Source organism: Mesorhizobium ventifaucium, from assembly GCF_935822925.1.
GTDB lineage: Bacteria > Pseudomonadota > Alphaproteobacteria > Rhizobiales > Rhizobiaceae > Mesorhizobium > Mesorhizobium ventifaucium.
Map to the genome: position 1 here is coordinate 180,913 of NZ_CAKXZS010000001.1, position 57,671 is coordinate 238,583.

Below are 57,671 nucleotides of genomic sequence, written 5' to 3' on the forward strand. Positions count from 1 at the left end.
CTTCATCTGGCGCGCTTGCGAGACGGTTCTTTGCTGACCAGGCAGATCGAACTGCAAAAGTTTGTCCGCCAGTGTGAGTTGTTGCTTCAGGGCCTCCACCGATACCGGCGTTTGCCGGATCTCCAAGTGTGCCGTCGCCGACGCACTCGCATGCGCCTCGCTCGCGCTCACGAGCTTCTTCGTGCCTAAATCCGAGCGCACGAGAACCTTGGCTTCTGGCGCAGGGTCGCTGACGGCCGCAACGACTTGCGTTTCCGGCCGCTGCGCGGCCAAACTACCGGCGCTAGCGGCCCGCTTGCTCTTGCCTTTTCCTTTTTTTCTGGGCGCTGTGGTGCTTCCGGCCACTGTAGTCTTGCCGGCAGTTTCGGCTGGTATCGCAGCACCAGCATCGGCCGGCAGCGCAATGGCTGGCGGCTTCGGCTGCAGTTCGAGGAGCTGGATGACCTCGTCCGCAGTGATCCAGGCGCCGTCTACGATCTGGATCAACAGTTCCAAGGGGAGGCCGGCACCTGTTTGGTGGTCCCTTAGCTTGGCAACCACGGAGTGCGAGGCCGACGCAAATTCCGAAAGCCGCTCCACAACTCCTTCCAGAACGGCGCAGTGCTCTGCGTCGAGCGGGCGCCCTTTGTTGTTCATTACAGCGTCGCCCGTCGAGACGAATGCCGGAAAAACGTCGCCGATGAAGTTATCCAGCAGACGCGTTTGCCCGTTCTCACCGACGAGGAGTTCCCTGATGGGTGCTTCGAACATGATCGCCTGGGGGGCCATGTTGACCTGTGCGAGATTGATCCGCGATTGCAGCTGCATTACCTTTGAATTGACAACCCAGCCGGAGTGCAGCCGCAGCGCGGCCTCTTCTTCCTGCCGCATCTCGGCTGTTGAGCTTGGTAAGTTGGCAGTCGCGGCGCAGACGGACCGCATCAATTCGTAGCGCTGTACTTTCTTGTCCCAATACTCCATGCGGGCCACGTGATACTTCGCCGCACTGGGAGCCGATCGGCTCAGCTGGTCGAGGGTGGCATTGGATTGGACCAAGTTGTGGAAAATGCCGGCCACCCGCTTCCGGTCCGCTTCCTCCTTCTTGAAGATCTTTTCGGCCACCATGTTGCCATTGTCCGCCCGACAGATCACGTCGCCGCGGAACTGACGCACCAGAGCGTCGGACAGAATGCTGCGCGCCACATGCGGGGGCAGACTCGCGTAGTAGTGCAAAACTTTTGCGCCCGCATTGACGGTTCGATCGATCTGGTCTTGCGCGTTCTCCAACGATTTTGGATTTCGCAGGCCCTCTTTCTCGGAAGTCTCGAGTTCCTCAACCAGCACGTCGATTCGTCGCCTTGCCTCGTTGATCTCTTCGCCTGACGAGGAAATAGGGACTGCCACAGCCGAAGTTGACGGCTGGCTGGCCACCGGCGCCAGGGCTTCACCCTCCGACATTGAGGGAACACTACGCCGCCGCGGACTGGCTGCACGTGGCCCGGCGGGCGCACGTGGCGCAGCAGCCGGGATTCGATGTGGGAGAACGGAGGGGCCGGAGGATCTGCCGCCAAGCTCATCATGGGCACCGCGCGCAACGCCAGCCGAGGGTGAACCTTTACCTTGAGGCTCTGAGCGCATCCGCTCCAGGACGGAACCGAACGATTGGCTGCCTTCCCCCGAGGCAAGACTTGATTGCGAGCGCGAACTGCTCGATCCGGCTCCAGCATCCCCAATGCGCGATTTTCCAGATCGGCCAATGCCCGTCATTTATTCATCTCCGATATAGGCGAGAACGCGCTGCCTATGGATTGGGGCTGATGTCACTCAGCCGTAGTGCATCAGGGCTTTGGCGGGGTAAGTGCAATCGCCTAGATGACAGGTGGCATGACCTCTGAGAACCAGCGGCATGATTTCGTCAATCGTCACGGCCAGCCCAGACCGACGACGTGACCCAGTACTGCTCAGCAGCAACCAAAATCGGTCGGGACTCGTACTCGATCGAATCACGCCGCACATGCTGTCCTCAGTGTATGTATCAGCACTCCTATGGGTTCAGGCTGGTCAGGCGCGGCAGGTCTAATAGACCGCTTGGCTGACGACTAACTGACGAGGAACTTCTCCCTGATACCCTGACCAACTTCGCCCGGGCGAACGCTGATGCACTTCCTGTAGCCGCGAACGGTGAAGCCGGCGAGGCGAGGCGCCCGGCACTGGTCGGGTCCCAAGCGGAGGCAGTAGCCGCGAACTCCACGCGGCCTATCCGATAGGCGAGACGAAGCCCTGAACCGACAAAGTAGTCGTGGCAGGATCGCGCCGCGCGGCTGATGCGATTGCATCTTTCCCCGTGTTGCACTGGCCTGTGTCAGGCGGTCTAGGGTTCGCGCTTCGGTCCGAGCAAGAACACTGTCAGGGCTGCGAGGAACGTGGCTACTGCGCTGTAGGCAAACACACTGGCCACGCCGGCATTATTCACTAGCAGTCCGCCGAAGATCGCGCCGGCTGCGATGGCAATTTGGAACGTTGAGGTCATCAGCACACCGGCGCTTTCGGCCTGCTCGGGAACGGCGCGCAGCACCATCCAAGTCTGTACCCCCACCGGCACCGCACCGAAGCCAAAGCTCCATACAGCAACCGCAATGGCCGAGGCGGAGGCCGATGCCCCAGGCATCAGCAACGAGACAGCGGCTATCGCCATGAGCAGGGGCGGCAGCGCCGCGACTGCCTTGAGGCTGTGTTTCGCCAGGAATGCGCCGGCTAAATTGCCGAAGAAGCCGCATACGCCAGAAACGAGCAACAGCAGCGAGATCGTCTCGATATGGAGCGCGGAAATCTTCTCGAGGTAAACCCGGACATAGGTGAAGCTGGCGAAGTGCCCAGAAGCGACCAGCAGTACGACCAAAAGCGCAACCTTGATGGTTGGCTTCTTGATCACATTCAGCAGACCGCGGAATCCAGCCATTTCAACCGGCGGCAACGTCGGAATGGTTACGAGTTGCACCAGCAGTGTAACGGCATTGACGGCTGCGGCGATCACGAAGGTGGCTCGCCATCCCCAGATGTCGCCGACATAGGCGCCGATTGGAGGCGTGCAAACGATAGCGACCGAAACGCCGGTGAGGATGATTGACATGGCGCGCGGCAGGAGGTGATTTGGAACGAGCCGCATCGCCAGCGATGCCGAAATCGACCAGAAGCCTCCAAGCGCAATGCCGAGCACGACCCGTGCCGCCAGGAAAACCGGCAGCGACCACGCGAGCTCAGCCAGAAGGTTGGACAGGATCTGAAGCAGCATCATCGCCCACAGGACGATCCTACGGTCCAGGCGCTTTGTTATGAAGGCGACCGTCGGCGCAGAGATTGCCGCGGCAATCGCCGTCGCTGTCATCGTCTGTCCAGCCGCACCCTCTGTGACATGCAGATCATGCGCGAGCGGCGTCAGCACACTGGCAGGCAAAAGCTCTGCCGCCACCAGCCCGAAGGTGCCCAGGGCAAGCGATATGACCGCGCCCCATGCGGGACGAGACCGTTGATCCGGCTTTTCTGGGCCGTGCAGAAAAGTCTCCATGAAGCTTGTCGCGGAGTCGGTCATGAATAAGCTCGCCAGCTCGGGTGCACTGCAACATGGGTTGGCTGCATTGACCCGCATTCATGCCAGGAGCACGCCGTTGCCGGCTGCGTCGCACGAAGGGAATGTTCATCGCTGCCCGACATGTTGTGAAAGCACCGCGTGCAATATCAGTGCCGGTTTGTCCCAGCCGGACAAGGATGTGATCGTCGGAAGGCGTCGCATCAGGCATGTTCCATGACGACTTCGCGGGCCAGTCTCGAACCAGCCAGGCGCAACCAGCTACCAAGCACGGACATCTGATGTCCCGCAGCGGGGCACGCGGCCGGTCGCTTTGCCGCCGCCTGTATGCAGCCAAAAGTCGGCTCTAGCTCGAAGGCCCAGCTTCCTCCCTAGCGGTCTCGAAGCTGACGCCTTGTGTCGGGCATTGTCGGGTCCGCTACAGGGCTTGTTCCGACAATCACTTGTTTGGCAGCAAACACTCGTTGGAGCTCAGGCTAAATCGCGGGACACAAACGAAAAAATCCCTGTTGGTTATGAGCCAGTCTACTTGGCACGAGTCTTGAGACCCTTTCGGTGTGAGGCTGCAAAAGCTGCCCATCGGCATTCATAATGCGGCCAGCCGCGACGGATGGAACGAAGGAAGGAAATCTATAATGTCAGGTCTGCGTCAGATCGCCTTTTACGGAAAGGGCGGCATCGGCAAGTCCACCACCTCCCAAAACACGCTCGCCGCCCTTGTCGACCTCGGACAGAGAATCCTCATCGTCGGCTGCGACCCCAAAGCCGACTCCACCCGCCTGATCCTGAACTCGAAGGCTCAGGATACAGTCCTGCATCTCGCGGCACAGGAAGGTTCGGTGGAAGATCTCGAGCTGCAGGACGTGCTCAAGATTGGCTACAGAGGCATCAAATGCGTGGAATCCGGCGGCCCGGAGCCGGGTGTTGGCTGCGCCGGCCGAGGCGTCATCACTTCAATCAACTTCCTCGAAGAGAACGGCGCCTACGACGATGTCGACTATGTCTCCTACGACGTGCTCGGCGACGTGGTTTGCGGCGGTTTCGCGATGCCGATACGCGAGGGCAAGGCGCAGGAAATCTACATCGTTATGTCCGGGGAGATGATGGCGCTCTATGCGGCCAACAACATCGCCAAGGGCATCCTGAAATATGCCCATTCGGGGGGCGTTCGGCTCGGAGGCCTGATCTGCAACGAACGTCAAACCGACCGTGAGCTCGACCTCGCTGAAGCCCTGGCTTCCAGACTCAATTCCAAGCTCATCCATTTCGTGCCGCGCGACAATATCGTCCAGCACGCCGAGCTCAGGAAGATGTCAGTCATCCAGTATGCGCCGGATTCCAAGCAGGCCGGAGAGTACCGCGCGCTGGCCGAGAAGATACATGCCAATTCTGGCCAGGGCACCATCCCGACGCCGATCACCATGGAGGAGCTCGAGGACATGCTGCTCGACTTCGGCATCATGAAAACCGACGAGCAGATGCTTGCCGAGCTTCAGGCCAAGGAAGCGGCCAAGGCGGCCGCCCAGTAACGACCGATATTGGTCGCCTCTCGAGTTGGGGCGCCTTGCAGAGAACGGCGCCTCATCGGTGAGGCGTCATCAGACACCTTGAAAGGGGTCCCATGAGCCTGGAATACGAGAATGATGGTGCTCTCCATGCGAAGCTTATCGAGGAGGTGCTATCGCAATATCCCGATAAGGCGGCGAAGCGCCGCAAGAAACACCTCAGCATTGCAAAGAGCGGGGATGAGGCTGGCGGGGAAAGTGAGATCCTTTCCGAATGCGACGTCAAATCGAACATCAAGTCCATCCCCGGGGTCATGACAATCCGCGGCTGCGCCTATGCCGGCTCAAAGGGCGTGGTCTGGGGTCCAGTCAAGGATATGGTCCATATCTCGCACGGCCCCGTCGGTTGCGGCCAATATTCCTGGTCACAGCGACGCAATTACTATGTGGGCACAACGGGCATCGACACTTTCGGGACAATGCAGTTCACCTCCGATTTCCAGGAGAAAGACATTGTCTTCGGCGGTGACAAGAAACTGGAACAGATCATCGACGAGATCGAGATGCTGTTTCCGCTGAACAACGGCATCACCGTGCAATCCGAATGCCCGATCGGTCTCATTGGTGATGACACCGAGGCAGTTTCTCGCAAAAAGGCCAAGGAGTACGGAAAGACCATCGTGCCGGTGCGCTGCGAGGGGTTCCGCGGCGTCTCGCAATCACTCGGCCACCACATCGCCAATGACGCGATCCGCGACTGGGTCTTCGACAAGAAGGACGTCGAGTTCGAGGCCGGTGCTTACGACGTCAACGTGATCGGCGACTACAATATTGGCGGCGACGCCTGGGCCTCGCGCATCTTGCTTGAGGAGATAGGACTGCGCGTGGTCGGCAACTGGTCGGGCGACGCAACACTGGCCGAGATTGAGCGCGCGCCAAAGGCCAAGCTCAATCTCATCCACTGCTACCGCTCGATGAACTACATCTGCCGGCATATGGAGGAAAAGTATGGCGTCGCCTGGATGGAGTACAATTTCTTCGGACCGTCCCAGATCGAGACCTCTCTGCGCAATATAGCCAAGCATTTCGGGCCGGAAATCGAGGAGAAAACCGAGAAGGTCATCGCCAAGTACAGACCGCTTGTTGACGCCGTCATCTCCAAGTACCGGCCGCGCCTCGAAGGAAATACCGTCATGCTCTACGTCGGTGGCCTGCGCCCCCGCCACGTCATCACAGCTTACGAGGACCTCGGCATGGTCATTGTCGGCACCGGCTACGAGTTCGGCCACAACGATGACTATCAGCGCACCGGTCACTACGTAAAGAACGGCACGCTGATCTATGACGACGTTACCGGCTACGAGTTGGAGAAGTTCATCGAGGGAGTTCGCCCCAACCTCGTGGGCTCCGGCATCAAAGAAAAATACCCGGTGCAGAAGATGGGCATTCCGTTCCGTCAGATGCACTCCTGGGACTATTCGGGACCTTATCACGGCTATGACGGCTTTGCCATTTTCGCGCGTGACGTGGATCTTGCCATCAACAATCCGGTCTGGGATCTCTACCAGGCCCCTTGGAAAGAACGCCCGCCCAGTGGCCGGGCGATAGCTGCCGAATAGACGCCCAGTCCTTGGCCCGGTCTCCCCAGAGAGACCACGAACCCCGGGAGCTTGTGAGCCTCGGGATTACCGGAGACGTCCCGACCTATCTGAGCTGCCGGATGGCGCGGCCAGATTAAAAAGAGGAATACCAATGCCGCAGTCGGCCGAAAAGATTCTCGACCACGCTCCCCTGTTCCGTGAGCCGGAATACAGGCAAATGCTCGCCGAGAAGAAGCTACATTTCGAATGTCCGCACCCGGATCAGATCGTTACCGATCAAGGCGAATTTACCAAGACCTGGGAATACCGCGAAAAGAACCTCGCCCGGGAAGCGCTTGTGATAAATCCCGCCAAGGCCTGCCAGCCGCTGGGCGCGGTGTTCGCGGCCGCGGGCTTCGAGCGGACCATGTCCTTCGTACACGGCAGCCAGGGCTGCGTGGCCTATTACCGCTCGCACCTGTCGCGCCATTTCAAGGAACCTGCTTCGGCGGTTTCCTCCTCGATGACCGAGGACGCGGCAGTGTTCGGCGGCCTGAAGAACCTGGTCGACGGGCTCGCCAACACCTACCAACTTTACGACCCCAAGATGATCGCAGTGTCGACGACATGTATGGCCGAGGTCATAGGCGACGACCTGCACAGCTTCATCCAGAACGCCAAAGACGAAAACTCGGTCCCGCGCGACTTTGACGTGCCCTTTGCCCACACGCCAGCCTTCGTCGGTAGCCATATCGACGGCTATGACGGCATGCTCAAGGGTATTCTGGAGCACTTCTGGAAAGGCCAGCAGCGCACGGAAACCAAGGGAAGCATCAACGTCATTCCGGGCTTCGACGGTTTCTGCGTTGGCAACAACAGGGAACTCAAACGCCTGCTCGATATGATGGGTGTGTCCTACACCTTCATCCAGGACGCGTCTGACCAGTTCGACACCCCATCGGATGGGGAATACCGGATGTACGACGGCGGCACGAAGATCGAAGAGGTGAGGGGGGCACTCGACGCCGAGGCAACGCTTTCGCTCCAGCACTACAACACCCGCAAAACGCTGGACTATTGCGGGCAAGTTGGGCAGGCCACGGCTTCATTCCACTATCCGCTCGGCGTCCAGGCGACGGACGAGTTGCTGATGAAGGTCTCCGCGATTTCCGGCAAGGAAATCCCCGAGGCGATCCGGCTGGAGCGCGGCCGACTGATTGATGCCATGGCGGACAGTCAGTCCTGGCTGCACGGCAAGAAATACGCGATCTACGGCGACCCGGACTTCGTGTACGCCATGGCCCGCTTCGTCATGGAAACGGGCGGCGAGCCGACACATTGCCTCGCCACCAACGGCACCTCGGCGTGGGAAGCCGAGTTGAAGGAACTGCTTGCATCCTCGCCCTTCGGCAAGGACGCTCAGGTCTGGGCGGGCAAGGACCTTTGGGCTATGCGGTCGCTGCTCTTCACCGAGCCAGTGGACCTGCTGATCGGCAATTCCTATGGCAAGTATCTGGAGCGCGACACCGGCACGCCGCTGATTCGGCTCACGTTTCCGATCTTCGACCGGCACCACCACCATCGCTTTGCGCTCATGGGCTACCAGGGCGGATTACGCGTGCTGACGACGATCCTCGATAAGATCTTCGACAAGCTCGATCGCGAGACGAGCCAGACGGGCGTGACGGACTATTCCTATGACCTCACCCGCTAGAAGACACGGCCAGCTTTTCGCTCAGGCGGTTCGTTGCCGAATTGGCTTTGGGAACTGACACGATGAACTCGCTCAGTGCCAAGATCCAGGACGTTTTCGACGAGCCCGCGTGCGACAAGAACCGTGGCAAGGATGCCAAGGCGCGCAAGGAGGGCTGCGCAAGCCCGCTGACGCCAGGAGCGGCGGCGGGCGGTTGCGCGTTTGACGGGGCCAAGATCGTCCTGCAGCCGATCACTGACGTTGCGCACCTGGTCCATGCTCCGCTCGCCTGCGAGGGCAATTCCTGGGACAACCGCGGTGCAGCTTCGTCCGGGCCAAGCTTATGGCGCACAAGCTTCACGACCGACCTTACCGAACTCGAGGTGGTGATGGGGCAGGGCGAGCGGAAGCTCTTCAAGGCGATTCGCGAAATCAAGGAAGCTTATGCGCCGCCGGCAGTCTTTGTCTATTCCACCTGCGTGACGGCGCTCATGGGCGATGATATCGAGGCCGTCTGTAAACGCGCCGCCGAAAAATTCGGCTTGGCCGTGGTTCCGATCAATGCGCCGGGCTTGGCCGGCTCCAAGAACCTCGGCAACAAGCTCGCCGCCGAGGCGCTGCTCGATCATGTCATCGGCACGGTGGAACCCGACGACGCCGGGCCGTACGACATCAACATCCTTGGTGAATTCAACCTTTCCGGCGAATTCTGGCTGATAAAGCCGCTCCTTGATCGGCTCGGGATCCGGGTACGCGCCTGCATTCCGGGCGACGCGCGCTATATCGACGTTGCTTCCGCGCACCGCGCCCGGGCGGCTATGGTGGTGTGCTCGACGGCCCTCATCAATCTGGCACGCAAGATGGACGAGCGCTGGGACATCCCTTTCTTCGAGGGCTCCTTCTACGGCATCTCCGACACGTCGCAAGCACTCCGCGACATGGCTAGGCTGCTGGTGAGGAAGGGCGCCGATCCGGAGATCCTAGGCCGCACAGAGACGCTGATCGCCGATCAGGAGGCGGGTGCATCGAAGAAGCTCGAAGCCTACCGGCGGCGGCTCCAAGGCAAGCGTGTGCTGCTCAACACGGGTGGTGTGAAGTCCTGGTCGGTCGTCCATGCGCTGATGGAGATCGGCATGGAGATCGTCGGCACCTCGGTCAAGAAATCCACAGTTGAAGACAAGGAGCGCATCAAACAGATCCTCAAGGACGACAACCAAATGTTTGAGCAGATGTCAGCGCGCGACCTTTACACCATGCTCTCAGAAGGCCAGGCCGATATCATGCTGTCGGGCGGGCGCACGCAATTCGTCGCGCTCAAGGCCAAGACGCCCTGGCTCGACATCAACCAGGAGCGCCAACACCCATACGCCGGCTATGACGGCATGGCGGAACTCGTACGCCAGATCGACCTCGCCATTCACAACCCGATCTGGTCCCAGGTGCGGGAGCGGGCCCCGTGGGATTGCCAGCCTGGTGTGAAGGACGAACAGGCGAGCGCGAAGAACGAGACCGCGACAGTGCACGCTGCCCAGGAATTCGCCGGCACGACTCCGACGATTTCGGCGAGTGTTGAGAAAATACGATGACCCGAATCCTTGCCCAGACCAAATCAGCCTCGGTCAATCCACTGAAATCGTCACAGCCGCTGGGCGCCGCCTTGGCCTTTCTCGGGATCGACGGCGCAGTGCCGCTGTTCCACGGCACCCAAGGCTGCACCAGCTTCGCGCTCGTGCTCTTCGTGCGGCATTTCAAGGAAACGATTCCCCTACAAACAACCGCAATGGATGAAGTGACAACCATCCTCGGCGGGTCAGACAATCTGGAAGAGGCGATCCTCAATCTCAAGACTCGCACGAAGCCAAAGCTGATCGGGGTCTGCACGACGGCGCTGGTGGAAACCCGTGGCGAAGATTCCGCAGGCGACATCGCCGACATCAGGCTGAAACGGGCGGAAGAACTCGCGGGTACGGAGATCGTGCTGGCCAACACGCCGGATTTCAGCGGCGCCCTCGAAGAGGGCTGGGCCAAGGCTGTCACCGCGATGATTGAAGGCATTACGCGGCCTGGCGAGCGGGCGCGCCAGTCAAAGAAGATCGCAATCCTGCCCGGCTGGAACCTTACTGTGGCTGACATCGAGCATTTGCGCGAGATGGTTGAAAGCTTTGGGCTGCAGCCGGTGATTTTGCCGGACCTCTCAGGCTCGCTTGACGGTACTGTACCAGACCACTGGGTTCCGACCACCTATGGCGGTACGAGCGTCGAGGACATCCGTGAGTTCGGCGCGGCCGAGCACTGCATCGCCATCGGCGAGCATATGCGCCGGCCGGCCGAGGTGCTGCACAAGGTGAGCGGCGTCCCTTACGTGCTGTTCGAGTCACTGACCGGATTGAAGCGCGCCGATCAGTTCGTTTCCCTGCTGTCCACGATTTCTGGCGAGCCTGTGCCGGCAGGCGTGTGCCGTCGGCGGGCGCAATTGCAGGATGCGTTGCTCGACGGACATTTCCATTTCGGAGGCAAGAAAATTGCGATCGCTGCTGAACCAGACCAACTCTACCAATACGCAACCTTCTTCGTGGACATGGGCTCCGAAATCGCGGCGGCGGTCACGACGACCGATATGTCGGAAATTCTGGAAAAGGTACCGGCGGAGTCGATTCAGATCGGCGATCTCGGCGATTTGGAAACGCTTGCCGGCGGCGCTGATCTTCTGGTCACCCATTCACATGGACGCCAGGCGTCGCAGCGCCTTGGCGTTCCGCTCATGCGCGTCGGCTTCCCCGTCTTCGACCGGCTCGGCAGCCAGCACAAGCTCTCAATCCTCTATCAAGGGACCCGTGATCTGGTTTTCGAGGTTGCCAACATGTTCCAAGCCGACCGGCATGCGCCGACGCCTGAGGAACTTGATCCATTCCGCAAGCGGGAAACGCCAGGTGGGCCCCGTTCGTCGCCTCTCACTCGTCACTGACGAGGTTCAAGGTCCGATGCGTGAACGACAAGCAGGCGCTTTGCGCGTGGCAATCGCAACCCAAGACATGAAGGAGCTCAATGCACATTTCGGGTCCGCCAAGCGCTTTGTCATCTACGATGTGACGCGCGAGGAATGGAACCTCGTGGAAGCCGTTGCCTTCGACGACGTCTCCGACGAAAGGGGGAAACATCGGACCGAGGGGGATGACCGCATCGCACCGAAGGTGGAAGCGCTGAAGGGCTGCCACCTCCTGTTTTGTCTGGCGATCGGCGGACCTTCGGCAGCCAAGCTGGTTTCGGCAAAGATCCATCCGATCAAGGTGCGGCAGCCTCAGAGTATCCAAGAGGTGCTGTTGCGTACGCAGATGATGCTCAGGACGTGTCCTCCCCCGTGGCTGCGCAAGGTGCTGGCTGAGGCAGGTGTCGCGGAAAAGAAACCGTCCTTCGAGGAAGACGACTGAAATGAGGAGAAGGCGAAATGTCCGACCCTGCCGTTAGCCCTGCTGTCGCCGAGGACGAGATGGCGCTTGCCACTCCGTTTCTCAAATGCCTCGTGCGGCTAATCCGTGCTCAGGACTCCTACGGGACTTGGGAAGGCAAAGCGGACACCGAGCTGCTGGCCGCCTTCATCATCACTAAGGAACAGCGCCGTGCAATCCCGATCATCGGCGATCCCGATCCGGACGTGCTGTGGAGGCTTGACATGTTTTACACCGCCGTTGGGCTTGCGATCGAGGAGTGCTGCGGCCTGATGGCATCGCCGATGATGGAGCTGAGCCATGAAGGCTTTGGGCGCGTGCTTTTCACGGCCGGGCGGTTGGTCGCTCTCTCGAAGTCGCTGCGCGACGTCCACCGGTTCGGCTTCGAGACGTTCCGGAAGCTCGCCGAGGCCGGCACGAAACTGGTCGGAGACGCAATCGCAGCCATCGAAACCTATCCCGAGGTAGCGCGCGCGTGATGGGAGCAGGTGTCGAGCGAAGGGGTCATGACAAGTCTTGAGCAGCCGCGATGGCCAGCCTCCGCAGCCGACGCGGTCCGGGCCGATGGGGCTCTTGAGGTAGCGCCGATGAAGCCACTTGTCCTGATCTGTTCGCATGATACCGAGTTCTATCTGTTCCTGAGCCACATACTGGAGGTGGACGGCTTCGCCAGTGAGCCGGCAGGCGGCGCCAAGGAAGCGCTTGCATTGGCCGACGAACGGGAATTCAAGGCCGTGGTGCTGGACTGCGGGCCAACGAGCATAACCGGGTCTGCAATCTGCGCCCGGCTCAAGCGCGAGCCCCGGACCGGCGGGCTGCCGATTATTGCCCTGATCGCGCCCGGCGCCGAGAACCAGCACCTCGATCTCCTAAAGGCTGGCATTGACGAGAGCTTTGTGCGGCCGATCGCCCCGGCCAAGCTGCTCGACTGTCTACGCGAGAGGCTGGCGCTGACCAAGCGGGGCGCAAATGGTCTTGAAAACGGCGGCTGGCTCTCTTGTGGCGGCCTCGAGATGAAGCTCGACGCCCACCGGGTTCGCGGCAATGGCCACGACATCCACCTCGGACCCATCGAGTTCAATGTGCTGCGGCTTATGATTGAAGCTCCCGGGAAGGTCTTCAGCCGGGACGAACTTATCGGCGCGGCCTGGCCGCCCAACATCCATGTCGGTGCACGCACCGTCGATGTCCATATCAGCCGGATCAGAAAAGCCCTGAAAACGGCTTCGCCCGGCAGCGTCATTCGCACCGTCAGGTCGGCCGGCTACTCGCTCGAGAAGCCGGACGACTGAATCAAGTGCCGGGTGTGGTGCCACTCCCCTCCCTCGCGCGGTGAGCCGGTCTTGCGGCCTGAAACGCCCCTAAACGAATACTCAGGAGAAGCAGGCAAATGGCTTTTAAAAGCGTACTCTGTGTGACCGGCGCTGACAATTCCGATCAGGACGTCAGAACTGCCGCCGGCTTGTGTGCCGAAGTCGGCGCCCACCTTTCCGTACTGATTATACCGCCTCCAATGCTCCTTATGTCATATCCGTCGATCGGAGATGGTGCCCCCGAGTGGCCTGGAGGACGTGGACAGGCAATTGCCAGATTGAACGATCGGTTTCGGCAAATCGATCGATTTACACAGAACGTGGCAAGACTGGAAAAGCGCTCCAAAGATATCCAAAGACTGTTAAGAGCGATGTGCCTTTCCTATGACGTTGACACCGATTATTGCGATCCGGCCAGCCTCGGTGAAGTAGCACGACAGCGAGTGCTCTGCGCAGACCTCACGATCATCGGACCGTGTCTCCTCAATGACGAGAATCTCGGACCTCTTGTTGTCAACGGCTGCTTGTTCGATACGGGAAGGCCGGTGCTCGTTGTGCCGAAGGGCACTAAGGCGACCCTGTGGCCACGGCGCGTCCTGGTCGGTTGGGATTCGCGAGTCGAGGCGTCCCGTGCGGTTCGGGAAGCGCTGGGTGTCTTATGCGCTGCTGAGGAAGTTCGTGTTGCCCTGGTCGACCCGAAGGCGAACTATAACGGGAACGGCGCGGAGCCTGGAGCCGACATCGCCGCCTATCTCACTCGGCACGGTGCTCGGGTGTCGGTTGACCTGTTGCCAAGTGCTGGCAAACCGACGGCCACGGTGCTTGCGCAGCACGCAATCGAGACGTCTGCCGACATGATAGTCATGGGCGCTTATGGCAGCCGTCGGCTGCGTGAGCGGCTCTTTGGCGGTGTGCCGAGATGGATCTTTGAGAAGCCGACATTGCCGCTGTTTTTGGCGCGCTGACTCGTTCCGGAGTTGCACCCATGCCGTCCAAAGCTTTGCTCCCCTGGGTGACCTGATGCCATCGGGAGAAACATCGCGACGGCGTGAAGCTCCTCGGAGCCAATCTGCACGCGGCGCGGCCGGGAATATGCCCCCACTTCTTCAGTTGCTGCTGGGGTTCTGCTCGCCGGAGATGATTCGGCGCGGAGACCAAGGGCCCGCAGGTACGCTGCTCGACGCAATCAAAGCACGGCTTCGTAGGTTGGCGTAAGTCCAGAAAGAGAGGCGTGTCAGCGCGGCAGCCCGAGTTCGGAGCCGTTGCCGCCGCCAGCACCCGTCGTGGCGGTCCATGCCCTGCCACTGTTCCACGGCTGGCCCCGTTGTCAGGGGCAATAGCGCCGCTGCGTGCACCACATAGCTCAAGGCGGGTGAGCTCGAGCAGCTGAAGGTGGACTCGACCGGTTTGGGGCAGCCGAGGGCATAATTGGTTGTCCGCGCGCGCTTTCTTCGCGCGCACGGGAAGGCCGCACCATACCGCACTGCGTCCACAGAATGCTGCTGGCAATTGGGCATGGATAAGTGTGGCGGTGACGGTGCTGTCGAGCCGCATAACTCTGGCGGTTGGACCCCAATCAATAAGGCAAGATCCTGGCTGCAGAATGGTGCACTGACGGGAGATACGATGACGAATACTTCGCTGCAGTCCTTGTTGAGGTCTAGCCCGCGCGAGGCCATTGCGCGCGATCCTCACCGCCCCGGAAAGCCTGCCTTAGTCCAGGTCCATGGCTGGCGAAGAGATGACCTTGGCGAAAATGGGGGCGAGGATATGCCGGCTCGCCCGCGAAAGGTGGATTGCGTCAAGGTAGAAGAACGTCTTCACCTGATTTCAGCGGGCAACTTTTCATGCCCACACAGAGCTGGAACTATGGGACGAATTTGTACGGTTCGTGGCAGCAGATCCCGCGAGGATTTGATTGTTCTGCCAAGACCTCGCGGCCGGCATGGTGGAGCACGGCGCATCGCCATTCATGAAGTCCGCACGGATAAGGCAAGTCAGCACATCGGCGGTTCTGGGGCTGGTCCAACCACGGCGGTCTTGATGCCACGGGTCGCGAGTGCGGCCGCGGTCTCTTTAATGGCGGACGTGAAGTTCGCTTTGGAAGCCTCCCGCGAAGGCCAGCTTCCATCCTTCGAAAGGAAGCTGCCTCCGCGCCCCGAGTAGGTGTTCCAGCGGCCTGCCAGGATCACGAGTGTGACGTTGCAATCGGCAAGCACCGATTGGAGCGCGGACGAATTGAAGGCCGGGCAATCCGCTGTGAATGGACTGGCGGGAAGCATCGTCATGTTGGGGAAAGGAGCGCATCCTGCTTTTGTGATCTGTCTGACGCGCACGCCTGTGGTCCGGGCGGCCTCACTTAAAGAAGGGGCAAGATGGGCAGCCTGAGAATCGCCCCACAAAACGATCGTCGGAGCGATATTGCCGGAGCCGAGGAGGCATTCGCCCGTTTTGGGGATGAGCCCGCCACGCTCGCGGCAGGGAGATGCTTCGAACTTGGCCCTTTCCGCTCTAAGTGCTTGAACAGACGGGCCGCCATCAGGGCCCCGACTGGGGAAGCCGGAGCTGTTGATGATAGCCAGGGACAGACAGCACACCGCAGCCGTTGCGCCGGCGGTAGGTACCAGCCACGTCCAACCTGTAGCTCTCCGGCGGAACGGGCGCTCGATAAAGCGCCATGAGAGCGCAGACACGAGCAGCGCGGCCATTACAACGGCGACACGTTCAGAGACGAGCAATTCGCGATTTCGATAAATGCCAGCAAAGACCAGCAACGGCTAGTGCCAGAGGTAGAGCGAGTAGGATGTCAGGCCGATGAAGCCGGCAGGCCTGATCGACAGCGCTCTTGAGACCATTGTTTCGCGGTGAAAGCCGACGGCGATGATCAGCGCCGCTCCAATGCAGGGAGGAAGGGCCAGGAAATGGCGTATCCTGATCGATTAGGAAGAGTGAAGCGATGATGTGCGCCAGACCCGCGGTAGCGAGGAGTTCCGCAATCGTTTGGTTTGGCTTCATTGCCTTAGCCACAGGCGGCGCGATCAGCCCGCCCGCGAGCAGTTCACAAGCGCGTGTCGGAAGCATGTAGAATACAAAGGGCGGATCGCTCTGGAGCCAGTGCTGAGCAGCGTAGATGGACATGACCCACAGCGCCGCAACGATCATTGACGCCCACGGTCTCAGCCATCGCATCATGCGCCAGGTTTCCCTCAATGTCGGATGCCCGACAGGATCACAAACCCGCTCCCCATTGCTTTCATGATAATTTGCTTCTGGCACGTTAGGTGCAGGAGTTCTTCCGAACACATCAACGGATGTCCTCCTATGATCAGGCTCACAGAAGAACGCTGTCGCCGCATTCGTGACCGCGCCCTCGCGGATACCCAACCCGGTCGAAAGTCGGCGCATCATGTTGAAGGTGGGCGAATGCGCACGATCAAAACACGGAATGCGGTTGGAGGGCATCTCGCTGACCGAGACGCGATCATCGAACCGGACGGAGATAAGTCGATCCGCCCACGCCCCACACGTCGTCGATATCAGTGTCGATCTCGTCACTTGGCTGGGATCCATCGGCCTCATAGTCGACCACACGAAACCGAGGACAGGCACTGGCCAAATTCAGCGGCACCGAGGTCGAGAGTGCCCGCGTGGAGCGTCAGCCCAGTGCCCATGGGGTCGATATTCGCCCCGAACATCGCGCAGTTTCGAAATACCTGTAGGAGCAAAACAAGTGGAGCTCTCTTGCATTGGAGTAGGTACTGGGCCGTCTAATCTTAGCCTTGCGTGTCAGATACACGAGCAAATCGGGCAAGGGGCGCTGTTCTTGGATCGGCAAGTCGACTTCCACTGGCATCCAGGCAGCGCTTTCGATTCCACGGAGCTCCAGGTCAGCCACTTCAAGGACCTGATCACGCCGGTCAATCCGCGATCAGCCTACACTTTCGTAAACTACCTGCACGAGAACGGGCGTCTGTACCACTTCCTGAATGCACAGTTCGAGACCGTGCTCAGAGCTGAGTTCGAGCAATACCTAAACTGGGCTTTCCACAGGAACCCGCTTGTCCGCGGCGGTGAGACGGTGCGCGAAATCCGCTTTGACGGCGAGTTTCGGGTGCGGACGGACAACGCGGTTCTCGGCGCCAGAAACGTCGTGGTCGGGATTGGCAAGCAGGCGCAAATTCCGCCTCAGTTTCAGGGCTGGACTGGACCCAACCTGTTCCACTCATCTGAAATACTGCACATCAATCCTCAGGTGCACAAAAAGCATGTCTGCGTGGTCGGCGGGGGACAGTCGGGAGCCGAGATGCTGTTGCATCTTGTTGGCCGGCCCGAAGAATGGCGGCCTGGCTCGATCACTTGGGTCTCGCAAAGCGAAAACTACCTGCCCATCGACAACAGCCCGCTCACAAACAAGCTGTTCACGCCCTGCCTTTCGGATCGTTTCGTGGCGATGTGCGAGCCGCAGCGCAGACTGCTGCTTCGGCGCTTCATGCGTGCCTCGGAGGGCATTTCGGAAAACGCGCAGCGCGCTGTCTATCAGGCGCTGTACCGCCACGCGTTTCTCGAGCCAAACCGATGCGAAATCACACTGCGGCCGGGCTGCACCGTCTCGCACTGCATCAACGTGGGCGCGGGTCACAGGCTCACCCTGCAGTACGCCCCCGTGGAGGAGGTCGAAGAAGTCACCGCCGACATCGTCATCTTGGCCACCGGTTACGAGAACGCGGTGCCCGGCTTCTTGGAACCGATCGCGCATCGACTGGAAACCATCGAGAACGAATTGGCAATTCGGGAAGACTTTTCGGTGTTCTGGGACGGACCGCGTGACAGGCGCATCTTCGTATACAATGCGAACGTCGGGCAGGGCGGGCTGGCTGATCCGAATCTAACTCTGCTGGCCTGGCGAGCGCGTCGCATCCTTGATAGCCTTATGGAAAGCGCGCCGCGCGTCAATCCCGAGCCTCCTGACTTCATCTGCCCTACCTCCGTCGAGAGCTGTTCCGACGCCAAAGCAGAAGAAATGGGCAGCGGGATATGACCCGCAGACTCCTCCTAGGCGGCGGTATCTAAGGAATGATCTGGCCTTCGCTGCAGCGGCCGAAGCCTTCTCCCAAGTCATGTCGACTGAACCGGCGCACTGCATAATTCTGCGAGGGTGCATTCACCCCACGGCCGTAAAGATCGTGTTACGTCGCTCACTCCGAATTGCGCAGTGGCCGTGACGCCCATGGATGGGTCGGTGGAGTGAACGGCTCCCGCCCGTTGCGATGCGTGTCGGGGCTGCGTCGGGTGAGGCAAGTGATTGGGATTAGTTTAAGGAAACCCGGTACCCGGCTGGGGCGCTGACCGTCCCTGCGGGAGCAGAGGCGAATGCCTGTACTGCGTACCATCTACCAGCAACCTTCCCAAGCTCGGTCACGAAAATATGGGACTTGCATGCGGCGTCCGACGTTTAGGCAAACAGCATACGCAGCACCCGCGGCAGCTCGAACGCGATGCCCTGGCCCCTCATGGCCGGCTCTAGAAGGAGAGGTCAGCCATGAGCCGGCCGGCAGTCAGTCGCAGGCGCGAGCCAGTCGTGGGGTACCAGCTCTTCGAGTGGGCGCCGAGTGCTGCTGCTCACGAGCCGAGGCCAGTCTTACCGCCGGCAATACAGCGAACGTCTTCGCTGTCCTAAAGCGACTGACGTATAAGTGATGCGTGTCCAAAAGCTTACAACCGGCAGAAAACATGTCGCGTTCGAAACAACCGCCGTGTTGGGCCTGTTGGACTTTTGAAGCCAATAAAGCATTTGCTGCGCGCCAGGCGCGCTGGCACGGCCTTTGCTAGTTGAGGTGCGGCGATGGTACCTGAGCTGACCCGCATGAGAACAGGCAACAGGAGTGATGGCCTTTCGGTGTCTTCCGTTTCTAAGCCAGATCGCTCATCGACGCCAACAAGGTGTGGGACAAGATTTTGAGAAGAACATGGTGTTGCGTATTGAGTCCCCGGCTCCTCCGATCAAAGTCAACGGCTGGCTGCGTGGCAAGCCCCTCACGAACCTTTCAACTCGGCAAGGTGTACCTTATTGAGTTTTGGGCGACTGGGTACGGACCTTGTGTGGCGGCGAGGCCCCATCTGATGCAGCTACAGGACAAATATCAAACCAGCGGATTTGAGGTCGTCGGAGTCGCAGCTAGCGAAGAGGACCCAACCGCGGAGGAGACGCGGACGAGCTTGGATGCTTGGCTGATTCAGAGGTTCCCCAATCTAAATTATCGGATCGCGTTCGATTACACAGGCGAAATGAACAGACCATGGATGAAGGCGAGTTCTTCTCTCGGGATTCCTACCTCGTTCCTTGTGGACCGCGACGGCCGCATCGCATTCATCGGACACCCGGCGGAACTCGATGACGTTTTACCGAAAGTCATATCGGCAGCCGGCGCGGCAGCGATGAAGCGAAAGCCGCCGATAAAGGGCGGATCGCTAGGAACGAACGCACAGCGCGCGAACTGGCGCTGACCGAACCGACTTACGCCAAACTCCAGCCGGCGCTACAGGCGGAGGATTGGAAGGCGGCACTCTCGGCCGTCGAAGGAGGCCTCGCCTTAATGCCAGACAATTGCGGGTTCCGGCATACTCAAGCGGATCTTTTGCTTCACAAGCCGCGCGACATAGCGACCGGCTTGCCAGTTATGCGCCAATTGGTCGACAACGCTATCGACAAGAAATTTGAGGCCGTGTCCTGGATGATAATGGCCCTGAAGCAACTCTTCGATCCCTCGAGGAACAACTCCCATCTTCCCGATGCAGAGCGTTTCGCGATGGGCAATGAGCTGTCTGAACAGATCTTGGCACTAAGTCCCCAACAAAGCGACGGCCCCCTTAAATTCGTTTGGTACGTTCCGGTCGCTCAGTACTATTATGAGTGTGGCAACAAGGTTCGCGCGATCGAACTGATTGACGTGGCACTAAAATCGCTGGATTTTCCGGAGCCAATGCCGGACCACATCAAACAGTACTACCTTACCCCCTTGCTCCAAGCCTTGGCCGATTGCACGGGTGAGAACGCCTGTTCCGCGGATCTTTGCGTGGTTCCGCAAAATAAGGCTCCGGAAAGTCAAAACGCAGTTGCCTCATGAGCAAAGATCACAAAGGGGCAACACGTGGAATTGGACCCTGGTCAATCCCTGAGTTTTCTGCGGCGGCGTGCCCGCAGGAAATATGTCCAGGCAGCAGAGGGGGGGATCGTTTGCTGCAGGTGAAGGTTCGGACACTAGATCGCCGCGGAAGAGAAGTTCCAGTCGAATTTGGCATGTCTTGGAAGTCGTCACAGTCCAGGACATGTTCGAGATCGGCCAGAAAGACCTCATTTGCATGGAATCTGCCCTCCCACGACAGACGTCGGTTGGGCGGGTGTGCCCGGAGTCGGCGTACCCGGAAGCAGAAATCCTCCTTGAAGACGAGGACTGAAATTGAGGAAACCAAATGTCTCGCCCGGCGCCTGGCCTGCCGGCAACAAGGACGGCGAGGCTCTTGTCACCGTTTGACAAATGCCTTCTGCGGCTTATCCGATGGTCAGGACTCCAGGGCTCATACAAGGGAAATCGGGCACCGAGCTGCTGGCCGGCTTCATCGTCACCAAGGAACTGCGCCGGAAGACCGGATCATGCGCGATCCGGATCCGGACATGATGGAGGCTCTATGTTTTCACCGCAGCGGGGATCGCTCGAGGTGCGCTCAGGTGTGATGAAACGCCAACAATAAAGTGAAAGTTTCTGGGCTTTTGGCGCGTGCTTTTCGCGAAATGGCACTTGTTCGTTCTGTCGAGGCGTCCGCCGGTTCGGCTTCGAGAGTTTAACGCGGATTCCGGAACCAAACTGGTCGACGATGCGACTGCAGCTGTTGCCGATTGCGATGTCGTGCGGGCGTGAAAAGATCGATTTTCGAGGAAGGATCATGTCAAACTTAGATGAGATGGTGAAGAAGGTCCGAAAGCTACAACTGCGCGCGGCAATTGCTAAGACGAACTTGCGCGACCTTGCCGAGGGTCTTCCGGTGAAATGGACTGAGATAGAGGAAGTGGCCGAGAAAGCGCACGCCGTTTATGCGGAGTTGCATGGCGCCAGGAGAGAGCTCGCGAAAATGAAGATTTTACGATGAGGAGCGCATTCATCACCCGCGACGGCTCGACATGGGTGCCGCAATATCTGACCGCTATAGATGTCAAGATCTGTATCGGCTGCGGCCGCTGTTTCAAGATCTGCTCGCGCGAGGTCATGCACCTTTACGGCGTAGATGACGCGGGTGAAATCCTCGGCACCTGCGACGGCGCTGACGACGACTTCGATGGTGAGCTCAATCGCATGATCATGGTGGTGGACCATGCTGGCCGATGTATTGGCTGCGGAGCCTGCGGCCGTGTCTGCCCCAAGAACTGCCAGACTCATGTCGCGGCCGACCAGGTCTCAGCCTGAGCTGCATGATTTTACGAGAGAAACATCAGGAGAACGGCATTTGCGCTTAATCATCTTTTGTCGGCTCCTGGGGATGGTCCTGTGCGGCAACGCTGTGACGGTTTACTTCGCGTTGGACTCCATCCGTCTGGCAGTCTTCACGACGCTGGCCTTTTGGCTGGTTCTCCAGGTGGCCTATTTTGCAAACGTTCTATTTCTAATCTGGCGGTCCAGCGGCGTTCGCGGCGAGCAAAGGGCTCAGCTTTTCGTTAGCTCTCAGAAAGTTCCATTCCGGCCGTCAGATATGATGACGTGAAGAATGGATCTTCAGATGTGCGCCAGCGCAATCGAATGCTCGGCATAGCGATGCCCCTCCCTTGAGGCGCTCAAGATAAAGCACAGCTCCCTATAAATTCGGGGGCAACCATTATTGAGTTGATCATTGCGTGCGACAATCGGATGCGACCACGTTCTGGTGATTATAAGACCATCGAATGCAGTTTCGCTCCATAGCTGCGTTCGCGGCACACCAGCACCCGGGTGCACGCCTCGACTGCGAACGAGGCGCCGGATAGCATCAACAGTGGCCTCTTTTGGAAACATCCGAACGCAGCCGGCTCACAGTCAAACGCATCTCTTAGAAGCGCTCGTGCACCGTTAGTTTCGGGGCAATCACGTACCACTGGAGAAAATATGCTGAAACGGTTCGCACGCTACCCGCTCACCTTCGGACCCACCCCCGTCGAGAAGCTCGACCGGCTCGGCAAGCATCTGGGCGACAAGGTGGAAATCTCGCCAAGCGCGACGACTGCAACTCTGGTCTCGCATTCGGCGGAAACAAGCTGCCGCAAGCTTGAATACATCATCCCCGATGCGATCGCGTCAGATGCCGACACGCTCGTCACCGTCGGCGGCGTGCAGTCCAATCACACCCGGATGGTGGCAGCGGTCGCCGCCAAGGTCGGCATGAAATGCCTCCTGGTTCAGGGGAGCTGGGTTCCACATGACGATGCCGTCTACGACCGGGTCGGCAATATTCTCTTGAGCCGCATCATGGGCGCAGAGGTGCGCCTCGTCGACGAGGGCTTTGACATCGGCATCCGCCAGAGTTGGGAAAAAGCGCTCTATGATGTCAATGCAAGGGGCGGGAGACCTTATGCGATACCAGCCGGGGCTTCTGTCCACAGATACGGCGGCCTCGGCTATGTCGGGTTCGCCGAGGAGGTGCGCGCCCAGGAGAAACAGCTTGGGTTTGCCTTCAACTACATTGTCGTTTGCACGGTCACCGGTTCAACGCATGCCGGCATGCTCGTCGGGTTCGCCCAGGACGGTCGACAGCGCAACGTGATTGGTATCGATGCCTCTGCCACTCCCGCAAAGACGAAGGCGCAGGTGCTTGGCATTGCCCAACATACAGCAAGGCTCGTCGAGCTCGGAACGGAACTCGTGGAGGATGAAGTGGTCTTGCTGGAGGACTACGCGTACCCGCGTTATGGCATTCCATCCGAGGAAACCAAAGGAGGCGATCCGTCTGTGCGCGCGGCTCGAGGGCCTAATTACCGATCCCATCTATGAGGGCAAATCGATGCACGGAATGATCGACCTTGAGCAGAGAGGCTTCTTTCCAGAGGGGTCAAAGATCCTCTACGCTCATCTCGGCGGCGCGCCTGCTATCAACGGGTACGGTTACGCCTTCCGCAATGGCTGACGCGCGACAGATGCGCTGCGCCATGCTGCCGTGTGGTATGCACCAACTGGAATTCCCATAAGCTAAGGTGGGAGCGGTTCCGGAAGCGCCGTCGGATGTGCGAGCAGCGATGCCTAACGGCGCGCACTCGACAGCTCTCGGCCCCCGCTCGACCGGTAAGCAGCTGCCGCAAGGTCCGGCGTTCGCCGGCCTTTCCATTTTCCATTGTCGAATCCGGAGTGCCCGAACCGGCGCTTGAACTCCTCAGTTGGATCGACCTGACGCGCGCCAGCTCCTAGGGTCAATGTGGATGGCATCCAGCGGCAACTCGGCACGCTTCCGCGCAACTGCCTAGCGCAGACTCGCGATCAGTCCCGTGCCGAAGCAGACGGCACTGGCCTTTTTGATCGTCCTAGCCACCACCATTGCGTTCTTCTGTTCGGGCGTCAGCTCTTCCCTGGGCAACATTTGCGTAGGCACAGATCACAGTCGCAGCTCTCTGTCAGCATGAGTAAACGGCCCGCAACCGCTATGCCCGCCGTTCCGGGATAGCAACGCCTATCTTCGGTAAGGCGCCACCGGTTTGATGCTCCAAGGCCATCGCCACGACGTAAAGCCAAGCAGGTTCGTTCCCTGGCATTTTGGGCCAGTGAATTCCCTGCTTCATTGGCGTCGGCGTCAACCGGAATGGCCAGCCCATGTGGAGGTCTGCCTCGATGCCAGAGCCGATTTGAGGGAGTTCTCGCACAAGCAAATGCGTCAACTACTAGATGCCGTAGTTTCGGCGTTCAGCCGAAAACCTTAGACAAGATCGCGTCAACCCACTCTCTCATTGACGCTCGGCTAGATCAGGGACTCATCATGAATACCGACGCTTTCGCCACGTATGAATCTAACGTTCGTCGTTATTGCCGGTCGTTTCCGGCAGTCTTTACGAAAGCTCTCGGGGCGACAATCTGGGACGAGTCCGGTAAACCTCATATCGACTTCATTGTGGGGTCTGGCGCACTCAACTACGGACATAACAACCCCACTATCATTGCCCCAGCAATAGAATATCTGATCGGTGAGAACATTCTTCTGTCGCTTGACATGTATACGGCGGCAAAGCGTGACTTCATTGAAGCGTTTGTCGAATCGATCCTAAAGCCCAGAGGCCTTTCCTACAAAATACAGTTTCCTGGGCCGACCGGCACAAACGCCAACGAAGCGGCGCTGGCCCTGGCGCGAAAATATACCGGTCGCTCGAGTGTCATGGCCTTCACAAACTCGTACCATGGTATGTCGCTTGGGTCCCTGGCGGTGTCGGGCTCGGCGTCTACCCGAGAGCTGGGAGGCGTCGCCCGCCACGATGTGGTCCGTGTCCCTTATGACGGCTATGCAAACCAGGGTTTCGATTCTGCGAGTTACATCGACTGCGTTTTGAGCGATCCGGGAAGCGGCATAGAAAGACCTGCCGCAATCATTTTGGAGCCTATTCAGGCAGAAGGCGGCATGAACACCGCATCCGCAGCTTGGCTCACAGAAATTCAGCGCATCTGCCGCAAGCACGGCATTGTTTTCATCGTTGACGACATTCAGGCAGGATCGGGTCGGACCGGTGATTTCTTCTCGTTCGAGTTCGCAAAAATTGAACCGGATATAGTGACTCTTTCCAAGTCCCTAAGCGGTTCAGGTAGTCCGTTGTCCATTGTTCTGATTCGACCCGACCTGGACATATGGAAAGCCGGAGAACATAGCGGGACCTTCAGAGGCAACAATTTCGCCTTCGTGACGGCAGGGGCCATGTGCAAAATGTGGTCGGACGTCCGGTTTACTGCTGGCGTCGAGCGGACAGCGGTCAAGCTGCAAGCGCACCTGGACCGCCTTATCGCCAAATTTCCCAAGTGCATTGAGCAGAAGCGCGGCCGCGGTCTGATGGCCGGCCTCAAGTGCCGTTCATCGGCCGTTGTGAGCCGTGTGCACGATGTCGCGTTCGAAAACGGTCTGCTTATCGAATCCTCAGGGCCAGATCGCGACGTAATCAAAGTTCTCCCGCCAATAACCATCACCGATGCCGAGCTCGATCTTGGCATCGCCATCCTTGATCACGCACTACAGGAGCAAGACAATGTCTAGTCAGATATCTCAAGCGCCGGCCATCTCTCCAGTTTCTATCAGAGAACGCATCGGCTCGATCAGCACTGCTGACATCATCTCAGTCCTGAAAGGCGAGACCACCGCTCTACACATGAAGCAAGCTTTCAGCACTGAAGTAGCCGAGGAGATCACCACAAACTTCACTGGCAGCACCGGTCTCAAGGAGCGAAAAGATGGAGTGCCCGGACAATATGTCGGCGCATCGCACTACAGGAAGGACGCAGCCACGTATTTCGCAGAGGCCGAAAATGCGCGACCGTACGTCGAGGCCCTGTTCAAGAATTTGGTTGACCCGGTCCGAGCAATATTCGGCGCGTTGAAGCGCGAGCTTCACAACCAGGGCATTGAATTGCGACTGGCCCGCTCAGAACACGGTCAGGCCAATGTTTGTCGTGCTATCAGCTGGTCTGGCAGCGGCGCATTTTCCTTGGATCCCCACGATGATGTCGCTCAAGTCTTGCGTGCTGGCAGTGATTACGAGCTTTCTTCGGTGGCGCACAACACTGTCGCAGCACTCAACTTCTATCCCAGCATGCCCGAGGAAGGCGGCAATCTGAGGCTCTGGAGCCATAAGCCGACAGTTGCGGACCGAAAGTCGCAGGGTGTGGAGACCACTGGATATCCCTATTCGGCAGCTTATCTCGAGCCCGTCCCTTGCCGCGAGTTCCAGCTCAAGGCCGGGGATATCGCCCTAATCGATGGCGGCTTCGTTCACGGGGTTACCGGCCAATCAGGCAACGGAAAGCGTCGCCTGGTGCTGAACAGCTTTTTCGGGTTTGCGCGGCCAGATCTTGTGCTCTGGTGGACCTGACGTTGGGACGACCGACCGCCGCCGACACCCACAACATCCGTTCGCAACGCGGAGGTCCCTTCAGGCACAGCCGTTGGGTTGATCCAGAGGCCGACAGTGTCATAAAAAGCGCGCCTCAGATGCTGCCGGTCTTCCAATTATCTGTCGCGTCCCTGCCTGGTGCGGGTGATCTAGAAGGGGTCGCTCTTGGTGCTTGATCACAGACCCGATATAGGCACTCACCGTGAGCCATAGGCTGATGTTGCCGGAGACCTTCCTGAAAGTTGGGAGCTCGCAGCGGTCCACTGTTCACGGAGCGCAGCTGAACACACATCGCGAGGTGACGTTAAAGCAAAGGAAGAGGCGACGCCAGACGTGAGAGGCAAACGTCTCCTTCTTCGCAGATCTATTGCGCGTCTACGTGCGTCGGTGGGAAGTGCACTGCTGCTCGCCTTCGACTTTCCGACTGGGCCCAATTAGTGCACCCGCCCGCCGGGCAGATGCAGGTTCAAGAAACTCCTGCCACAATGTTAAAGTGGCCGATTGGTGAGAGGGCCTTCTCCGAAAGCATAACGGTCGTGACTTCGGGAGAGTGATTGCGCAAGAGACTTCAGCGCCGATATTCCAAATCGATAATTCCAAGTTGTAGCGCTTTTATAGCTGCTGTAATTCTGCTACAAGTATCCAGCTTTCTCATTACGTTCTTTACGTGAAAGTTAACAGTGTTTACTGATATACCTAAAATTTGTCCAATTTCCCAGGAGGATTTCCCTTTCGCCGTCCACATGATACACTCCTTTTCTCTTGGAGAAAGGGTGGGTGTCTCCTCGAAACCGCTGATCCGCCGGTGTTCCACAGTCTCTCCTCCGAAGTCGTTTGCAGGATGTTGTCACTGGGCACGAAACTGCCGGGGTGTAAGGCTACGGCTCTGCGCGGCTTCCTGGGCAGCTCTGAATCGACACACCCCTAGCATCTGATTGCAGTTGGCGAGGTTATTTTAGGCTAAACCTTCGTTTCTTCATTGCTACGCGGGTGAAACATAAGCAATATTTGGAGTGTATATACTAGTAATTCGTTGTCGCGTGAATTTAATAAATTGTTGAATGTGCTTTGCACATGACGTCAATTATTCGGCCGAAGAGATCTAGCCGAGAAGTCAAAATCCCACGGCCTCATCGGCATATCAAAGATATCGTATGGGTTAATTGGCTCTCAGAGTGGGTCTTGAAACCGACGAGCGGTTCTTTGTAGCAGTTTCCGCAAATGGAGACGACGATCATGGCCTGAGAGACGTCGATGCGCTGCTCGCAGTCGCGCACCATGCGTCGCCACCTGGCACCCAGCCGAAGGTGCGTTCGGCCGCCAGCGGCGCGGCAGGACTTGCAAGCGCGCTGTTAGTCGTCGGTTCGGTCGATGATCTGGGTGACGAAGTCGAGATAGGCGGCCTTACCATGGGCTTGAGCCGATCGCCGCGTCGGCGATCGATACTTGACCCCGGCAAGCGCTTGCGGACGCCGGCGAGTTTGTCCGTGCGCCGGCCATGTCGGCCGGCGTCAGGTTGAGCATCGAAAGCCGCCCGTCGATATCGACCGCAATCTGGCGCTTGCGGCGGTCGATCTTCTTGCCCGCGCCATACCCTTTGGGCGCCAGGAGGCCGCCAAATGCCGCGTCAACGGCTTCGTTCAATGGTCGTCGTACCGACCCCAGAGAGGCAGCACGGCGGTCGAGTAGGCGCCCAGGGCTCGCAAGATCCACAGCAATTGCAACGCCATAACTGGGTGGCGATCCTTGGCGCCTTGGCGCTATCCGGAAAACCGCTCCTGCGACTGGGGATCGCATACTGGACGTGTAACTCCCGCGCAGGAGATCCGCTTCGGCACCGCGCCTTCAGAACCCTGGCCCGAATAGCTACCGAAGAGGTAATCAGAAGCTTCATCGACGGGCGCGGCTGGATTCGGTATCCCGCTCGCGGCGGCGCGAGCGCCTAGCACATCGATGGCGGCTTTTTCACGCTGCTGCCGCAGGCGGAACTCCCCACCCGGACCTTTCAGGTGTGGTTTCGCGGGCGCTAGACAGTGCCGACTCTGCCCGACAGTCTGGTAGTTTGGGCGATATGCTTCAGTGCTTGAGCGACGACCGTTCAAAAGAGTACGCCGCATCAGGTCGCGAGTGACCGAATTTCGCTTCCCTTCTCTATCTATCCGACATCGACGCTCGGCTGACTTCGCGGGAAGGGCGGCACGCCTTGCTGCGTAACTTCGAGTCAGCCGAAACCGGGAATGGTGCCGGCGCGCGCGAGAGTTGCAGTAAATATCCGGTTTTCTCAGGCGTGCGCAAACTCACGGCGACGATGCGCCTTGAGATCCCAGTCCGATACCAACGACATCGTCACTCAGCAATTGCATCTGCCGCGGACGGAAGCCGATTTCTTCTTCCTTGCAGCCCTTTTGCCCCCTTGGCGGGGTTGGTCGGGCTCGAGGCCGCCGGCGTGCGCGACGCGGTTGAGGCTGCAGGCGCGAGCCTGCTCTACCTGCCGCCCTTTAGTCCCAAATTCAATCGATTGAGAGCGCCTTCGCCACACTCAAGGCGCTGCTGCGAGCAAAACCGAGAGAATTATCAAGGCTCTGTGCGACGCGGTCGGCGCGGTCATCGACCTCTCCACCTCAGCCGAATGTGCCAACTACTTCAAAGCCGCAGGATATGAACCGGATTACAGGACATGCTCTAAGCTAGGGACGCGGTAACTCATGATCCATGGAATATCGTGATTAGAGATGGGAGCTCTCCAGAATCTGTATTGGTAGAGTGCGCGTATAAGACGATAGCAATGAGAAAAACCTAGGAAATAGACCAAATGCGCATCAGGGAAAATAATAGGTTCGGTGTCAAACGATTCCGGGAGCTACAAGCCGAGGCAACTTCCTGGCGTCGTCATCTCCATCGAAATCCAGAGCTTGGCTATCGGCTTGAAAACACGTCGAAATTCGTGAGGGAAAAATTGGCCTCGTTTGGCATCAATCGTATTGAAACTGGAATTGCTGAAACCGGCATCGTCGCTATGATAAAGGGTGAAGGTGGGGACGGGCCCACGATCGGTTTAAGAGCCGACATGGACGCCCTGCCAATAGTTGAAGCTTCGGGCAAGGCCTGGTCTTCCGAAGTTGGGGGGTATATGCACGGATGCGGCCATGATGGTCACACTGCGATGCTACTTGGAGCGGCCAAGTACCTTTCCCGCATCCGCCGATTCAAGGGTTCTGTGGCCCTGATTTTCCAGCCCGCTGAGGAAATACTGCCGTCGGGTGCTCAGAAAATGGTCCAAGAAGGGTTCTTGGATATCTTTCGAATTTCCCAAGTGTTCGGAATGCACAACACACCAGGCATCGAGATCGGGCAATTCGGTATCTGCCATGGCCCAATCCTTTCATCGCTGGATGATTTCGACCTGATCGTCAAAGGAAAGGGTGGCCACGCAGCGAAGCCTCATGAAGGAGTTGATCCAATTGTCATCGCGGCCCAGATCATACTGGGTTTCCAAATTTTGGTGTCGCGACAGACGAATCCAATTGAGGCACTTGTCATCTCCGTTACGAAGATAAACGCAGGGACGGCCTACAATGTCATTCCGGACCAAGTTCATCTGGCGGGGACGGTCAGGACGTTCTCACCGGGATTGAGGGACTTTGCCGAACGAGAGATCCTGGTATCTTCGAAGGGCATAGCCCGCGGACTTGGTGGTGACGTCGAGCTGAACTACCGGCGCGACACGCCTGTTACGTTCAATCACCCAACAGAGACCGATCTTGCGATCAGGGCGGCTCGCGCACTCGTAGGCTCTTCATCCGTGAATACGAAGATGCCCCCCCGTATCTCGTCCGAGGATTTCGCCTACATGCTCGAGGCGAGGCCGGGAGCTATTATCTACATCGGGAATGGGCCCACTGCGGCCTTGCACAATCCCGCCTATGATTTTGACGACGAGGTTCTTCCCTACGGTATCGGATACTGGGTCAATCTCGTCGAAACGGTTCTGGAACCATAGTACAAAGGCAATTATAGTCTATCTGCACCTTTTGATCTTGCCAAGTGCAATTTCTTTTATCTGAGATATGGTCCGGCCTCCATGGAAGGACAGGCTGATGATACCAAGCAAGCTATGCGACTAAGGCCGAGATCGGATATTTCGAAAAGACCGAGATGGACGAGTTGCTCAGTCAACCTGGCGGGCGCACGAGGCTTGACCTGCGCGACATTCGCTGCTGCTATTCCTATTTAACAGCGGTGCTCGCGCCGATGAGGCAGCAAAATTGACTGTCGGCAATCTTCATCTGGGTGCGTCCCCGTCAGTGCACCTAGATGGCAAGGAAAACAAGGTCCGTATCTGCCCAACGATGCCAACATCGCTTGCTCACTTCGTGACCAATCGGGGGGTGCGAGGCTATTTTCTGGCGCGGACGAAGGAGCTTTTGACACGCTTCGGAAATACACCGTGTCGTGACGCATATGCCGCCATGGCAAGCAAATTTCTGCTGAGTCTGGCACGAAGCGTGTCCGCCCGACACGATTTGTCACATGGCAGCCGCCCACCTCCTGTCGACGTCACAGATCAGCGCCTGGCTCAGTCACGTATCGTTAGACACCACGCAGCCGACCCGGAAATGAAGCCCACGCGTTGGCCACGCCCGCAGGCATAGCATAACTTGTCCGCAACTGGCGTTGCACCTTCGCAGGTTACGTCAACTATCAAATTACGCAGTATCGTTCCGCGTTCGACCGGTTTAGAAACCGCACTGCTTAGTGTAAAGGATACTGGCATGCAGGGCAACGTGACGACCTTTGACGTTTCAAAGTTCATCCGTGCAGCCTACAAACTGGCGCGCGAGTACGGTCTTCACACCACCATAGGAAACGATTTCGAGGAGTATGTCAGGATCACTGCCACGCTACTCGGAAAGTCCCCGACCGATCCACACTTCCGTCCGGATTGCTCTGAACTTCTGCCTGGAAAGGCTTTTTGGATCATCGGGCGGGACTGGCAAGGCAGGGTAGCTCATGTCCAAGCAATGAGGCTCGACGATCTATCCGGTACCACTCTTGACGAGCACCTTGGGACGCTCAGAGCCTGCTTCGCGGACCCTGATCTCAAAGCGGGCCCTGGCTCTTCGTGCAACTGCTATGCCCCCTCCGCTCGAGCCATTACCGGGCTTGTAGCATACCGCGGCGACCTCTGGCTGCGAGAGGATTTTCGGGGACGCGGTCTCGTGGCCCCACTTGGTCGGATGGCATTTGGACTCGCCTGGGCTAAATGGTCGCCGGATTTCATTTACGCGCTGGTTGCTGGCTGGAACATCCAAAAAGGCGTCGCAGACCGCAACGGCTATCTGCACAAAGAGCCAGGGGGGGCAATCCTCCGCTTGCCTGCGCAGGGAATATGCGAAGACGACTGGCTCGTTTGGTTGACCCGAGAGGATTTGCTAAAGATGATCTCGAGTTTCGCGGCACATTGTGACCCACGATCGGAATGATGCACGCAGGCGAGTGGCGATTTGCGTCCTTCCGCTGCGCCGGTCAAAAGCTGCCAGCGTCAGCCGCGCGTTCATTCAAGCGAATGATGCCATCTCCGACAACAACAGGCAGGCAGGCGTGCATTGCCGGGCTTGCGATGCGTGGTCGTCGTGAAGGATCGGAAAGTCGTTTCAGCCATGTTCCTTTAGAGAAGCGCATCCCTTTGCTCATCCTTTGCGTGCGATCCGGCAATTGTGCGATGAATTGCGGTTCGCTCGGCCATCCGAGTTGCTGTGCTTCATTGGCCGTGTGCTGATGGACCACCGCAACGGGCTGGCGGGCGATGCAACGCTGACGCACGCCATTGGCAAGGCCGAGCGGGAAGCGACGGTTGTCATGCTCCACCGGCGGCAGGCAAACATCACATCATGTGAGGCGCGGACAGGCCAGTGAGCCGAGCAGACTGACCATGCTGGGTGGCCGACATCAAATCGTCCGGGCTGCTCCTAGGATCTAAACTTAGGCCGACCGATAGTGTCACAAGGCGCTGGAATCCACGGCGTGAAGACACGACCGAGTGACCGCCGAAGGATGCCGGCTGCTGGCAATCGCGCGATCGACCTACTTCGACGGCTCGGAGAACACGGCAGACAATACCGCGATCGTCCAAGCGATCGTGCGAGGAGTCGAATATTATGGCTGGTCGTTTTTCCCGTTTGAGCATCGACAGTTTCGGCTAATCCGAGAAGCACCTCGCCGCACTGACCATGGCAAACAATACAGTAACAAAAAATTCACGAAATATTTGCGACCGCAGATCGCTGACGATGTTACCTTCGCCGTAATATCGGAGGTCTGGCGCTGCGGAGTAAACCGATTTTCAATTAGGTAGATACATAGCGCGCGCGGAGGTTAATACCCATGGCTGGAAGAACACTTATCATAGTTGAAGGCGATGTAGAATACTCAACGGGCAATGGTCGGCTATACATTCAAGCAGCCCACCGTCTTGGCCTGCGCCCAACTGCCTTCTCCACTAGTTCAGCTCAGTACGACTATCTTGCGGCTGAAGGGATTGAAGCAATCCGTGTCGAAGACAATCTTGTCGCGCTGATCCGCGAATGTTCCCGGCTGCGCGCGATCTATGAGATTGCCGGCATTACGTCTGTAAACGAGTCGGTATATGCGACAGTTGGCAAGCTCTGCCGGCATTTCGATCTACCGGGACCGAACCCTGAATCCGTTGAGCAGTGTTGCGACAAATTCGCTCAACGTCAGCTTCTCGCGCAGGCCGGAGTTCCGATACCTGCTTATCGCCTGGCGGCGGATGCGACGGAGGTGGAAAGTGCTGCTGCGGAAATCGGCCTGCCGGTGATTCTCAAGCCAGTCGTAGGCATCGGCAGCAGCGGTGTCCGATTGTGCCGCACTGTCGATGAGGTGGCCGAACATACAAGCTATCTGCTGGGCGGGACACACATATGGCGGTCTTCAGCGAGGATACTGGTAGAAGAATTCGCACAAGGACCCTATTATTGTGCCGACTTAATGGGAAATCAAGTCATCGGAATTACCGCTGCTGACTTCGACCGCCCACCGCATTTCGTCTTTCGTGAGTTGACCTTTCCAGCCCCGCTGACTGATAGCGGGCAAATGCATATCGTCGACGTATCACTGGGCTGTTTACGAGCTCTCGGCCTCGGCTGGGGGCCAACGAACATTGAATTCCGGTGGACAAAGCGTGGACCGGTCGTCATCGAAGTCAATCCGCGTCTTGCAGGTGGGACCGTTCCTAAACTGGTTCAGCTGGCTTACGGTGTTGATCTCGTCACTGAGCACATCAAGCTTGTCATCGGCGACCAATGCGATTTGCGCAGGAGGCATTCGCACATTGCGGCCGCACGGAAACTAGTTCCTGATCGCGATGGCATCCTCGACCGGATCGATGGTGACCGGGCGGCTGCTATATCAGGTGTCGCCGAGGTCAAATTGGATGCTGAACCCAAGATGCCAATCGTCAGGAAAGGCGACTATCGGGACTGTCTGGGGCATGTCATGGCCGCTTCACCTAGCCGTGCCCAGACCGAGACGATACTTCAGCGTGCCCTCGACTCGATTAGTTGGTCAATCACACCCTTTCCGCTGAAAGAAGGAGAACACCATGGCCGATAAGATCTTTGATCGCAGCAATACTATTTATGTAAAAAATTCGCCACGAAAAGGGCGTGGTGTGTTTGCAAATGTACCATTTAAGGCTGGAGAGGTAATAGAGCGCGCTCCAACGTGGGGATTTGATGACGTGGCGGCAAAACTTTTAGACCGCACAGGAATTCTTGAGTATTACTTCGTACGTCCCGATCAACCAGGCGAATCTCCCGCCGATCAACCAAGCGAATCTCCCCTGGTTGGATACGTTGTTTTCGGGTTTATTTCGATAGTGAATCACTCGTCGAACCCAAATGCACAAACAGTTTGGGCCTATGGGAACTCCGGCGCCTGGGCCACCATCGTCGCAATAAAGGATATTCAGGTGGACGAGGAAATAACACACCGCTATTCGAATATCTCGGCTTATCCGAAAAATATCAAATTCGTTGATTGAAGCGCAATGAGTGCTGCAAGGAGAGGCGTCGATCGTCAAGAGCGAGATTGGGGCTTGTGGTAGTCGTTCTCCATCACAGTTGTTTAGAGAACTCATGCCTACCAGGGCCTGTCGCTCGCTGTTCCTGCTCACAACCGACCAAAGCGGCAGACTCGCTCCGTCGCCGCGTATAGCGGAAACCCATCGATATTGAAGTATGCCGCGGCGCGCGCAGGCTTACCTGCTCGAAAGGCATTCGCTTCGCGGGATCAGTGATCAACGACGTACCATCCTTCGGGTGACCATCAACTTTCGGTTCCATGCTGCGACGCGTTCGGCTGCTAGAGCGGTTCATTGAGTGATTGAATCGGGAGGGATTGAACGAAGCCGCTGACGCGGCATTTGGTGCACCGGTTTGCGAATGACGCTTCTGTTTTGAAGGATTGCTGCTGTTGAAGCACAACCTTGAGAACAGGAGCAATGAGATGGCCGAGTTGAGCCCGCTTCGCCGGCGCATGATCGAGGACATGACGATCCGCAATCTGTCGCCGGCCACGCAACGATCCTACGTGCACGCGGTAGCGAAGTTCTCCCGCTACTGTGGCCGATCTCCGGACCGGCTTGACCTGGTTCGCGCCTTCCAGGTGCATCTGGTCTCGACTGGAATCTCGTGGCCGGCGCTGAACCAGACGGTGTGCGCACTGCGGTTCTTTTACGGCGTGTTGTTGGGTCACGCCGAGATCCCTGAGCGAATCGCCTATGCGCGCGCGCCACGCACGCTGCCGGTGGTTCTCAGCGCTGACGAGATTGTCCGCTTTCTCGAGGCGGTGCCGAGCCTGAAGACGCGCACCGCCCTGACGACGGCCTATGCCGCGGGGCTTCGCGCTTCGGAGACTGTCGGACTGAAGGTCGGCGACATCGACAGCGGACGCGGCGTGATCCGGATCGAGCACGGCAAGGGCGGCAAGGACCGCACGGTGATGCTGTCGGCGCAGCTTTTGCGCATCCTGCGGGTCTACTGGCGGCTGGCGAAGCCGCAGGGCTGGCTGTTTCCAAGCCGGGATGCAAATCGACCCATCGACGTTCAGGTATTGTACTCGGCCTGCCGCTCGGCGCCTGCGGCCGCCGCCATCGACAAGCGCGTGACGGTCCACACGCTCAGGCACAGCTTCGCCACGCATTTGCGACGCTGCGCACGATCGCCGCAGATCCCAGACATCTCGGCGCCGGGATTCGGTCTCATCGCGGTGCTGCACAGCTGGGGCCAGAACCTCACCTATCATCCCCACCTCCATTGCATCGTCCCGGGCGGCGGCATCTCCCTCGATGGAGGGCGATGGGTCACCTGCCGGCCAGGTTCTTCCTGCCCGTGCGCGTGCTGTCGCGCCTGTTCCGCCGTCTCTTTCTGGAGGAACTCCGAGCAGCCTATGATGAGGGTCGGCTGGGCTTCTTCGGCGATCTCGCCTACCTGGCAAAGCCTGATGCCTTTGTCTGCTTGCTCGCCGAGGCCCGTCGCCGTCAATGGGTCGTCTACGCCAAGCCGCCCTTCGGCGGGCCGAAGCAGGTGCTGGCCTATCTCGGCCGCTACACCCATCGCGTCGCCATCGCCAATTCCCGACTGATCAGCACGGCCGACGATCGGGTCGCGTTCCGCTGGCGGGACTATCGCCATCGCGGCAAGACGAAGATCATGACGCTCGACGCGCACGAGTTCATCCGTCGCTTTCTCCTGCACACACTGCCCGATGGTTTCCATCGCATCCGCCACTACGGCTTCCTCGCCAACGGTAATCGCGCCGCCAAGCTCGACCTGTGCCACAGGCTGCTGGCCGGTTCGCAGCAGAACGAGCTCGAACCGGATGCCGAAAGCGCCGCTGTCGCCGCCGAGCGCCTTGCGGTGGCGCATCGCTGCCCAAGCTGCGGAGAGCCAATGATCACGCTCGCCATCTGGCGGTGCGGCCAGGCGCCGCCGCGCCCCTTCTGGAGCGACACCTCATGACCACGCCGGGTGCGTCCACATCACCCGGTACGGTACCCGTCGCCATGCGCGCCGGCACCCCGATCCTTGTCCCGCCACACAAAGCCGCAAGCAGACAGCCCGGCGATAGAAGGCACTGCAGCCTATCCGACGGCTCGCACCATCCCGGTTCCGCCTTCCACCGTGCAATCCTTCGCTATGGCCGCATCGTGAACGCTCTTCATCAGCATGGCGAAGACGATCCCGACCGCTCCTCCAGGCTACAATCCCCATAGCGCCAGACCTCCCGCGGCTTCGTTCAATCCGGCTTGCAATGAGGTCCGAAGACTAGCGGGTGTGCTGCGTTGAGCATGCGGACCTCACAGAAGCCTCCAGATTCCCTTGGGTTTGGTTTGTGATTCAAGATGCTGGCTGGAAGGAGGCCAGCATTGATGACACGAGCCTATTCCAATGATCTTCGTGAGCGTGTTGTTGCGGCGGTTGTTGCGGGTGAGAGGCAGCCGCACGGTTGCGTCGCGCTTTGGCGTTGCGGTCTCTTCTGTGGTGAAATGGTCGCAACGTTATTGTGCGACCGGCTCGGTAGCGCCGGGAAAGATGGGTGGCCATCGCAAACGCGTTCTGGAGCCGCACGGGGACTGTCAAGAATTCTGTGCGCGAGGCCGATTTCGTCATTGGCTGACGAACCTCTCGCCGAAGACGACGGCGAACTGGGTCTTGGCCTCGAACCACTCGCGCGGCGGTCGTTTCCATTCCTCGGCCGCATGGTTCAGCACCAGATATAGCAGCTTCATGGCCGCATCGTCACTCGGGAAGTGTCCCCGGGTGCGGACGGCGCGGCGCAATTTGGAGTTCAGCGCCTCGATCGCGTTCGTGGTGTAGATGATCCGGCGCACGCTTTCGGGGAAGGCGAAGAACGGTACCACGTGTTGCCAGTTGCGCCGCCAGCTCTGGGTGATCGCCGGATACCGCTGGCCCCAGTAGCCGGCCTCGAATTCCTCCAAGGCCTTCATGCCGGCTTCTGCATCCTTTGCCCGGTAGATCGCGCGCAGCGCCGGCACGACGGACTTGCGATCCTTCCACGACACGAACTCCAGCGAATGACGGATCAGGTGCACGATGCAGGTTTGGACCACGGTCTGGGGGAAGACGGCGTTGATCGCCTCGGGGAAGCCCTTCAGGCCGTCGACGACGGCGATCAGGACGTCGGCGACGCCACGGCTCTTCAGTTCGTTCATGACGCGCAGCCAGAACTTGGCGCCCTCGTCCCGCTTGTTCCACTCCCACTCCGCTGGGCTGCGGAGGACGCTCAAGTTGAGAATACGACCGTCTTCTTTCCGTTGAGGACCACTCTATCCTCCAGATGGTAGCGCATTGCCCGGGCCAGGACCCGCCGCTCAATGTCACGCCCCTTGCGGATAAGGTCTTCAGGTGTGTCCTTATGCGAGATGCGTTCGACGTCCTGCTCAATGATCGGTCCCTCGTCGAGGTCCGACGTTACGTAGTGCGCCGTCGCCCCGATCAGCTTGACGCCCCGCTCGTGTGCCTGATGGTAAGGCTTCGCGCCTTTGAATCCGGGCAGGAACGAGTGGTGGATGTTGATGCACCGGCCCGCGAGCTTCTCCGAAAGCCCGTCTGACAAAATCTGCATATATCGCGCCAGGACTACAAGATCCGTGCTGGTCTCCTGAAAGAGATCCCAGATGCGAGCTTCCTGTTCTATCTTGCTTTGCGTGCTGATCGGCAGGTGGTGGAAAGGTATGCCGGTGAGGTCGGTCGACGCAAGGTGTTCGCGGCCGTGGTTGGAAACGATCGCAGTGACTTCCATCGGCAGTTCGCCCGTGCGCGATCGGTAGAGCAGGTCTGCCAAGCAGTGATCGAATTTGGAAACTAGCAGCATGACGCGGCTCACGGAGGAGGCTGGACGAAGGGTAAAGGTCATTCCCAGGCGCCCGGCGAGCTCCCCGACAATCCAGGCGATCTCCCCCTCGGGCCTCGCAAGTACAAGACGCGCGAAGACCACGCGCATGAAAAAGCGCCCCGTCTCGACATCATCAAACTGCTGCGCATCCAGGATGTTGCAACCGGCCTCGAAAAGGACACCTGAGACCGCCGACACGATGCCAGGCTGATCAGGGCAGGCGAGTGTAAGGATCATGGACGTGGCAGTCATCGACTGGCAGCTCCTGGCAGGTCGTATCTGATTTGAGGACACGCCGCGCTTCAGCGCCAGGCGCGCAGTTCTGGTGCGACAAGGCTGTCAAGATCGAGGCGCTCGCCTTTGACGCGCGTCCTACCGGCGTCGTAGAACGGCCGAAGGGATGCCACAGCGGCATGTCGGAAGCCACCGATCTCGACCTCGAACTCTCCGTCCTTGAGCCACTGGGCACTCACGCCAGACGCCGCGTTGAGATAGCCCATGCCAACGCCACAGCCGATAGTGTGCCCGAAGCCGGCGGAACGTAGGTAACCTACGAGAGTGCCATCACGCCAAACAGGTTCCGTTCCGAACATGAGGGGGGCGTTCCCGGGAACGGCAAATTGAACAACTCGCCGACGCGGGGTCTGTCCACGCTGATTCTCGAGCGCAGCGCGGCCGATGAAATCCGACTTCTTGTCCCAAGCGACGGTGAAACCGAGCCCTGATTCAAGCGGCGTATCCTCGTCGCTCACGTCAGAGCCCCAGTCGCGATATCCGGCCTCGAGGCGGAGTGTGTTCAGCGCGATGTATCCGGCTTGGCGAAGGTTGAGATCATCGCCCGCCGCCACAATGGCGTCATAGATGCCGAGTGCCTGTTCAGCCGGAATGTGGAGCTCCCAGCCAAGCTCCCCGACGAAGGTCATTCGAAAAGCCAGCGCCAGGCCATAGCCGATCTCAATTTCGCGAGCCGTGGCGAAAGGGAAGGCGTCATCCGAGTAATCGGCGGGACTGATGCGTGAAAGCAGTTCGCGCGAACGCGGGCCCATGACCGACAGGGTGACATAGCCTGAAGACACGTCTGCAATTGTTACGTGTCCGGCTTCCTTGGAGTTGAGCCTAAGCCACGCCAGATCGCGGATACGCTGCACGGCCGCGGTGACGACCAGGTATTCTTCGTCGCCGGTCCTGCAGATGGTGACGTCGGACTCCATCCCGCCACGCGCGTTCAGCCAAGGAGTATACACGATGCGCCCAATCGGCACGTCGACATCATTGCTTGAGAGCCGCTGCAATAAGGTCAGGGCGTCCCGGCCCTGGACAAGCAAGTGGGCGAAGGATGTCTGGTCGAACAAAGCAACGTCCGACCGCGCCGCCGCGTGTTCCACTCCACTCTGCCGGAACCATTCATCCTTGCCGAAGGTGGCGTGTGTGACCGGTTGCGAACCGGGCTCGCCGAACCACTGCACACGCTCCCAGCCAGCGACTTCGCCGAAATTTGCGCCTGCTCGGGAAAGCCGGTCGTGCAGCGGTGAAACCCGTACGTTACGGGCGGTTTTCGGGGATTTGTGCGGCCAGTGCAGGTTCCAGAGATTCCCCACTGCCTCAGTCGTGCGATCGTAGAGATAGCGGCGGTTCCGCTGGAATGGCATGGCGCGTCGCACGTCCATTTCCCAATAGTCGCCTGCGGGCATGCCCGTCGACATCCACTCGGCCATGACCTTGCCAGCGCCGCCCGAGGATTCGATGCCGCATGAATTGAAGCCTGTGGCGACATAAAGACCTGCGATATCCGGCGCCGGTCCGAGCAGGAATCGGTTATCAGGTGTGAAGCTCTCCGGCCCATTGAAGTTCAGCTGCAGTCCCACGTCGGCTAGAATGGGTATACGTTCGATGGCGGCTGCTAGGTAAGGTTCGATATGGTCGAAATCCTCGGGCAGGGACTCGAAACTGAAATTGCGCGGAACGCCGTCCATGCCCCATGGCTTCGCACGAGATTCGAAGAAGCCGAACAGCAGCTTGCCGGCATCTGGCTTGGCGTAGACCGCGGCGTCCATATCACGGATCGTGGGTAAATCGGCAGGCAGACCTGGAACGGCCTCCGTCACCACGTAAAAATGTTCTGCGGCATATAGCGGCACCGTCCAGTTGAGATCCGCAGCGACATTGCGACTCCACAGTCCCGTGCAGATGACTGCCTTTTCGGTGCGAACAAGGCCCTCAGCTGTCTCGACGCCGACGAGGCAACCCTTGTCAACCATGATGCGGTTCACGGGCGTTCGTTCCAGGATGTTCGCCCCGCCCTGCCGCGCACCGGCGGCGAACGCCCGTGCGGTGTCGATCGGGTTGGTCATACCGTCAGACGCAATCCAGGCGGCGCCCAAGACGTCGCTAACGTCCAACAGGGGCACTCGTCGCTTTGCCTCGGCTGCATCAATCATCTCAACGTCTAGGCCGAACGATCGGCCCATAGATGACCCCCGTCTGAGCTCTTCAATGCGAGCGTTCGTCGCGGCGATTGTGATGGAGCCGCTCTGCCGGAACCCGGTTGGTTGCCCAGTCAGTTGCTCCAGATCGCGGAACAACTCCGCCGAATACTGTGCCAGCTTTGCCATGTTTTCGTTGGCCCGCAGCTGAGTGACCAGACCGGCGGCATGCCAGGTTGTGCCACACGTAAGCTGGTCGCGCTCGAGCAGGAGCACATCGCGGTGCCCAAGGCGGGTCAAATGATAGGCAATCGACAGGCCGATGATGCCGCCGCCGATAATCACGTATTCAATATGGGAAGGAAGTTTGTTCTGCATTTTTCGGGACTCAGAAATGAGGGCGTGCGACCTCACCTCCGCTGCATCGCAAAGTGAGGACAGTGACTGTCAGCTAATCTGCAACTGGCAGGATGATCGCCCGGCGCCAAAAACCGTTTGGCCACGTGGCCACCCCGGAAGGGTGGGGTCGGCTCCTCAGAGCTGTCATTCACAGTCCCGCCTTTTGATTATCTATAGGCTTGCAGAGTACGAGGCGGCGTGAGTCGAATGTCGCCGAAGGGCGGTTATATCAGGCTGAAATTCTGCATCTTTATTGGCCAGTCGACGAATTTCACCACGGGGGCGTTCGCAACTGCGTGGGTGTGGTCACGATCGGGGACAATCCGTCGCACATCCTGAGATTATTCACCGCACCTCAGCGGCGCATATTTTTTTTCGCAATCAAACTTGCAACCCAACGGCGTCATTTGATACTAAATACATTGAATTCTGGGCCTTTGGTGACAGATTCCTGCATCTAGAGAGCATTTTGCGAGGTTTTCCGCCGTGGCCTATCGTGAGCCTGTCAAACAGTATGACCGAATCGATGCGCGTATTTTGGCGCTTGTGCAGAAGAACAACCGCCTTACTTCCGATGCGATCGGCGAACATGTCGGGCTGTCGGCAACCGCCTGCCAGCGTCGGCTGAAGCGCTTGCGTGCCGAAGGCATTATTGAAGCCGACGTCTCAATCGTATCCGCAAAGGCAATTGGTAGACCGATCCAGATGTTGGTTCTGGTCACTCTGGAGCGGGAGCGTGCCGACATCATCGACAAGTTCAAGCGAGACATCAAGTCTTCTTCCGAGATTGCCACCGGCTTCTACATCACCGGCGAAGCGGATTTCCTCCTCTACATCACTGCTCGGAGCATGGAAGATTATGAGCAATATACGCGCCGCTTCTTCTACGAGAATCCGCACATTAAGAGCGTCAAAACGATGGTCGTGGTAGACCGGGTCAAGGCCGGATTTGCCGTGCCGATCGATCACCCGGAGGAGGACTGAGGGCGGCGATGCCCCGACGTCACTAAAGCGTGTCGCGTTTAATTTGGGATCTGCGGCGATAGTGTGCAGCGTCTCAGCGGCCGCCTTGAACAGGATCGTGTACATACCGCTTTGTTTTGGAAGGCGATTGCGGCGATCTCGGTCGGCAGCGTGAACACCACCTGGAAGTAGGGAACTGGCAGAAGCTCGTCCTGCCGCGCTGCGAACCATTCCCGGCGGGCCTTTCCTTGGCACTTGGGGCAATGCCGGTTGCGACAGGAATTGTAGGCCACGCGGATCGCCCCGCAGGACCGGCAGCCCTCGACATGGCCGCCCAGTTCGGCGGTCCGGCACAGTTCGATGGGCTCATCGTGCGGCGCTCGAGGCTTCCGAGATGACCGTAATGAGCCCGCCGATAGCCTCGCCATGGCGGCGGAAGATATCCGCCACCTCCAGTCTCGCCGTCAGCCCGACGGCACGACTTCGATGTTCAACCGGTCGAGCGGGCTTGTCGTGCGCCGGATGAGGCCGTTCGAGACCTTGGTGTAGAGCGCCGTCGAAGACAGATTATTGTGGCCAAGCAGCACCTGGATGATGCGAATGTCGGTGCCGTTCTCCAGCAATGCGTGGCGAAGCTGTGCCTGAAGCGTGTGGACCGTCGCGCGCTTGTCGATGGCGGCGGCCGAGTAAGATACCTGAACGTCGATGGGTCGATTTGCCTCCCGGCCCGGAAACAGCCAGCCCTGCGGCTTAGCCAGCCGCCAGAAGCGGCGCCAACAGCATCACGGTGCGGTCCTTGCCGCCTTTGCCGTGCTCGACCCGGATGACGCCGAGTTCGCTATCGATGTCCCCGACCTTCAGCCCGACGGTCTCCGAAGCGCGAAGGCCCGCGGCATTGGCCGTCGTCAAGGCGGTGCGCGTCTTCAGGCTCGGGGCCGCCTCAAGAAAGCGGACATCCTCGTCGGTGCCGAGACCACCGGCATCATGCGCGGCGCGCGGGCGAAGACGATCCGTTCCGGAATTTCGGCATGGCCAGCGTCACGCCACCGCGTGTACACAGGATCATTGCGTGGCCGGCGACAGATTGCGGATCGTCATGTCCTCGATCTTGCGCCGGCGAAGCGGGCTCAACTCGGTCGTCTCATACTCCTGTTCACAAGATTGCGCTTCAACAGCCGCAATCCTTCAAAACAGAAGCCTCATCTGCAAACCGACCCACCATCTGCCGCGTTAGCGGCTTCGTTGTGTGCCCAGCATGTTCAACCGCTTGGGGGTGAAAGTCCCTTAACCAACCTGATGGAGGTGAAGGCTTAGCGAAGCGCAAGGACATTATCGCGAGGTGGTGTCTGAAGGAAGCGTGGAGCAAAACCGCGACCTGACGAACAGAAACCGGATGTGAGGCATCCCTGGCCGGACGAGCGGGCAACGTGTCGCGAAGTCCATATCCATCAAGGGCAGGGCTGTAGATCCGGCAGGTGCGCGGGGAAGGCGATTGAATTTACCTGGGGAGGCCTGCGTCATGTTCCGACTTCGGAACTGAGGGAACCGCAAGGTGACCTGACCGTGATGCAGGAGTCAGCAGAGGGCGTAGTAGGTGATGCTGTCGGCAAGGCTAGTGAGGCACTCCAAGGCCGAAAGGCGGAGCAAACGGATAGGCCGAGCCGGAAACGATGACCGAAGGCCCGAACGATTGGAAGTGGCAAGTAGGACTGGCAACTCATGAGTGGAAAGCGGCAGAAGACCCAGTCCTGGAACGAGGGACCGGGGTGAAGCCCCTGTCAGCGGTCACCAAGGGGCCGAACCACTCGTGGCGAAGTCGGCACCCGAAAGCCCGGCTTGGACAGAACAGCTAATGCAGACGGTATGTAGCCGAGAGAATCTGGAAACAGCGTGGAAACGCGTTCGAAGCAACAAGGGCGGTCCAGGCGTGGATGGGATGACCATCGACGACGCCAAGGGCTACCTGCGTGAGCACTGGCCAAGCATTCGGTCTCGATTGATCGAGGAAACCTATCAGCCGCAGTCGGTCAAAATCCCCAAGCCGGACGGCGGGGTCAGAAAACTCGGCGTACCTTGCGTCGTCGACAGACTGATCCAGCAAGCCCTGCGGCAGGTCCTCCAAGAGCAGTGGGACCCGACGTTCTCGGAGCACAGCTACGGCTTCCGCCCGGGACGCTCTGCCCATCAGGCAGTAGCCCAAGCGCAATGCTACATTGCCGAGGGTTTCAGCTGCGTGGTTGACCTGGACCTCGAAAGATTTTTCGACCGGGTTAATCATGATAGCCTGATGGCGCGCGTTGCCGCGAGGGTGTCCGACAAGCGTGTGCTCAAACTCATCCGAGCATTCCTCAATGCGGGGTGATGGAGGATGGCTTGGTCCGTCCGGTGGACGAAGGGACCCCCGCAAGGCGGTCCGCTCTCGCCCATCCTAAGCAACCTCCTGCTCGACGACCTCGACAGGGAAACTGGCCCGACGTGGTCTCCGCTTCTGCCGTTACGCGGACGACTGCAACATCTATGTTCGCAGCCGCCGCGCCGGCGAACGGGTCGTGGCTTCCATAGGCCGGTTCCTGACCAAGAAGCTGCGGCTGAAGGTCAACGAGGCGAAGAGCGCGGTGGCGCGACCGGAGGAGCGGAAGTTCCTCGGGTTCAGCATCTCGAATGACGGGAGCGAGCGGCGCATCGCGCCGAAGGCCCTCGACAAATTCAAGACGCTGATCCGGGACATGACACGCCGGACCGGGGATCAGTCTGCCGCAGTTGATCAAGGAGCTGAAGCCATACCTCATCGAATGGCGCGGTTACTTCGCTTCTGCCAGACCCCACGGGTGCTTACGAACTTGGAAGCGTGGATCCGCCGAAGACTACGCATGTATCTCTGGCGGCAATGCGGGAACGGGCACAACCGCTTCAAGGAACTGCGCCATCGTGGCGTCCCAAAGTTCAGTGCTGCGGCTGCAGCCGGTTCGCCGACGGGATTCTGGCGCATGTCAGGACACCGGCGGTCCAACAGGCCCTGCGCAACCATTACTTCGAGTCTCTCGGCCTCCCTCGGCTCCATGTCTCTGCCCAAGCTTAATCCGATCGAACCGCCGTGGTACGGACCCGTATGCCCGGTGGTGTGGGAGGGGGGCGTCGCGAGGCGTCCCCCTATCCCGAATCTGCAATCCCTTAAATGGCGACACGCTTTAAATCAGTGAACGTTTGTGACGACGACGACACGACACGGATTTCGTCCGTGTTAAGCGTGATGTTCAGGGGCTCGCCTGGCTTGGGATGACGACCGAACGGGAACCGCTCGTGCATCATAAGCTGTTCGCCGCCAACGTCGAGAACGACCCGCGTGGCTCCGCCGTAGTAATGGGACTCGAGGACCCTGGCTTCCCTGACCAGCCCTTGAGGCCCGTCAGCAGCAAGATGCACGTGCTCGGGCCGCACGATGGCGTTTGCGGGACCCGGTTGCCAGTTTCCCGGAACTTTCAACGCCGATTTTGAAACGAAGGTTCCCGTTGCGTCGACGGCGCCCTCAACGACCGAACACCAGCCGATAAACTTCGCAACAAAGGTACTTTCGGGACTCTCGTAGATGTCCCCCGGCGTCCCTATCTGTTCAATCCTTCCAGTATTCATCACAACGATACGGTCGGACATCGTCAGTGCCTCCTCCTGGTCGTGGGTCACGAAGAGGGTGGTAACGTCGACACCTCGGATGACTTCCCGCAGCTCTTCTCGCATTCGCACTCTCAGCTGGGCATCCAGATTAGAAAACGGTTCGTCGAGCAGAAGGACTGCGGGCCGCATGGCGAGCGCACGGGCAAGCGCAATGCGTTGCTGTTGTCCACCGGACAGCTGCGTCGGGAGGCGCTCCGCAAGGTGAGGAAGCTCGACCAGTCGAAGCATCTCTCTTACCCGTTTCTCCCGGTCAACCCGGTTCCACTTAAGATTTTCAAGGCCGAAGGCAATGTTTTCGGCCACGGTCATGTGCGGAAACAGCGCATAACTTTGGAAAACCATGCCGGTGTCGCGCCGGTAGGGCGGCTGGTGCGTCATGTCTTGGTTGTTGATGCGAACAGTTCCCGAAGTGGGTTTCACAAAGCCGGCCACCATGCGGAGGGTCGTCGTTTTGCCGCAGCCGGACGGCCCCAGCAGGCAGACCAGTTCTCCCCGCGCCATCCCAAGCGAGACATCGGCAACGGCGATTGACTCACCATAATGCCGCGACACGGATTGCAGTTCTACGACGTAGTCGCGCTCGCCGTGTAGGCCGTTTCCATGATTGCTCGACACAGATTTTACCTCTTGTTCTTGTTAGGCGAGCCGTTCGGCGCCGATCAAATGCTCGATTGTTAGAATGACCGCCAAGGTGACAAAAATCATGATGCTCGACACGGCTGCGACGAGCGGGTCATAGCTCGCGTCCACGTAGGTGAAGAGCTGGACCGGCAATGTGACGTTGCCCCCATAAGTGAGGAAGACCGAAACCGTGACGTTTCCGAACGACGTCACAAAGGCAAAGATCGCGGCCGACAACAAACCCGGCAGAATGAGAGGCAGCGTAATCCGCCTGATCACCTGGAACGGTGTCGCGCGCAGGTTCATCGCGGCTTCCTCAAGCACGCGGTTATGCAGAGAAAGACTGGCGAGCACGGTCCTGACGACATAAGGGATCGCGAGGACAAGGTGGCCGACGAGCAGCGGCAGCATCGTCTGCGTGAGGTGCATCCAGGCAAACAAATACAAGAGTCCAATACCAAGAACCACGGCGGGGACGACAAGCGGCGAGAATGCAAGTCCTTGAAGCAGCCCTTTGCCGGGGAAGGAAAACCGGTTGATCGCAAACGCGGCAGCGAATCCGATTATCAGCGCCAGAAAGGATACAATCACCGCAACGTAGGTGCTGGTCCAAAGAGCCTTCATGAATGGTTCGCTCTCGAAGGCGCGCTGGTACCATTGGAGAGAGAATCCCGGCGGAGGAAAATTCATCGATGTCCCGCTGGTGAAGGACGAGATAATGACCAATACAGCAGGCAACGCGAGCATGGTGTAGACCACTGCACGTACAACCGCGCCGGCCATCTTCATGACGTTGTCGCTGAAATCATCTCGCATGGAGACGCCCTCCCATGACGAGGCGCGATGCGGCCAGTGCGTTGAACGCCGCGGTAAAGCCGAGACCGGCTACGAAAAGAATAAAGGCCATGGCTGCACCGGACGGCCAGTTGAATTCCGACATGATGCGTTCGTAGATCAGACTCCCCAGCATGGGTACACGATTGCCGCCGATGAGTCGCGGGGTGATGAACGCTGAAATGGAAAGCACAAACACAAGATTGCATCCGACCAGAATGCCCGGGGTTGCGAGCGGGATGATGACCCGGCGGAATGTCACCAGCCTGTTTGCCCTCAGGTTGGATGCCGCTTGTTCAAGGACAGGATCAATCTGGGTCACCACACTCAGGACCGACAGGATCATGAAGGGCAGGAACTGCTGGACCAAAACAAGAATAACGGCAGGTCGCGTAAACAGGAGAGTCTTCGGGGAAGAGATGATCCCGAGATTGAAAAGGACCGAGTTCAGAAGCCCATTTCGGCCCAGGATGATCAGCCACCCGAATACAATGACGACTAGGCTCAGCGTCAAAGGTAAAATGACGATGATGGTACGCCAACGACGTGCGAGAGGTGGCAAGCGCGCAAGAGAATAGCCGGTGGGGAAGCCGACCACCAAGCAAATAAGGCTGACGATGACCCCGTCGACGAAAGTCTCCCAGAGGATCGATGAATAGTATGAGTCCGAGAAGAAGCGCAGGTAGTGCCCAACGGTAAATCCTGTGCCTTCAAGAAGATAGTCTCCGTCCAAGAAGCTGGACCGCAGTACGCCCGCCACTGGCACCACCAGGAATCCCAGAAGAAGCAGGACCATAGGCGCCAATAAAAGTGCTGCTGTAAATTTGCGGTTTCGCTCGAGTGGTGGGTTCATGACGTTTCCCTGAAGGAATCAATCGAGGTGCCCCTTTGGACCGCGCGTCGCGGATGCGCGCTGCCCCGCACCTAATGGCAACGGCTTCAGCCACGGAGGATTTTATTGATGCGCTCGATCCGCGAGCTGCGGTCAGCCATCCACTTCTCCCAATCGACGTTCTTCTTCAGGGCAAGCCGTTCGAGCGAATTGAATGTCATATCCTTGGCGATATCCTCCGGCAGCTTGACGTCCGTGGTCACGCCAAGCCGCATTGAGCGCGGGAGACCCAGCATGCCTTCGTCAGACAGCATTTGCTCGAGAAACGCGAGAGCTGCCTCAGGGTTCTTCGCGTTCTTGGGGATGTTCATGTAGGACGTGGCGCCGTAGATACCCTGTGGTGGCATGACGCTCACGATCGGCAGCCCCTTTGCCCGCATTTCATATCCCCGCGCATCCGACATAACACCGGCGGCAACTTCTCCATTTTCGAACATCTGAATCATCGCAACGGTGCTCTGCCCAAGCGCAACGATGTTGTCCTTCGCCTTCTCGAGCAGCTTGAACGCTGGCTCCATGTTAGAAATCGAACCGCCGTTCTCTTCAGCCATTCCCAAGAGATATAGGCAGTTCGTATCAAACGTGGCGGCAGGAAGGGTTATCTTACCTTCAAGATCAGGGCGGGCGAGATCGGTATACGTTGTGATCGGCTTCTCTAGCTGTTCCGAGTTGAAGACAGGGATGTAAGTGAACACGCTGTAAGGGACACCATATTCGTCGTACTCGCGGAACCCAGGGAGGATCCGCTTGATGTTTGGAACGTCGGACTCCTTGATCTCCCGAATGAAGTCGGCCTTCAGCGCCTCCACCATGTACGCACTGTCGGCTTGGTAAATATCATACGGAGGGTTTTCCCTGTTCGCCACCATCTTGACGAGGTCTGCAGATTGAGTTCCTGCAGTCATTTCGACCTTCAGTCCGGTCCGTTCCTCGAGGGGTGCTGCGACGTATTTCTTGATAGTTTCATCGTACAAACCACCCCATCCGCCCACGCGAAGGGTAACGCCCGCGAACTTCTTGTCCTGGGCATGGACGTAAGGCGCAGCCAGCGCGCTCATCGCAGTCGCGGTGGCGAGTTTCAGGAATGTGCGTCTTATCATTTCCCATTCTCCTTATGGTTAATTGTTCCCCCACACGTTGACCCGCGTCAAGGCAATTGACGTGCCCATCGCGTACCGAGCAGACAGCGGGGCGAAGCAAGTGGAACTCGAATTGCTGCTCTGGTATAGTTCCCAATTATCGACCAGCGCTCGCGTATGCTTAAACCTAGTAGCCCTCTTCCAGATTTACCCCAAGTGTCAGCTGCTGCCCTGCTGCGAATTCGACAAGGTTCTGGATGCCCCATTCGATAGACCGCTCCAGCACATCATCCGCGTTATGGGCTGCGCGAGCCGAGCAAATAACGTTCGGTAGCCTCTGAATATCGAGCCGAGAGCCCCATCCGATCGGAAACGTTCTGCCGAACTCATACCGCCACCAAACATCCGTGCCGAAACCGCGCAAGCGCCCTGAGGTAAGCGCTTCATAAAGCGGCTTTTCTTGAATCGTAGCCGCCCGACCAACGTTGACCAAGAACGCATTCGGCTTCATGGCTGCCAGTTCGGCTTTACCGAAGAGGCCAGTTGTTTCTCTGGTATTTGGGGCGGCAAGGACCACATAATCGCATTGTGCCAAAACGGCCTGCAGCTCCTCCGGTCCGTACATAGTATCAACGTTTTCCGCTTTCTGCTCCTTGTTTCGACGTACCCCCAGGACGTTCATGTCGAACGCGTTGGCGTGCTTTGCGACACGGCCGCCGATGCGGCCGACGCCAATCACCGCTACCGTGCGTTCGTGCAACATCGCCGACCGGCTTTCATCCCCCCAAACGGGAAACGAAGAACGACCGTCGACTGCCATCTGATGTTTGATGATGGCATTCTTCGCGAGAGCGAGCATCAGCATAATGCCCTGCTCTGCAATAGCGATAGCATTCGCCCCAGCGATATTGGCAAGCTTCGCCTTGCGTTTCGCGATCAGCGAAAAGGCACCCATCTGCCTTAGGTCATCAACGCCCACATGCAGCCATGACAGGATCTTCAGCTTCTCAGCGATTTCGAGGATGCCGGTGGGCACCGTCCATCCGATGAAGGCGTCTGCGTCGCTGGCGTGGCGCTCGAGATCGGCGTAAGTGGTCTCATAGCGGGACAGGTAGTCCGCGGGCTCTGGCGCGGCCACTTCGGTTCCCGCCGGCATCGCCGTCTTGATATTCTCGATTTCCTGCTGTGTGGCATGCCACAAACATAAAACCTTCATTTCACCCGTGTTCATGATAGTTGACCGCCTTTGGGCGGTGCCCAGCTCTCGACTTGCGTCCAGCCGCACCCCACCTCCTCGAATAGTATTCAATACGGGGGTGCGGTTTCGACTGAAAGACGGCCTGCCGCAGCAGAAAGACTGCGTTGCCAGCATGGTTGTTGAAGGATTCCGTTGGGAAACGCGGCACGCGGTTCCCGCCTCGCGGGGCCCGAAGGGATCCCGGCAACTAGTAAAAAATTTCGCATCCTATCGAGATTTTGGCGCAGGATTTCGAATCCCGCGTTTCAAGTGCCACGCCTTTCCAGCAAGGGACTTTGCTACAATCGGAGGCGTGATTAAACCCGCCACAGATGAGTCAGCTGCTCCGGCTTGCCAGTAGCCGGTCCCAGGGACATCGTGGGGCCTAAAGCAATGAAGCGTCTGACTGAAACCATTCTCTACACTCACGAAAGCGGACGAAGCCGCTTTCGTGAAGAAAGCTTGAACCTTTCCGAGGGAACTCCGCAGATGAAAAAGACGCGCCTTGCTCCGTGCAAGGCTTCCGTTCCGCTACAGGCCGTTCGGCTTCACCTTCGATTTGCACAATTCGGATCGCCCCCTTTGGGGGTGGTCCTCCAAGACCAGATGGAGATCGCGCTTCAAGATGGGAGTTCGCGAATCTTCAAACCTGAAGACTGCTTCTTCGCCGAGAATCTGCTCCCGGAGGGAGCGAGATTTGACCGCGCGATCCGCGGTCACAGGTCGGGTCAGGTGGACCAGACACCCTCGTGACATTCTTTCTCGACGTTTCAAGAAAATCGCCTCGATCCTGGCGTTCGCACATTTGCTGCACGCCATCTGCCCAACTCGAGAACCGCGGCTCTATGGGCGCCTTATACGCAGTTTTTATGCGGGCCGGCAGCTCTATGCTCGGCTCGAGCAAGCCGCGTCGCGAGGGCCAAGCCTGCAGAGACTGCCGCATGGTGCAGCCAAGCGCTCAACATAATCGCAACACCGCCGCCACCAGGCAGGCGGGAAACCTTGGCTAGAATAGGGGAACCGAAATATGGAAAGAATTCTTCACTTCGAACGGGCGGAATACGCCACCCGACTCGCCGCGGTTAAGGCCGAGATGTCAAAGCGGGGGCTAGATATTCTTCTCATTTCGGAGCCGCCAAATCAAAACTATCTCACCGGATACGACGCCTACTCATTCTATACGCCGCAGATGGCAATTGTGGCTCTGGACCGCGATGAGCCGATCATGATCACTCGCGGTATGGACGCAGCCTCTTCGAGGATCACGACCTACCTTTCTGACGACAGCATTCGGGGCTTTCCTGATAGCTACGTGAACTCCACCGAGCGGTCTGCGTACGAGTTTATTGCAAAAATCGTCCAGGAACTCGGCAGTGAGAAGGCTGTCATCGGCGTCGAGATGGGCGGCTACTATTATTCCGCACGTGCCCACGCGGATCTGGTCAAGGCGCTCCCGCAGGCCCGGTTCGAAGACGCCGACCTCCTGGTCAACTGGATTCGCCTGGTGAAGAGTCCTGCCGAACTTGTATTCATGCGCCAGGCTGGCCTCATCGGTGATGCCGTCATCAAGCGCGTCATCGAGACGGCTGAGCCGGGCGTGCGGGAGTGCGATCTGGCGGCAGCCGCGTATCATCAAGAGATTTCCGGCACCCCTGAGTTCGGGGGAACCTATAACTCTTCTGTCGTGCATCTTTGCATAGGCGAGCGGGCCCTTGCGCCCCACTCAACCTGGACGGACAAGCCGCTGTCCAACAACACGGTCATCAACTTTGAGATCCATGGTACACGCCGACGCTATCAGATCAACGTGAGCCGTACGCTATACCTTGGGAAGCCGTCTATAGACTATGTGAAGCTCGCGGACATCGCCATCGAGGCGTTGAACGCCGGACTTGATAGCGTGCGCCCCGGCCAAGCTTGTTCCGAAGTTTTTGCCGCTTTTCACAAGGTGCTAGCGCGGAACGGGATCGAGAAAGATCAGCGGATCGGCTACCCGCTCGGTATCGGATATCCGCCGACAGTCGCCGAACGCACCGCAAGCATACGCAGGGAAGAGAAGACGGTTCTCCAGCCGGGAATGTGCTTTCACATGATGACGGGCCTCTGGCTCGGTGATCAGTCCGTCACCATCACGCAGCCCTTTGCCATCACGGAGAAGGGGTGCGAGCCATTGACCCACACCCCACGGACGCTCATCGTCAAATAGCCTCAGCCGACACGATCCACGATGAGTTGCGAAGTGAACAGGGCAGCCGGATAGGTGTCGCTCCTTCGGGCGGCGAGGTGCCCGGCACTTCGGCACCTCAACCCCGTATGGTGATGGAAGGAAAAGGGCAAGGTTCTATGACAGACAAGGTTCTGGGTATTCTTGAATTGGAGACAAAACCCGTCGAGCATGCGGGCTTCATGGCCGGACCGGGTACGTTTCCGTTTCCGGTTAAACGCAGGCAGGTTCCGGGGGCATTCACCCGCAACGTCATCGACGGGGACACGTCCGTAGAAGCCGGTTATGTAGCTGCCGCGCGGGAGTTGGAGCGCCAGGGGGTGTCCGCCATTGTCTCGAACTGCGGCTTTACAGGCCTCTACCAGGCGGCAGTGGCCCAAGCGGTCTCGATTCCGGTCGCGATGTCGAGCCTGCTGCTGGTGCCGTTCGTCGCGAGGACGTTGAGGCCGGGTTCGAAAATAGGCCTTCTCACTTACGACGCGCCCAAGCTGACGGAGAACCACTATGCCTGCGCAGGCTGGTCTTCAAAAGATATCAGCGTGGCAGTAGGCGGAATCGAGGGAAGCGAACTGTGGTACGAATTTGCTAAGCCTGCGCCGAACATCGACGTGGCGGTTCTCATCAGAGATGTCAGGGCGGCAGCCAGAAAGCTTTTCGACGTCAACCCCGACATCGGGGCATTCGTCTTCGAATGCACAGCCTTCCCGCTGGCGGCCGATGGCGTACGCAAGGATACCGGACTTCATGTCGCTGATGTCACCACGCTCGCCACCATGCTTTACAGCATGAGCGCGGACCGTGGTCACGACCCGAGGGATGGTGTGAGAGCGCCGACCCTGGGAGAGGTTTGAGGCTGATCAGGCGGACGCGACGGGCAGCCTGGTGGTGGGATTGTCGGTGATGCGGGCGAGCGTTTCACGGCTCACGTGGCGCCATGCCACAACCCATCTGTCGTAGGTCTCCAAACATCAGCGCCCCATGAGGTGGACGATGGTGTCATCATTGGGAAAGATGCCATTGGCTCGGCTCGTCGAGTGAACTCACGGTTAACCCGTTCGAGCGGCTTCGTGGATGCGATCTGCTCCCAGTGCTCGCGCAGAAAGGTCATGGCCAGCACGTCATCGCGGGAGGCGCCCATGAGGGTGCCGAGATTAGGTTGCTTCCCGAGCAGCGCATCGGCCACAGCTTTCCCATTGCGTTTCGGCACCGGCCTTCGTTTCCTGTGCGAAGATCGTTTTCAGCATCGCGGCAACTGCCATGCGCTGCTTAGTTTTGGCGCATGGGCGGACGCGTTGCGCATCCGGTGAATGCCGCACGTCTGGTTGAAGACCCGTTGGACGCCGGCGCGCAGCCTTGTCGTCGTCGGCTATGACATGTGACGCCACGCGGGATGCGGTGGGTGAGAGACCGCAGGAAGTCGGTCCAGAACATCTCGGGTTGGCCGGCGACGACTCCCAGCACCTCGGGCCTGCCGTCGTAAGTCATCGCCACGGCGATTATCACGGCATGGCTGACGATCCTCCCGCCCGGACCTTCACGTAGGTGGCGTCGAGACGGCGAGTTCGCCATTCACGTCTCCATAGCCAGGCAGCTTCGGTGTCAGCCGTCTAAATCAAGCAGGTCGTTGAGCAACAAAGCTATGTCCTCGGTAGGGCGTTCGTGAGATCCCATCGACTTGGATTCTTCGCTTGCTTTCGCGACCACGGCGCCGCGCTCGACCGGTCGAGTGTAGCGCGGGCTATAAACGCGGGGCTCCCCAGGTGCGCTGGCGGCCGGCGTGCCAGCTTGCATTCCATCTCGTTGCTAGATCGCAAGGATAGTAAAACTGTATTTGACCCATAGCAGCACAGGAGTTCAGTGTCGTCGACGCGGACAGGCAAGGCCCTGACGGTATTGGCTATTCGGTGGACCTGGTTGTGGTGGCGCTGGCTGTACGAAGCCAAGACCATGATGAAAGTTCTCGCCGGTAACCCTGGGTGTCGCTCCATCTGAATCGGAATGCAGGTGAGCGTTCAGTATTGAGAACAAGGGGACTGGCATGACACGAAACGCTAACTTGCTCGACGATCTTCGCTTCAGTCTCACTCCTGTCGAAAACCATCTGATCGACGGCTACGCCGATGGCCGCGTGAACCGGCGCGATTTTTTGCGGCACGGCAGTTTGCTTGGCCTATCACTCCCGTTTCTTGGGCAGGTTGCATTGGCTGCTGGCTTCGGCGCAGCACCTTCTGTAGCGCAGGCCAACGTTCAGCCAGGTGCCACCATTCGGGTTGCAGGCCCTGCGCCTGAAGGTGCGATTGACCCCGTCCTGTCAGGCAACTACGGCGCAATATTGATGTTCCAGCAGGTTGGCGAGTTCCTTTGCGTAGACGGGCCGGATCTTCTACTAAAGCCGAGCCTAGCAACGAGCTGGAAGCCCAATCAAGACGGCACTGTCTGGACCTTCACGTTGCGCAAAGGCGTAAAGTTCCATTCGGGCGGCGAGATGAAGGCCGATGACGTCGTTGCCACCATGGATCGGCTGGCCGACCCGAAGAATTCCTCAAACGCGCTCTCGGTTTTCAAGGGGATTCTGCAGAAAGGCGGCATCAGGAAGGTGGACGACTACACTGTCGAGTTCCATCTTGATGGTCCGAACGGCAATTTTCCCTATTTGGTGTCGTCCGACAATTACAATACCATCATCCTGCCGGCGAGCTATTCTGGGGACTTCGAGACAACTTGGGACGGCACCGGTTCTTTCAGGATAGAGAAGTTCGCTCGGAACGTTGGCGCAAGTTTCGTGCGTAATGATGATTACTGGGGACCTAAGGCGCTGCCGGCGAAGACAGAGTTCACATTCTTTCAGGACATCCAGCCGCAAATCCTCGCGCTTCAGGCCGGGCAGGTTGATATCATCAACACGCTGCCTGCACTTGCTGGCGTGGCGTTGCTAAGCGACCCTAGTTTCGACATCATCAGTATTAAGTCGACTGCGAATCAGGCCGTCCACATGCACTGTCAAACGGGCCCGTTCCAAGATGCGCGTGTCCGCCAAGCAGTAGCGCTTAGCCTCGATCGCGAGAAACTGGTGAAGGGTTTGATGAAGGGCCGAGCGGTGGCCGGCAATGACAGCCCCTTCGCGTCGATCTATCCCTCGACCGATCCATCGGTGCCGCAGCGCAAACAGGACATCCAAAAGGCAAAAGAGCTGCTGAAGGCGGCCGGTTTTGAGAAGGGACTTCAGGCGACGCTTACTGCCCCGCAGGCTTTAGAAATTCCGGCCTTCGCGCAGCTCATCCAGAGCTGGGTGAAAGAAATTGGGCTCGACCTTAAGCTCAACATCATGGACCGAGGAGCCTTTTTCGGCGATGCGGTCCCCGGAAAGTCTCCTTGGCTCGATGCGGAAATGGGGATCGCCGATTGGGGTCACCGTGGCGTGCCGAACGTCTTTCTCACAGCCCTCCTGACGAGCACCGGCCCCTGGAATGCGGCCAAGTTCCAAAACAAGGAATATGACACGCTTGCTAAGAGTTACATAGCATCATTCGACCTAGATACGCAGCGCGAGAATGCAGGTAAGATTCAACGGCTACTGCTTCAAGAAACCCCCATGCTCTTCAGTTACTTTTTCGACCACCTCACCGCAGTCAAAAAGGGCGTCGTCGGCGTCCAACCAACGGCTATGGGGCAACTATTCCTCCATGGTGCGGGAATCTCATGAGGCCAGTTCGATGGACGAGCCGGTCCATGCCGGACCACACTTCCGCGAGTTGTAGATCTGATGAGCAGCTTCCTTGCCCGACGCTTTGCCTATTCGTTGGTGACACTCTTCGTTCTAACCCTGCTCGTGTTCTTTCTCGGGCAGGTTCTGCCCGGCAACGTCGGTCGAGCTATCCTTGGTCCTTTTGCCGATCAGAAAGCGGTAGAAGTACTTAATCACCAGCTTGGCGTCGATCGACCGCTCCTCGTCCAATATGGGGCGTGGATTGGGCGTTTCCTTCAAGGCGACATGGGGCAGTCCTACATATATCGTGCCCCTGTCGCTGACTTCGTAATTCCTGCGCTCGGCCATTCGCTGAAGCTAGCGGCGGTGGCCTTCCTTGTCGTCGTGCCGCTCGGGATCGCTGGTGGGGTAGTGGCCGCGCTTAATATTAACCGCCCAACTGACCGCATAATCAGTCTCGGCGGTCTGTCAGCGGCCGCTATACCGGAGTTCGTTAGCGGAATTGTGATGGTCCTGATCTTTGGCGTTTGGCTGCGCTGGCTGCCGATTTCAGCCGCATGGCCGGATGGCGCCGGAGCATTAACGCAGCTTTATTATCTAATCTTGCCTGCGATGCCGCTCGTGTTTGTGCTGTTTGGCTATATCGCCCGAATGACACGTGCGGGCATGATCGAGGCGCTCGACTCTGATTATACCCGCACTGCCGTCCTGAAGGGCCTGCCTTGGCGCCAGGTCATTTGGCGGCACGTGCTTAGAAACGCGCTGCTACCGACGATTACCGTCGTCGCCAGCCAGACCGGCTACCTAATTGGCGGCCTTCTAGTGGTAGAGACGTTATTCCGTTACCAGGGGCTCGGGTCGCTGATCTACAACGCAGCCAAGGGCAAAGATTTCCCGATGCTGGAAGCCAGCGTACTAATCATCGGACTCACCTATGCCGTGGCGACATTAATTGCTGATCTGCTTTACTCTTGGCTTAACCCGCGGATTCGGATGGACGGCGGCCAATGACCTATGTTGCCATTCCTGCAACCCGGAACCGGCGCCACGAGTTTTTTGCAACGCTGTTGCGGTCCGGCTCCTTTCTGGCCGGAGTGCCCATCGTGGTTTTCTGGGTCTTTTGTAGCGTGTTCGGTCCTCACATTGTGCCTTACGATCCGCTAGCCGAGGACGTCCTGAACGCACTTGGTCCACCTTCATCAGTACACTGGTTCGGGACGGACCAACTCGGCCGCGACATTTTTTCCCGGGTGCTCGTCGGCTCACGCGACATCCTGATCGTCGCACCTCTCGCGACGATCATGGCGACGGCCGTCGGCACGGTACTCGGGCTTATTACCGGATACTTCCGAGGCATTCTTGACGACGTTATCTCTCGTCTAATAGAGGCGACGATGGCAATTCCGGGGGTGATTGTGTCCCTTCTTGCAATCGTGGCGCTAGGCACGTCCGAGGGCACTGTCATCATCGTCATCGGACTGTCCTT

At 58.7% G+C, this 57,671-nt stretch carries 43 protein-coding genes and 10 pseudogenes (1 of these 53 running past the window's edge); 36 read left to right on the forward strand and 17 right to left on the reverse strand.

Going from position 1 to position 57,671, the window contains the following annotated elements; genetic code table 11:
- Together NMG70_RS00845 and NMG70_RS00850 are read right to left on the reverse strand one after the other, a co-directional pair.
- A partial coding sequence (locus NMG70_RS00845) for a hypothetical protein (RefSeq protein WP_436798320.1) occupies positions 1–1,437 on the reverse strand: 1,437 nt, incomplete at its 3' end.
- 913 nt (positions 1,438–2,350) lie between these two features.
- Positions 2,351–3,568 (reverse strand): MFS transporter, encoded by a 1,218-nt coding sequence (locus tag NMG70_RS00850; RefSeq protein WP_008878166.1) that lies wholly within the window; start codon positions 3,566–3,568, stop codon positions 2,351–2,353.
- Between NMG70_RS00850 and NMG70_RS00855 the strand changes: the two genes are divergently transcribed.
- From NMG70_RS00855 to NMG70_RS00900, 10 genes are all read left to right on the forward strand, one after another.
- The gene (locus NMG70_RS00855) at positions 3,567–3,785 is read left to right on the forward strand and encodes a hypothetical protein (protein ID WP_143744573.1); all 219 of its coding nucleotides are present in this window, start codon (positions 3,567–3,569) and stop codon (positions 3,783–3,785) included. The genes NMG70_RS00850 and NMG70_RS00855 overlap by 2 nt on opposite strands.
- A gap of 415 nt (positions 3,786–4,200) precedes the next feature.
- A complete protein-coding gene (gene nifH / locus NMG70_RS00860; protein WP_065010720.1) occupies positions 4,201–5,094 on the forward strand; it encodes a nitrogenase iron protein in 894 nt (297 codons plus the stop codon).
- A 92-nt stretch (positions 5,095–5,186) separates the two neighbouring features.
- Complete coding sequence (gene nifD, locus NMG70_RS00865) at positions 5,187–6,689, forward strand: nitrogenase molybdenum-iron protein alpha chain (RefSeq protein ID WP_254022778.1); 1,503 nt, start codon at positions 5,187–5,189, stop codon at positions 6,687–6,689.
- Between the two features lie 133 nt (positions 6,690–6,822).
- Positions 6,823–8,364 carry a nitrogenase molybdenum-iron protein subunit beta gene (gene nifK, locus NMG70_RS00870; RefSeq protein WP_254022779.1) on the forward strand — a complete coding sequence of 514 codons (1,542 nt, stop codon included), beginning with the start codon at positions 6,823–6,825 and terminating at the stop codon, positions 8,362–8,364.
- Positions 8,365–8,426: 62 nt separating this feature from the next.
- A complete protein-coding gene (nifE, locus tag NMG70_RS00875; protein ID WP_254022780.1) occupies positions 8,427–9,929 on the forward strand; it encodes a nitrogenase iron-molybdenum cofactor biosynthesis protein NifE in 1,503 nt (500 codons plus the stop codon).
- The gene (gene nifN, locus NMG70_RS00880; RefSeq protein ID WP_254022781.1) at positions 9,926–11,308 is read left to right on the forward strand and encodes a nitrogenase iron-molybdenum cofactor biosynthesis protein NifN; all 1,383 of its coding nucleotides are present in this window, start codon (positions 9,926–9,928) and stop codon (positions 11,306–11,308) included. Before nifE ends, nifN begins: the two co-directional genes overlap by 4 nt.
- Positions 11,274–11,771 carry a nitrogen fixation protein NifX gene (gene nifX, locus NMG70_RS00885; protein ID WP_254022839.1) on the forward strand — a complete coding sequence of 166 codons (498 nt, stop codon included), beginning with the start codon at positions 11,274–11,276 and terminating at the stop codon, positions 11,769–11,771. The genes nifN and nifX overlap by 35 nt, the downstream gene beginning before the upstream one ends.
- A 17-nt stretch (positions 11,772–11,788) precedes the next feature.
- Positions 11,789–12,268: a NifX-associated nitrogen fixation protein gene (locus tag NMG70_RS00890; RefSeq protein WP_254022782.1), complete on the forward strand. Its 480-nt coding sequence runs from the start codon at positions 11,789–11,791 to the stop codon at positions 12,266–12,268.
- 108 nt (positions 12,269–12,376) lie between these two features.
- Positions 12,377–13,081 carry a response regulator transcription factor gene (locus NMG70_RS00895; protein WP_254022783.1) on the forward strand — a complete coding sequence of 235 codons (705 nt, stop codon included), beginning with the start codon at positions 12,377–12,379 and terminating at the stop codon, positions 13,079–13,081.
- A 98-nt stretch (positions 13,082–13,179) separates the two neighbouring features.
- On the forward strand, positions 13,180–14,067 hold the full coding sequence (locus NMG70_RS00900) for a universal stress protein (RefSeq protein WP_254022784.1): 888 nt from the start codon (positions 13,180–13,182) through the stop codon (positions 14,065–14,067).
- A gap of 1,032 nt (positions 14,068–15,099) precedes the next feature.
- On the opposite strand, the gene NMG70_RS00905 is transcribed toward NMG70_RS00900, so the two are convergent.
- Together NMG70_RS00905 and NMG70_RS00910 are read right to left on the reverse strand one after the other, a co-directional pair.
- The gene (locus NMG70_RS00905; RefSeq protein ID WP_254022785.1) at positions 15,100–15,876 is read right to left on the reverse strand and encodes an SGNH hydrolase domain-containing protein; all 777 of its coding nucleotides are present in this window, start codon (positions 15,874–15,876) and stop codon (positions 15,100–15,102) included.
- Positions 15,827–16,564, reverse strand: a complete 738-nt coding sequence (locus NMG70_RS00910; RefSeq protein ID WP_254022786.1) for a hypothetical protein — start codon at positions 16,562–16,564, stop codon at positions 15,827–15,829. The genes NMG70_RS00905 and NMG70_RS00910 overlap by 50 nt, the downstream gene beginning before the upstream one ends.
- Before the next feature lie 268 nt (positions 16,565–16,832).
- Between NMG70_RS00910 and NMG70_RS00915 the strand changes: the two genes are divergently transcribed.
- The 9 genes from NMG70_RS00915 to NMG70_RS00955 all read left to right on the forward strand — a co-directional run bounded on the left by NMG70_RS00915 (position 16,833) and on the right by NMG70_RS00955 (position 26,177).
- Complete coding sequence (locus NMG70_RS00915; protein WP_254022787.1) at positions 16,833–18,140, forward strand: lysine N(6)-hydroxylase/L-ornithine N(5)-oxygenase family protein; 1,308 nt, start codon at positions 16,833–16,835, stop codon at positions 18,138–18,140.
- 1,061 nt (positions 18,141–19,201) lie between these two features.
- Positions 19,202–19,606 carry a TlpA disulfide reductase family protein gene (locus NMG70_RS00920; RefSeq protein WP_254022840.1) on the forward strand — a complete coding sequence of 135 codons (405 nt, stop codon included), beginning with the start codon at positions 19,202–19,204 and terminating at the stop codon, positions 19,604–19,606.
- Positions 19,607–19,695: 89 nt separating this feature from the next.
- The gene (locus tag NMG70_RS00925; RefSeq protein ID WP_254022788.1) at positions 19,696–20,226 is read left to right on the forward strand and encodes a hypothetical protein; all 531 of its coding nucleotides are present in this window, start codon (positions 19,696–19,698) and stop codon (positions 20,224–20,226) included.
- Positions 20,227–21,043: 817 nt separating this feature from the next.
- Positions 21,044–21,247 (forward strand): CCE_0567 family metalloprotein, encoded by a 204-nt coding sequence (locus tag NMG70_RS00930; protein WP_254022841.1) that lies wholly within the window; start codon positions 21,044–21,046, stop codon positions 21,245–21,247.
- Positions 21,244–21,561, forward strand: a complete 318-nt coding sequence (fdxB, locus tag NMG70_RS00935) for a ferredoxin III, nif-specific (protein ID WP_254022789.1) — start codon at positions 21,244–21,246, stop codon at positions 21,559–21,561. The genes NMG70_RS00930 and fdxB overlap by 4 nt, the downstream gene beginning before the upstream one ends.
- Before the next feature lie 73 nt (positions 21,562–21,634).
- Positions 21,635–21,856 carry an exopolysaccharide production repressor protein gene (locus NMG70_RS00940; protein ID WP_254022842.1) on the forward strand — a complete coding sequence of 74 codons (222 nt, stop codon included), beginning with the start codon at positions 21,635–21,637 and terminating at the stop codon, positions 21,854–21,856.
- Positions 21,857–22,233: 377 nt separating this feature from the next.
- Entirely contained in the window at positions 22,234–23,115 is an 882-nt protein-coding gene (locus NMG70_RS00945; protein ID WP_254022790.1) for a 1-aminocyclopropane-1-carboxylate deaminase, read from the forward strand.
- Between the two features lie 973 nt (positions 23,116–24,088).
- Entirely contained in the window at positions 24,089–25,345 is a 1,257-nt protein-coding gene (ectB, locus tag NMG70_RS00950) for a diaminobutyrate--2-oxoglutarate transaminase (RefSeq protein WP_254022791.1), read from the forward strand.
- On the forward strand, positions 25,338–26,177 hold the full coding sequence (locus NMG70_RS00955) for a 2OG-Fe(II)-dependent halogenase WelO5 family protein (RefSeq protein ID WP_254022792.1): 840 nt from the start codon (positions 25,338–25,340) through the stop codon (positions 26,175–26,177). The genes ectB and NMG70_RS00955 overlap by 8 nt, the downstream gene beginning before the upstream one ends.
- A 589-nt stretch (positions 26,178–26,766) precedes the next feature.
- On the opposite strand, the gene NMG70_RS00960 is transcribed toward NMG70_RS00955, so the two are convergent.
- Together NMG70_RS00960 and NMG70_RS00965 are read right to left on the reverse strand one after the other, a co-directional pair.
- Positions 26,767–26,943 carry a response regulator transcription factor gene (locus tag NMG70_RS00960; protein ID WP_436798321.1) on the reverse strand — a complete coding sequence of 59 codons (177 nt, stop codon included), beginning with the start codon at positions 26,941–26,943 and terminating at the stop codon, positions 26,767–26,769.
- A 385-nt stretch (positions 26,944–27,328) separates the two neighbouring features.
- Positions 27,329–27,797: pseudogene (locus tag NMG70_RS00965) on the reverse strand (transposase); the annotation flags it as partial.
- Between the two features lie 835 nt (positions 27,798–28,632).
- Between NMG70_RS00965 and NMG70_RS00970 the strand changes: the two are divergent.
- The 9 genes and pseudogenes from NMG70_RS00970 to NMG70_RS01010 all read left to right on the forward strand — a co-directional run.
- Positions 28,633–28,900, forward strand: a pseudogene (locus NMG70_RS00970) (transposase); the annotation flags it as partial.
- Between the two features lie 110 nt (positions 28,901–29,010).
- Complete coding sequence (locus NMG70_RS00975; protein ID WP_254022793.1) at positions 29,011–30,198, forward strand: M20 aminoacylase family protein; 1,188 nt, start codon at positions 29,011–29,013, stop codon at positions 30,196–30,198.
- Between the two features lie 772 nt (positions 30,199–30,970).
- The gene (locus NMG70_RS00980; protein WP_254022794.1) at positions 30,971–31,681 is read left to right on the forward strand and encodes a hypothetical protein; all 711 of its coding nucleotides are present in this window, start codon (positions 30,971–30,973) and stop codon (positions 31,679–31,681) included.
- Positions 31,682–31,952: 271 nt separating this feature from the next.
- Positions 31,953–32,072: pseudogene (locus NMG70_RS33150) on the forward strand (IS5/IS1182 family transposase); the annotation flags it as partial.
- 510 nt (positions 32,073–32,582) lie between these two features.
- Complete coding sequence (locus NMG70_RS00990; RefSeq protein ID WP_254022796.1) at positions 32,583–33,830, forward strand: ATP-grasp domain-containing protein; 1,248 nt, start codon at positions 32,583–32,585, stop codon at positions 33,828–33,830.
- Positions 33,820–34,260, forward strand: a complete 441-nt coding sequence (locus tag NMG70_RS00995) for an SET domain-containing protein-lysine N-methyltransferase (protein WP_254022797.1) — start codon at positions 33,820–33,822, stop codon at positions 34,258–34,260. The genes NMG70_RS00990 and NMG70_RS00995 overlap by 11 nt, the downstream gene beginning before the upstream one ends.
- A gap of 464 nt (positions 34,261–34,724) precedes the next feature.
- Positions 34,725–35,423: pseudogene (locus NMG70_RS01000) on the forward strand (tyrosine-type recombinase/integrase); the annotation flags it as partial.
- Positions 35,408–36,238 (forward strand): annotated as a pseudogene (locus NMG70_RS01005) (IS91 family transposase); the annotation flags it as partial. The pseudogenes NMG70_RS01000 and NMG70_RS01005, both read left to right, overlap by 16 nt.
- Positions 36,239–36,648: 410 nt before the next feature.
- Positions 36,649–36,847, forward strand: a pseudogene (locus NMG70_RS01010) (IS630 transposase-related protein); the annotation flags it as partial.
- Positions 36,848–36,885: 38 nt separating this feature from the next.
- Here the strand turns inward: NMG70_RS01010 and NMG70_RS01015 are convergent.
- The 3 genes and pseudogenes from NMG70_RS01015 to NMG70_RS01025 form a co-directional block, all read right to left on the reverse strand.
- A pseudogene (locus tag NMG70_RS01015) lies at positions 36,886–37,494 on the reverse strand (IS256 family transposase); the annotation flags it as partial.
- Positions 37,495–37,523: 29 nt separating this feature from the next.
- The gene (purU, locus tag NMG70_RS01020) at positions 37,524–38,387 is read right to left on the reverse strand and encodes a formyltetrahydrofolate deformylase (RefSeq protein WP_254022798.1); all 864 of its coding nucleotides are present in this window, start codon (positions 38,385–38,387) and stop codon (positions 37,524–37,526) included.
- A 50-nt stretch (positions 38,388–38,437) separates the two neighbouring features.
- Positions 38,438–40,936 carry a GcvT family protein gene (locus NMG70_RS01025; RefSeq protein WP_254022799.1) on the reverse strand — a complete coding sequence of 833 codons (2,499 nt, stop codon included), beginning with the start codon at positions 40,934–40,936 and terminating at the stop codon, positions 38,438–38,440.
- A gap of 507 nt (positions 40,937–41,443) precedes the next feature.
- On the opposite strand from NMG70_RS01025, the gene NMG70_RS01030 reads away from it, so the two are divergent.
- Positions 41,444–41,941 (forward strand): Lrp/AsnC family transcriptional regulator, encoded by a 498-nt coding sequence (locus NMG70_RS01030; RefSeq protein ID WP_254022800.1) that lies wholly within the window; start codon positions 41,444–41,446, stop codon positions 41,939–41,941.
- A 42-nt stretch (positions 41,942–41,983) separates the two neighbouring features.
- Here the strand turns inward: NMG70_RS01030 and NMG70_RS01035 are convergent.
- Positions 41,984–42,388: pseudogene (locus NMG70_RS01035) on the reverse strand (IS91 family transposase); the annotation flags it as partial.
- Positions 42,385–43,018: pseudogene (locus NMG70_RS01040) on the reverse strand (tyrosine-type recombinase/integrase). The pseudogenes NMG70_RS01040 and NMG70_RS01035, both read right to left, overlap by 4 nt.
- Before the next feature lie 838 nt (positions 43,019–43,856).
- Here NMG70_RS01040 and NMG70_RS01045 point away from each other — a divergent pair.
- Positions 43,857–44,282, forward strand: a complete 426-nt coding sequence (locus NMG70_RS01045) for a reverse transcriptase domain-containing protein (protein ID WP_254022801.1) — start codon at positions 43,857–43,859, stop codon at positions 44,280–44,282.
- A gap of 151 nt (positions 44,283–44,433) precedes the next feature.
- Positions 44,434–45,120, forward strand: a complete 687-nt coding sequence (locus NMG70_RS32790; RefSeq protein ID WP_367185475.1) for an RNA-dependent RNA polymerase family protein — start codon at positions 44,434–44,436, stop codon at positions 45,118–45,120.
- Here the strand turns inward: NMG70_RS32790 and NMG70_RS01050 are convergent.
- From NMG70_RS01050 to NMG70_RS01070, 5 genes are all read right to left on the reverse strand, one after another.
- Positions 45,092–46,207 carry an ABC transporter ATP-binding protein gene (locus tag NMG70_RS01050; RefSeq protein WP_254022802.1) on the reverse strand — a complete coding sequence of 372 codons (1,116 nt, stop codon included), beginning with the start codon at positions 46,205–46,207 and terminating at the stop codon, positions 45,092–45,094. The two genes, NMG70_RS32790 and NMG70_RS01050, sit on opposite strands and share 29 nt — an antisense overlap.
- Before the next feature lie 21 nt (positions 46,208–46,228).
- Entirely contained in the window at positions 46,229–47,029 is an 801-nt protein-coding gene (locus NMG70_RS01055; protein WP_254022803.1) for an ABC transporter permease, read from the reverse strand.
- On the reverse strand, positions 47,019–47,900 hold the full coding sequence (locus NMG70_RS01060; RefSeq protein WP_254022804.1) for an ABC transporter permease: 882 nt from the start codon (positions 47,898–47,900) through the stop codon (positions 47,019–47,021). The genes NMG70_RS01055 and NMG70_RS01060 overlap by 11 nt, the downstream gene beginning before the upstream one ends.
- A gap of 86 nt (positions 47,901–47,986) precedes the next feature.
- Positions 47,987–49,039, reverse strand: a complete 1,053-nt coding sequence (locus NMG70_RS01065) for an ABC transporter substrate-binding protein (protein WP_254022805.1) — start codon at positions 49,037–49,039, stop codon at positions 47,987–47,989.
- A 166-nt stretch (positions 49,040–49,205) separates the two neighbouring features.
- Positions 49,206–50,249, reverse strand: coding sequence for an NAD(P)-dependent oxidoreductase (locus tag NMG70_RS01070; RefSeq protein WP_254022806.1), 1,044 nt, complete (start codon positions 50,247–50,249; stop codon positions 49,206–49,208).
- 1,033 nt (positions 50,250–51,282) lie between these two features.
- Here NMG70_RS01070 and NMG70_RS01075 point away from each other — a divergent pair.
- Together NMG70_RS01075 and NMG70_RS01080 are read left to right on the forward strand one after the other, a co-directional pair.
- Complete coding sequence (locus NMG70_RS01075) at positions 51,283–52,461, forward strand: M24 family metallopeptidase (protein ID WP_254022807.1); 1,179 nt, start codon at positions 51,283–51,285, stop codon at positions 52,459–52,461.
- 137 nt (positions 52,462–52,598) lie between these two features.
- Positions 52,599–53,330: an aspartate/glutamate racemase family protein gene (locus NMG70_RS01080; RefSeq protein ID WP_254022808.1), complete on the forward strand. Its 732-nt coding sequence runs from the start codon at positions 52,599–52,601 to the stop codon at positions 53,328–53,330.
- Between the two features lie 6 nt (positions 53,331–53,336).
- On the opposite strand, the pseudogene NMG70_RS01085 reads toward NMG70_RS01080, so the two are convergent.
- Positions 53,337–54,074 (reverse strand): annotated as a pseudogene (locus NMG70_RS01085) (transposase); the annotation flags it as partial.
- A gap of 443 nt (positions 54,075–54,517) precedes the next feature.
- Between NMG70_RS01085 and NMG70_RS01090 the strand changes: the two are divergent.
- The 3 genes in view from NMG70_RS01090 to NMG70_RS01100 are tightly spaced (at most 60 nt apart) and all read left to right on the forward strand, a layout consistent with a single transcriptional unit that may run on beyond the window.
- Entirely contained in the window at positions 54,518–56,182 is a 1,665-nt protein-coding gene (locus NMG70_RS01090; protein WP_254022809.1) for an ABC transporter substrate-binding protein, read from the forward strand.
- A gap of 60 nt (positions 56,183–56,242) precedes the next feature.
- Positions 56,243–57,196, forward strand: coding sequence for an ABC transporter permease (locus NMG70_RS01095; RefSeq protein ID WP_254022810.1), 954 nt, complete (start codon positions 56,243–56,245; stop codon positions 57,194–57,196).
- Positions 57,193–57,671, forward strand: partial view of an ABC transporter permease gene (locus NMG70_RS01100; RefSeq protein WP_254022811.1) — the 5' portion only. Its footprint extends 379 nt past the window's final position; only the first 479 of its 858 coding nucleotides appear in the window; its start codon is at positions 57,193–57,195; its stop codon lies beyond the right edge, outside the window. The genes NMG70_RS01095 and NMG70_RS01100 overlap by 4 nt, the downstream gene beginning before the upstream one ends.

Excerpts from the sequence above, each read along its gene's own strand:
- NMG70_RS00855 (WP_143744573.1), top strand. The coding sequence starts at position 3,567 with ATGAATAAGCTCGCCAGCTCGGGTGCACTGCAACATGGGTTGGCTGCA.
- NMG70_RS00850 (WP_008878166.1), bottom strand. The coding sequence starts at position 3,568 with ATGACCGACTCCGCGACAAGCTTCATGGAGACTTTTCTGCACGGCCCA.
- nifH (WP_065010720.1), top strand. The coding sequence starts at position 4,201 with ATGTCAGGTCTGCGTCAGATCGCCTTTTACGGAAAGGGCGGCATCGGC.
- nifD (WP_254022778.1), top strand. The coding sequence starts at position 5,187 with ATGAGCCTGGAATACGAGAATGATGGTGCTCTCCATGCGAAGCTTATC.
- nifK (WP_254022779.1), top strand. The coding sequence starts at position 6,823 with ATGCCGCAGTCGGCCGAAAAGATTCTCGACCACGCTCCCCTGTTCCGT.
- nifE (WP_254022780.1), top strand. The coding sequence starts at position 8,427 with ATGAACTCGCTCAGTGCCAAGATCCAGGACGTTTTCGACGAGCCCGCG.
- nifN (WP_254022781.1), top strand. The coding sequence starts at position 9,926 with ATGACCCGAATCCTTGCCCAGACCAAATCAGCCTCGGTCAATCCACTG.
- NMG70_RS00890 (WP_254022782.1), top strand. The coding sequence starts at position 11,789 with ATGTCCGACCCTGCCGTTAGCCCTGCTGTCGCCGAGGACGAGATGGCG.
- NMG70_RS00895 (WP_254022783.1), top strand. The coding sequence starts at position 12,377 with ATGAAGCCACTTGTCCTGATCTGTTCGCATGATACCGAGTTCTATCTG.
- NMG70_RS00900 (WP_254022784.1), top strand. The coding sequence starts at position 13,180 with ATGGCTTTTAAAAGCGTACTCTGTGTGACCGGCGCTGACAATTCCGAT.
- NMG70_RS00910 (WP_254022786.1), bottom strand. The coding sequence starts at position 16,564 with ATGCCCTCCAACCGCATTCCGTGTTTTGATCGTGCGCATTCGCCCACC.
- NMG70_RS00925 (WP_254022788.1), top strand. The coding sequence starts at position 19,696 with ATGCCAGACAATTGCGGGTTCCGGCATACTCAAGCGGATCTTTTGCTT.
- NMG70_RS00930 (WP_254022841.1), top strand. The coding sequence starts at position 21,044 with ATGTCAAACTTAGATGAGATGGTGAAGAAGGTCCGAAAGCTACAACTG.
- fdxB (WP_254022789.1), top strand. The coding sequence starts at position 21,244 with ATGAGGAGCGCATTCATCACCCGCGACGGCTCGACATGGGTGCCGCAA.
- NMG70_RS00940 (WP_254022842.1), top strand. The coding sequence starts at position 21,635 with ATGGTCCTGTGCGGCAACGCTGTGACGGTTTACTTCGCGTTGGACTCC.
- NMG70_RS00945 (WP_254022790.1), top strand. The coding sequence starts at position 22,234 with ATGCTGAAACGGTTCGCACGCTACCCGCTCACCTTCGGACCCACCCCC.
- ectB (WP_254022791.1), top strand. The coding sequence starts at position 24,089 with ATGAATACCGACGCTTTCGCCACGTATGAATCTAACGTTCGTCGTTAT.
- NMG70_RS00955 (WP_254022792.1), top strand. The coding sequence starts at position 25,338 with ATGTCTAGTCAGATATCTCAAGCGCCGGCCATCTCTCCAGTTTCTATC.
- NMG70_RS00960 (WP_436798321.1), bottom strand. The coding sequence starts at position 26,943 with ATGTGGACGGCGAAAGGGAAATCCTCCTGGGAAATTGGACAAATTTTA.
- NMG70_RS00975 (WP_254022793.1), top strand. The coding sequence starts at position 29,011 with ATGCGCATCAGGGAAAATAATAGGTTCGGTGTCAAACGATTCCGGGAG.
- NMG70_RS00980 (WP_254022794.1), top strand. The coding sequence starts at position 30,971 with ATGCAGGGCAACGTGACGACCTTTGACGTTTCAAAGTTCATCCGTGCA.
- NMG70_RS00990 (WP_254022796.1), top strand. The coding sequence starts at position 32,583 with ATGGCTGGAAGAACACTTATCATAGTTGAAGGCGATGTAGAATACTCA.
- NMG70_RS00995 (WP_254022797.1), top strand. The coding sequence starts at position 33,820 with ATGGCCGATAAGATCTTTGATCGCAGCAATACTATTTATGTAAAAAAT.
- purU (WP_254022798.1), bottom strand. The coding sequence starts at position 38,387 with ATGACTGCCACGTCCATGATCCTTACACTCGCCTGCCCTGATCAGCCT.
- NMG70_RS01025 (WP_254022799.1), bottom strand. The coding sequence starts at position 40,936 with ATGCAGAACAAACTTCCTTCCCATATTGAATACGTGATTATCGGCGGC.
- NMG70_RS01045 (WP_254022801.1), top strand. The coding sequence starts at position 43,857 with ATGACCATCGACGACGCCAAGGGCTACCTGCGTGAGCACTGGCCAAGC.
- NMG70_RS01055 (WP_254022803.1), bottom strand. The coding sequence starts at position 47,029 with ATGCGAGATGATTTCAGCGACAACGTCATGAAGATGGCCGGCGCGGTT.
- NMG70_RS01060 (WP_254022804.1), bottom strand. The coding sequence starts at position 47,900 with ATGAACCCACCACTCGAGCGAAACCGCAAATTTACAGCAGCACTTTTA.
- NMG70_RS01065 (WP_254022805.1), bottom strand. The coding sequence starts at position 49,039 with ATGATAAGACGCACATTCCTGAAACTCGCCACCGCGACTGCGATGAGC.
- NMG70_RS01070 (WP_254022806.1), bottom strand. The coding sequence starts at position 50,249 with ATGAACACGGGTGAAATGAAGGTTTTATGTTTGTGGCATGCCACACAG.
- NMG70_RS01075 (WP_254022807.1), top strand. The coding sequence starts at position 51,283 with ATGGAAAGAATTCTTCACTTCGAACGGGCGGAATACGCCACCCGACTC.
- NMG70_RS01080 (WP_254022808.1), top strand. The coding sequence starts at position 52,599 with ATGACAGACAAGGTTCTGGGTATTCTTGAATTGGAGACAAAACCCGTC.
- NMG70_RS01090 (WP_254022809.1), top strand. The coding sequence starts at position 54,518 with ATGACACGAAACGCTAACTTGCTCGACGATCTTCGCTTCAGTCTCACT.
- NMG70_RS01095 (WP_254022810.1), top strand. The coding sequence starts at position 56,243 with ATGAGCAGCTTCCTTGCCCGACGCTTTGCCTATTCGTTGGTGACACTC.